The 57,671-nt window shown below is 59.0% G+C and carries 32 protein-coding genes (1 of these 32 running past the window's edge); 11 read left to right on the top strand and 21 right to left on the bottom strand.

The features are described from left to right. The 3 genes in view from rpe to JNN07_27605 are tightly spaced (at most 53 nt apart) and all read right to left on the bottom strand, a layout consistent with a single transcriptional unit that may run on beyond the window. Positions 1 to 530, bottom strand: the 5' portion of a protein-coding gene (gene rpe / locus JNN07_27615; protein MBL9171532.1) for a ribulose-phosphate 3-epimerase. 151 nt of this gene lie to the left of the window's left edge; the window shows 530 of its 681 coding nt (coding positions 1–530); it begins with the start codon at positions 528 to 530; its stop codon lies off the left edge, out of view. Between the two features lie 53 nt (positions 531 to 583). Next, positions 584 to 1,366 (bottom strand): DUF1559 domain-containing protein, encoded by a 783-nt coding sequence (locus tag JNN07_27610; GenBank protein ID MBL9171531.1) that lies wholly within the window; start codon positions 1,364 to 1,366, stop codon positions 584 to 586. A 30-nt stretch (positions 1,367 to 1,396) separates the two neighbouring features. Then, entirely contained in the window at positions 1,397 to 3,331 is a 1,935-nt protein-coding gene (locus tag JNN07_27605; protein ID MBL9171530.1) for an immunoglobulin domain-containing protein, read from the bottom strand. 145 nt (positions 3,332 to 3,476) lie between these two features. Here JNN07_27605 and JNN07_27600 point away from each other — a divergent pair, with 145 nt between their 5' ends. Then, positions 3,477 to 5,567 carry an EAL domain-containing protein gene (locus tag JNN07_27600; GenBank protein MBL9171529.1) on the top strand — a complete coding sequence of 697 codons (2,091 nt, stop codon included), beginning with the start codon at positions 3,477 to 3,479 and terminating at the stop codon, positions 5,565 to 5,567. A 28-nt stretch (positions 5,568 to 5,595) separates the two neighbouring features. Here the strand turns inward: JNN07_27600 and JNN07_27595 are convergent, their stop codons facing one another. Continuing rightward, positions 5,596 to 6,624 carry an agmatine deiminase family protein gene (locus JNN07_27595; GenBank protein MBL9171528.1) on the bottom strand — a complete coding sequence of 343 codons (1,029 nt, stop codon included), beginning with the start codon at positions 6,622 to 6,624 and terminating at the stop codon, positions 5,596 to 5,598. Positions 6,625 to 6,805: 181 nt separating this feature from the next. On the opposite strand from JNN07_27595, the gene JNN07_27590 reads away from it, so the two are divergent. Then, positions 6,806 to 7,105: a hypothetical protein gene (locus tag JNN07_27590; GenBank protein ID MBL9171527.1), complete on the top strand. Its 300-nt coding sequence runs from the start codon at positions 6,806 to 6,808 to the stop codon at positions 7,103 to 7,105. A gap of 42 nt (positions 7,106 to 7,147) precedes the next feature. Continuing rightward, positions 7,148 to 7,681, top strand: a complete 534-nt coding sequence (locus JNN07_27585; GenBank protein MBL9171526.1) for a ribonuclease H-like domain-containing protein — start codon at positions 7,148 to 7,150, stop codon at positions 7,679 to 7,681. Between the two features lie 265 nt (positions 7,682 to 7,946). On the opposite strand, the gene hemL is transcribed toward JNN07_27585, so the two are convergent. Continuing rightward, entirely contained in the window at positions 7,947 to 9,233 is a 1,287-nt protein-coding gene (gene hemL, locus JNN07_27580; GenBank protein ID MBL9171525.1) for a glutamate-1-semialdehyde 2,1-aminomutase, read from the bottom strand. A 340-nt stretch (positions 9,234 to 9,573) separates the two neighbouring features. On the opposite strand from hemL, the gene JNN07_27575 reads away from it, so the two are divergent. Next, a complete protein-coding gene (locus tag JNN07_27575) occupies positions 9,574 to 9,768 on the top strand; it encodes a hypothetical protein (protein ID MBL9171524.1) in 195 nt (64 codons plus the stop codon). Between the two features lie 356 nt (positions 9,769 to 10,124). Here the strand turns inward: JNN07_27575 and JNN07_27570 are convergent, their stop codons facing one another. From JNN07_27570 to JNN07_27550, 5 genes are all read right to left on the bottom strand, one after another. Next, complete coding sequence (locus JNN07_27570) at positions 10,125 to 18,164, bottom strand: S8 family serine peptidase (GenBank protein ID MBL9171523.1); 8,040 nt, start codon at positions 18,162 to 18,164, stop codon at positions 10,125 to 10,127. A 386-nt stretch (positions 18,165 to 18,550) separates the two neighbouring features. Then, entirely contained in the window at positions 18,551 to 20,011 is a 1,461-nt protein-coding gene (locus tag JNN07_27565) for a sulfatase (protein ID MBL9171522.1), read from the bottom strand. Continuing rightward, complete coding sequence (locus JNN07_27560) at positions 20,008 to 21,471, bottom strand: DUF1501 domain-containing protein (protein MBL9171521.1); 1,464 nt, start codon at positions 21,469 to 21,471, stop codon at positions 20,008 to 20,010. The genes JNN07_27565 and JNN07_27560 overlap by 4 nt, the downstream gene beginning before the upstream one ends. A 14-nt stretch (positions 21,472 to 21,485) precedes the next feature. Continuing rightward, positions 21,486 to 25,094, bottom strand: coding sequence for a PSD1 domain-containing protein (locus JNN07_27555; GenBank protein MBL9171520.1), 3,609 nt, complete (start codon positions 25,092 to 25,094; stop codon positions 21,486 to 21,488). A gap of 532 nt (positions 25,095 to 25,626) precedes the next feature. Then, on the bottom strand, positions 25,627 to 30,474 hold the full coding sequence (locus JNN07_27550; GenBank protein MBL9171519.1) for a hypothetical protein: 4,848 nt from the start codon (positions 30,472 to 30,474) through the stop codon (positions 25,627 to 25,629). Positions 30,475 to 31,551: 1,077 nt separating this feature from the next. On the opposite strand from JNN07_27550, the gene mqnC reads away from it, so the two are divergent. After that, the gene (gene mqnC / locus JNN07_27545; GenBank protein ID MBL9171518.1) at positions 31,552 to 32,640 is read left to right on the top strand and encodes a dehypoxanthine futalosine cyclase; all 1,089 of its coding nucleotides are present in this window, start codon (positions 31,552 to 31,554) and stop codon (positions 32,638 to 32,640) included. Between the two features lie 166 nt (positions 32,641 to 32,806). Further along, the gene (locus JNN07_27540) at positions 32,807 to 37,138 is read left to right on the top strand and encodes a glycogen debranching enzyme N-terminal domain-containing protein (protein ID MBL9171517.1); all 4,332 of its coding nucleotides are present in this window, start codon (positions 32,807 to 32,809) and stop codon (positions 37,136 to 37,138) included. An 87-nt stretch (positions 37,139 to 37,225) separates the two neighbouring features. On the opposite strand, the gene JNN07_27535 is transcribed toward JNN07_27540, so the two are convergent. From JNN07_27535 to JNN07_27495, 9 genes are all read right to left on the bottom strand, one after another. Further along, positions 37,226 to 38,125: a glycosyltransferase family 4 protein gene (locus JNN07_27535; protein MBL9171516.1), complete on the bottom strand. Its 900-nt coding sequence runs from the start codon at positions 38,123 to 38,125 to the stop codon at positions 37,226 to 37,228. Positions 38,126 to 38,992: 867 nt separating this feature from the next. Beyond that, complete coding sequence (locus tag JNN07_27530; GenBank protein MBL9171515.1) at positions 38,993 to 39,334, bottom strand: hypothetical protein; 342 nt, start codon at positions 39,332 to 39,334, stop codon at positions 38,993 to 38,995. Between the two features lie 102 nt (positions 39,335 to 39,436). Next, on the bottom strand, positions 39,437 to 40,870 hold the full coding sequence (locus JNN07_27525; protein MBL9171514.1) for a hypothetical protein: 1,434 nt from the start codon (positions 40,868 to 40,870) through the stop codon (positions 39,437 to 39,439). Positions 40,871 to 40,911: 41 nt separating this feature from the next. Continuing rightward, on the bottom strand, positions 40,912 to 41,400 hold the full coding sequence (locus tag JNN07_27520; protein ID MBL9171513.1) for a hypothetical protein: 489 nt from the start codon (positions 41,398 to 41,400) through the stop codon (positions 40,912 to 40,914). 497 nt (positions 41,401 to 41,897) lie between these two features. Next, entirely contained in the window at positions 41,898 to 44,498 is a 2,601-nt protein-coding gene (locus tag JNN07_27515) for a hypothetical protein (protein MBL9171512.1), read from the bottom strand. Between the two features lie 294 nt (positions 44,499 to 44,792). Next, positions 44,793 to 45,797, bottom strand: coding sequence for an efflux RND transporter periplasmic adaptor subunit (locus JNN07_27510; GenBank protein ID MBL9171511.1), 1,005 nt, complete (start codon positions 45,795 to 45,797; stop codon positions 44,793 to 44,795). Beyond that, positions 45,797 to 46,549, bottom strand: a complete 753-nt coding sequence (locus JNN07_27505) for an ABC transporter ATP-binding protein (protein MBL9171510.1) — start codon at positions 46,547 to 46,549, stop codon at positions 45,797 to 45,799. The genes JNN07_27510 and JNN07_27505 overlap by 1 nt, the downstream gene beginning before the upstream one ends. Beyond that, on the bottom strand, positions 46,546 to 47,682 hold the full coding sequence (locus JNN07_27500) for an FtsX-like permease family protein (GenBank protein MBL9171509.1): 1,137 nt from the start codon (positions 47,680 to 47,682) through the stop codon (positions 46,546 to 46,548). Before JNN07_27500 ends, JNN07_27505 begins: the two co-directional genes overlap by 4 nt. Next, entirely contained in the window at positions 47,679 to 48,458 is a 780-nt protein-coding gene (locus JNN07_27495; GenBank protein MBL9171508.1) for a TetR/AcrR family transcriptional regulator, read from the bottom strand. Before JNN07_27495 ends, JNN07_27500 begins: the two co-directional genes overlap by 4 nt. A gap of 214 nt (positions 48,459 to 48,672) precedes the next feature. Between JNN07_27495 and JNN07_27490 the strand changes: the two genes are divergently transcribed. From JNN07_27490 to solA, 3 genes are all read left to right on the top strand, one after another. Further along, entirely contained in the window at positions 48,673 to 49,608 is a 936-nt protein-coding gene (locus tag JNN07_27490; GenBank protein ID MBL9171507.1) for a polysaccharide deacetylase family protein, read from the top strand. A 182-nt stretch (positions 49,609 to 49,790) separates the two neighbouring features. Continuing rightward, on the top strand, positions 49,791 to 51,833 hold the full coding sequence (locus JNN07_27485; GenBank protein MBL9171506.1) for a hypothetical protein: 2,043 nt from the start codon (positions 49,791 to 49,793) through the stop codon (positions 51,831 to 51,833). A gap of 65 nt (positions 51,834 to 51,898) precedes the next feature. Continuing rightward, entirely contained in the window at positions 51,899 to 53,041 is a 1,143-nt protein-coding gene (gene solA, locus JNN07_27480) for an N-methyl-L-tryptophan oxidase (GenBank protein MBL9171505.1), read from the top strand. Between the two features lie 33 nt (positions 53,042 to 53,074). Here the strand turns inward: solA and JNN07_27475 are convergent, their stop codons facing one another. Then, positions 53,075 to 54,202 (bottom strand): aminopeptidase P family protein, encoded by a 1,128-nt coding sequence (locus tag JNN07_27475; GenBank protein ID MBL9171504.1) that lies wholly within the window; start codon positions 54,200 to 54,202, stop codon positions 53,075 to 53,077. A 112-nt stretch (positions 54,203 to 54,314) separates the two neighbouring features. Between JNN07_27475 and JNN07_27470 the strand changes: the two genes are divergently transcribed. After that, complete coding sequence (locus JNN07_27470; protein ID MBL9171503.1) at positions 54,315 to 55,016, top strand: hypothetical protein; 702 nt, start codon at positions 54,315 to 54,317, stop codon at positions 55,014 to 55,016. A gap of 440 nt (positions 55,017 to 55,456) precedes the next feature. Further along, a complete protein-coding gene (locus JNN07_27465) occupies positions 55,457 to 57,331 on the top strand; it encodes a potassium transporter Kup (GenBank protein MBL9171502.1) in 1,875 nt (624 codons plus the stop codon). A 99-nt stretch (positions 57,332 to 57,430) separates the two neighbouring features. Here JNN07_27465 and JNN07_27460 read toward each other — a convergent pair whose 3' ends face one another. Then, positions 57,431 to 57,574, bottom strand: coding sequence for a GIY-YIG nuclease family protein (locus tag JNN07_27460; GenBank protein ID MBL9171501.1), 144 nt, complete (start codon positions 57,572 to 57,574; stop codon positions 57,431 to 57,433). Positions 57,575 to 57,671: the final 97 nt, after the last annotated feature.

The following is a 57,671-nucleotide window of genomic DNA, read 5'->3' as shown; positions in this document are numbered from 1 at the left end:
TTGATGCCCCCATCCACCTCGATCCGATAGGCGAGTCCGCGTTCGCGACGCCAGCTCAGCGCCTGCTGGATCTTGGGCAGCATCTCGGCAATGAACGGCTGCCCGCCAAAACCGGGATTTACCGTCATGATCAGCAGCAGGTCGATCTTGTCGAGATAGGGAATCGCCAGATTGACATTGGTCGGAGGATTGATCGCCAGACCCACCTTTTTACCGAGGCTCTTGATCTTCCAGATCAGCGGCTCCACCTGGTCGCTCAACTCGACGTGAACGGTCATCAGATCTGCGCCAGCGCGGGCAAAGGGCTCCAAGAGGATTTCGGGGCGCGAACACATCAGGTGCACATCAAACGTCATTTTGCTCAGCGGACGCAGACGGCGCACGACTTCAGGACCAAAGGAAATGTTCGGAACGAAATGTCCGTCCATGATGTCGAGGTGAAGCCAGTCAGCCCCCGCGCGGTCAGCGCGAAGGGTCTCGGCTCCAAAGCGGGTAAAATCCGCCGCCAAAAGGGATGGCGCAATAATCATCGGTCGCCATGTTAAGGGGCAACCCCCGCCTTGGGCAACCGTGAATGAGCACGCTAGTTCGGGTTCTGCGTCGGAACCGGCGTCCAGACGATGCGATCCTGTGGAACTTTGGCCTTGCCCCGAGAGGCTCCGGAGGCGGTCTCGACCACCTCGTCGCCCGCGAACGTCTCGACGTGCCCGTCTACGAACACGAGATTTCCTCGCCGATCATGCCGGGCGACGAACCGGCTGGCATAGCTACTGGGCTGCCCGAGATCGGTGGTGGCCTGGGCGATGTCCACCGGGGTCTCATCCGGGAGGAGATTTTCCAGGAACATGACGGTGCTGGCTGGCTGGCGAATCTCTACCACCCTCAACGTGGTTCGAGGAGCTTCGATGAGTTTTGAGTTCATCGACAGGCTGAACAACGGGTTATTGCCCAGGGTATGTCCCCTGGGAAATCGCGCCGCCGGGCAATGAAAGAAACTCTCCCGCTCGTAAAAGCCCGCCCGCTTATTGAAATAATCTCCTGCGCGGGGCTGCCCCATCAACGGAGGAATGGCGTTGTACCACACATCGTTGTTGTTCGGATCCTTCACCTGCGCCCAGTTGTTGAGCACAGTCCCAGCGCCAAAGCTCTCGCGGGGGAGCCGATCCTCGTTGTCGTGAAAATAGAGCGTCAGCCCCACCCCCCATTGCCTCATGTTGTTGAGACAGGCCGTGCGCTTGGCAGAGTTCTTGGCCTTGGCGAGGCTGGGCAACAACATGCCGGCCAGGATGGCAATGATGGCGATAACCACCAACAGTTCGATGAGCGTGAACGCAGCTCGGGATCTCGCAAACGGAAATCGTCTCATAGTGGCTGCTCGTTCTCCGACGTTTTCAAGTCACGGCTCGAGTAGGATGCGGAAGAATGTGGAGCGGACTGTTGCCATGGGCACCTCACGCGACAGGACGTTACCGGTAGCCGTGAGCGTCTCGACAGCTGTCCAAACCGAGCCGTCCAGGGATTCACCGGACTGAAGGACATAGCGACGATTTGGCTCCGTATTCCAAGTGATGCGATAGGTATTTCCCACACGCTGGAAATCAAGAATCCGCGGATATGGGGGATTGGTAAGAAATCCGGGGGATCCATAGTCAGCGTTCTCCAAGGACCGCCAGGCTCCGCCGAGGCCTGCCACGCTCAACCCGCCGAACGTTTGGCTGGCGGCATCCCACCCGAAGCTGACGCCATTGGTAGCCGTCGAAAACACCTCGCTGGCCACAGTATCAAAGTCTTCGGAAGCGACCCCGTTCCAGAGGTTGATGGCGTCGCCCAGAGAGCTGAGGCTGAGTCCGCCGCCCCGGTAGGTAATGATCTTCTGATCCGGCTTAAAGTTCGAGTCACCCCACCAGCGACGGAACTCCTCAGGAGTCATGTTCTCCACGAACACGATCGATTCTCCGGGGAGAATGGAAACTCGGTTGGTGAGCGTGATCGCCGCAGCGAGGCTCGCGGAGCCATCATCAAATCGATAGCCATAGAGATCCACTGCGAAGGTATCGAGATTGGACAGCTCCCACCAGTCATTGTGCCCACGCACGGGTCCATTGGTATCCGAGGCGGGCAGAATTTCCGTAATGACCAAGCGCGGCTTGCGGGTCACCAGTAAACGAGCCTCCCGCGAGGTTACCGTTCCACTGGCGTTGCTCGCCTGAACTGAATACAAACCGGAGTCTTCCGGCTGGGCGGCCGGTAAGGTCAGCGCGTCCTGGGTCGCCCCCTCGATCGCTCGAGTGCCAAAAAACCACTGATAGGCCGGTTGAGGAACTCCGGAAGCCATGGATCGAAACACGACGCTCTGGCCAGTAAAGGCATTCTGGTCCTGAGGTTGAAGTGTAACCACAGGAGCCTCGGGAGCCGCATTCAAAGTGAGACGAGCTACCTCACTCGTGAGGGATTGAAAGCCGTTGTCCAACACCACGCGATAAAGGCCGGTTTTGTCTGGGGTCGAATTCGTGACTCTGAGAGTGTCAAAACGCTCACCGGATAGCGGCTCGTCGCCGAAAAACCAGCGGAACGAAGGCCGGGGTAGCCCTCGAGCCGTTACGGAAAAGACCGCTGTGTCGCCCGGATTCACCGCCGTGTTGGTGGGATGCTGGGAAATGACCAACGGAACCGGACCAGAAGTACGCCCAGGTGATCCGACATCATCGGCCGTGGCCGCTTGGGCTGCCGTCAGCACCCCATTGGTACTGAGCAAGCCGAACACCCCGGTCGAGGGATCGTAGACGAATGAGGCCCCCCGAATCGCCGCACCGAAGTCGACCGAATCAACCCAGTCCGAATCGTTGATGGCATCGGGACCCCAAAGCCGAATTCCATCCCCGGTCGAACTCAACCCATTTCCTTCATAAATAACCGCTTGAGCCGAGGGCTCAAAGGCGCGTCCCCACCAGGTCTTGAATTGATCCGGGGACATGGAAGCCGGAGAGTTGCTCTGGAAGAAGAGAATGGATTGCCCCGGCGCGATGCTCAATCCCGCGAACGGCGTCGGATCAGCGCTCAGCAGTCCACCTTGATTGTCATTCCACTTGTAGCCTGTCAGGTCGATCGTGTTCGTCCCGAAATTGGTCAACTCCCACCAGTCCGAGTTCTGAACCACCGTGGCACTCCCTTGAGTCGTGGCAGCGGAGGACATCGCCTCCGTGATCGCCAGCCGCGCAACGGCCCGCTCAGGCCCGGAAAGGGCTCCCACCATCAGAACAAAGTAAAGTCCTAACCAAAACCGAGTCACAGAGTTAAAACCGAAGACATCTTGCGCGCTCTGAGTTTGCATAGCTAAGGGATATACCTCTCCAAGGTTCCGATTGAATGACCGGCAGGTAAAATCCTGAAAACTTTCCTAACACTTTTCGGTCACTAAATAGACGCAAACCGCTGTCTCCGTTCAAGTAACCCCCATTTGTGACGATGTTCTAGAGGTGGAAGAAGGCAAGCCTATCACCATTCTGTACGCCGAAGACGATCCGGTGTCCTCCAGGATTCTGGGGAAAACCCTGCAATCGCTGGGATACACCGCGTTCGGCTATCCCAATGGGGCCGAGGCGCTCGAGTGGTTCAAGGCTCACCAGCCGCCTATTATCATCAGCGATTGGATGATGCCTCAGCTGGATGGCGTGGGCTTTTGCGAACAAGTCCGAGCTCTCAACCTTCCGCAATACACCTACTTCATCATGCTGACCGCGAATGCGGGGCAGGCGAACTATCGCAAAGCGATGGACAGCGGGGTGGACGACTTCCTGGTGAAGCCTTTCAAGCGCGACGATCTCTACATCCGGCTTCGGGTGGCGGAGCGCATCATCCGGCAACGCTGGGAAGCGGAGTCCAAAATTCGTTCGCTGGCACATTTTCCGGCGGACAACCCCAACCCGGTGCTCCAAGCGGACCGGGACGGCAAGATTGTCTACGCCAACAAGGCGAGTCTTCCGCTGCTCAAGGATTGGTCGTGCGAAGTGGGGGCCCCTCTGCCCAACTCACTTCAAGGTCTTCTGGAATCCCGGCTGGCATCGGGGCCAGCCCGCGAGACCGAGCTGAGCTGCCAGCATCGGGTGTTCAGTTTCGCCACCACCTCCGTTTCGGAGGATGGGGATGTCTATCTCTATGGACACGAAATCACCGCGCGCAAGCGGGCCGAGGCGGAACTCATCGCGATGCGGAACCAGGCCGTCTCTCAGTCTCTGCAGGACGCCCTGACCGGAATCGGAAATCGCGTGCTCTTTCAGCAACGCTTGCCCGAGCTCTTAGAATCGGTGGAAGCCAGCGGACGCAAACTCGCCCTGGTGCTCATCGACATCGACAACTTCAAGGAGATCAACGACAGCTACGGGCACAAGGTTGGCGACCAGGTAATCATTCACGTCGGGCACACGCTCCGCGATCGTTTGAAGGGAAAGGATTGCGTCTGTCGCTGGGGTGGCGATGAACTGGTGCTGCTCATCACGGACCTTCCCGATCGCAATATGATGGGGCCAATCTGCGAGCGACTGCGCGACGCCGTCAAACGCGGGGCCACCGAGTCGGACCTGCCGACCAGTGTTTCGCTGAGCATGGGGTTCGCGATCTACCCGGACGACGCCCAGAATGGGGAGGGCCTGCTGCAAAAGGCCGACCATGCCTTGTACGAGGCCAAGGCGGACGGGCGGGACTGCTGGCGGGAGTTCAAAGGGGAATCCCAGGAGTTGAAAGGAATTCAAAACGTCTTCCAGCACCTGACTGTGGCCTTGCAGGAAAAACGCCTCACGGCGCATTTCCAGCCGGTCTGGGACGTGGTTAACAACAAGGTCGCCGGGGTGGAAGCGCTGGCTCGCTGGCCCGATCCAGCGCGAGGCTTCATCCCGCCGGATCAATTCATCCCGGTCGCGGAAGCCAAAGGATTGATCATCCCCTTGAGCAAGCAGGTGCTGCGTATCAGTCTCGAAACGATGAAGGCGTGGCGAGACCTCGGGTTTGAGCTGACGCTTTCCGTCAACCTGTCCAAACGGCAGCTGGTGGAGCCGCAATTCCTGTCCGATCTCCGATCCCAGGTGGACGAGCTGCAGCTTCCGCATCAGCGCATCATTTTTGAAGTGACTGAACGGCAGTCGATTCTCGGCCATGCGCTGGGCAGGCAGCGTCTGGAAGAAATGGCCAATGACGGATACCGGCTGTCGCTCGATGATTTTGGGTCAGGGTATTCGTCCTTTGACTTGGTGGGCGAGCTGCCCTTCCACGAGCTAAAGATCTATAGCGGACTGGTCCAACGCATGAGCCAACCGCGCGGGCGGGGCATCATCCAGGCGGTGGTGGAAATGGGTCATTCCCTCGGATTGACGGTCGTTGCCGAAGGAGTAGAGAGCGAGCAGGACGTGCGCACGCTCCGCGAGATCGGGGTCCACAAGATTCAGGGATACTTCTACTCGAAGCCGCTGGCCGCCCCAGATCTATATAAGTATCTCGAGAAGCATTCCCTCGACAAGACCCCACCTGAGCCACGATCACGTCAACAGGCTGCCATCGATGGGGTCTCGTTCTAGCTGAGAGCCGGTCCCCGGGCGCGGAGGATCAGCCCCCACCGGTGGCGGCGGGCTCCTGCTGAGTGATGCAGTGGAAGGACCCCAAACCCCAGATCAGCTCGGTGGAGTCAACGCCCACCACCTTGCGGTCGGGGAACTCCTGCTGGAGGATTTCCACCGCCCGGGCATCATTCCGGTGTCGGAAGGTGGGCACCAGCACCAGCTGATTCGCAATGTAAAAATTCGCGTAGCTCGCCGGGAGTCGTTGACCTTGGTATTCCACGATCCCGGGCGTGGGCAGCTTGACTATATTGAACACGTGGCCATCCTGGTCGCTGGCTTTGCGCAGACGCTGATAGTTCTCCTGGAGCAGGTGATAGTTGGCATCCTCGATATCCTCCTCCACCACGGTCACGATCGTGTTGTGACTGACGAAGCGGGAAAGGTCATCGATATGGCCATCGGTGTCGTCCCCCACAATCCCCTCACCCAGCCAGATGATCTTGGAGATGCCTAAAAAATCGCGCAGATACTGGGAGATCTCCGATTGCGACAAGCCAGGGTTGCGGTTGGGGTTCAGCAGGCAGGCTTCGGTGGTCAGTAACGTTCCCCGACCATTCACTTCGATCGAGCCGCCTTCCATCACGATCCCCGGCGCAAATAACGGGAGTTTCCGCAGCGCGGCGACGTGTTGAGGCACGATGTCGTCCAGGTCATAGGGCGGGTACTTCCCCCCCCAGGCGTTGTAGGCCCAATCCACCACCGCACGCTCGCGGGCGCCGTCCCGCTCTCGGACCAGAAAAATGGGTCCATGATCCCGACACCAAGGTTCGTAGGCGGGAAAATGGTGAAAGAACACGCGTTCGAGAGGCACCTGATGCGCTTTCAAGATCTCACGCACTGAGTTCTCCATGTCCGCGTTCCAGACATTGAGGTTCACGTCCTCCACCCCCACCAAATGGCGGATCAGCTCGGCATAGACCGGAGGCACCGTGTCGTACTTGTCGGGAAAGCTGATACCTTCCGGACGAGGCCACGTGAACCAGGTACCTTCATGCGGCTCCCATTCGGCCGGCATGCGGTAGCCCAACTGCGTTGGATTTCGACGCAAAAGGTACGTCGTGCTCATAGTGGGATCAGATTACGAGAGAACCGGGTGACCGATCAATGGACAAACGAAAGAATCCGCCTTCGACTTCGGGACTTCACAAACTCAATCCAATCGCTAGGCTCCCTCCCCAAACGATGGTACTCTGAATATGGCTCAGACAAAACATTGCCACAAATGCGGCTGGAATTGGCCACTCAACACGCTTCCCGGTCGCAACGACAGCTGCCATCAATGCGGGTCGGACATCAAGGTTTGCCTGAACTGTGTCAGCTATGACATCAAGGCGGCCTATCAATGCCGCGATCGCCGAACCGACCCGGTCCTGGAAAAGCACATGGCCAATTTCTGCGAGTATTTTGACTTCATTCGTCGCGAATGGGCCGGTACTCAGACCGACAAACGCGAGGAGTCTGCCCGGGATCAGTTGAAGAAGTTGTTCGGAGATTAGCCCTCCGCCCCTTCCCCTTCCCCCCTTTTCCTGAACTGCCCCATGAAGAACATTGTTTACTTTGATTTGGAAACCCAGAAGTCCGCGGACGAGGTCGGCGGATGGGATAAGATTCGCGACATGCGAATGAGTGTCGGTGTCACCTACAACACCGCTCGGGGCGAGTATCAAATCTACGGAGAACAGGACGTCAATGCGTTGCTAACCGAGCTGCAACGAGCCGACCTGGTGGTGGGCTTTAACCATATCCGGTTCGATTACGAAGTGCTGCACGGCTACACCGTCTTCGATCTCACCCAGCTACCCAGCCTCGACATGCTGGTCGAATTGCAGAAGACGCTCCCGCATCGGCTGTCCCTGGATTCCATCGCCACAGCCACTCTGGGAGTCGAAAAGACTGCGGAAGGGCTCCAGGCGATCAGGTGGTTCCGGGAAGGGAAGCTGATGGAGATCGCCGAGTACTGCTGCTTCGATGTGAAAATCACGAAGCTGGTCTACGAATACGGCGCCCAGCATAAGCAACTTCACTACACCAACCGTTTCGGCAAAACGCAGACGGTTCCCGTGTCGTGGTAGGTTACACGGCCTCTTCATGAACTCTTTCCTCTCCGCGCTCTCCGCGCCTCCGCGAGAGATTCCGGCAGTCCTTTCCGAGTCAGGGGAGGGATCTTTTCTCGCGGAGGCGCGGAGAACGCGGAGGAGCACTAAGTCAGTGAGAACCGAAGGATCAAAGCCAACTCCCCTCCCTGAGAAGAGCAGCAGCGTCAGTGGGCCCGGCTCCGGCAAGTCCCTGTTCAGATCCCGTGATCCGTGGGCAATAAGTCCCCTGTCCAGAAACTCCCTAGAGCCGCTTCATCACTGCCGCAGCGGCGGTGACCGTCGCTTCAATGTCTTCGGCTGTATGGGCGGTCGAGATAAACCCAGCTTCGAACTGCGAGGGCGCAAAGTAGATGCCTTCGGCCAGCATCGCGTGGAAATAGCGGGCGAATTTCTCGCGGTCGCTGTGCATCGCATCGGCGAGGCTGTGCACCGGCTGGTCGGTAAAGTAGCCGCAGAACATGGATCCGATCCGATTAAAGGTGACCGGGACTCCCGCCGCCTGCGCCGCCTCCATCATGCCGGCCTCCAACTGGGCACCCCGCTGTTCGAGGGTAACATAAGCCTCGCCGTTGACCAACTCCTCCAGGGACGCAAGACCGGCAGCCATCGCGACCGGATTGCCGCTCAGGGTTCCCGCCTGATAAACCGGCCCTAGAGGTGCCAGACAGTCCATGATCTCGGCGCGCCCCCCAAACGCTCCCACCGGCAACCCGCCCCCGATCACCTTGCCAAAGCACGAGAGGTCGGGAGTGATCCCATAGATGCCCTGCGCCCCGCTGATGCCCAAGCGAAACCCGGTCATCACTTCGTCAAAAATAAGCACGGTGTCGTGCTGCTCGGTGATCTCCCGAAGGAACTCGAGGTAGCCTGGCTTGGGCAGGTAGAGGCCGGCATTGCCGGGAACTGGCTCCAGGATGATTCCGGCGATCTGGCCCAGATTGGCATGAAAGGCGGCGCGAACCGCATCCGGATCGTTGAACGGGAGCACGATAGTCTCTTGCGTAAACGCAGCCGGAACCCCCGCGCTGTCCGGGGTGCCGAAGGTGAGCCCGCCGGACCCGGCCTTAACCAGGAGGGAATCGACGTGGCCGTGATAGCAGCCCTCGAATTTGATGATCTTGTCGCGCTGGGTGTAGCCGCGCGCCAACCTGATGGCTGACATGGTCGCCTCGGTGCCGCTGCTGCACATGCGGATCTTTTCCACGCTGGGAACGTGTTCCCAGATGAGTTCGGCCATCTTGACTTCCAGCGGGTTGGGAATGCCAAAGCTGGTTCCCAACTCAGCGGCGTGCTGAATGGCTTTGACGATGCGCGGGTGTGCATGGCCGTGAATGGCTGGCCCCCAGGTTCCGACATAGTCCAGGTACTCATTGCCATCAACATCCCAGACCCGGGCACCGGAGGCGCGATCCACGAAGAATGGCTGGCCGCCCACTCCGCGAAAAGCACGCACCGGGGAGTTAACACCGCCCGGGATATACTTCAGCGCTTCCGTGAACAGAACCTGAGAACGAGATGGAGCATTCATTGACAGGGCGAGCTTGCGAGGATTCTAGGCTCCCGATCAACGCTAAACCGAGCCGGGCGAACGATGAAAGCCAGGGACATTCCTCCGATTGCTTGGTCTAATAGGGGAGAGAGCACAAGAAATCGCCCCATCCAGTGAGCATAACCCGAAGAATATTCTCGTTAAGGCAACGCGCCCCGGAAGATCGGTGGATATCGTCGCGGGGCTTCACGCGACTGGAACTGGCTGTGATTCTGCTCGTCCTCGGGCTGCTCATCGCGTTGGATTTCTAGGGTCCGGCCTACCGACCGGTCTTGGGGATGCGGGCCGGAGTGGCCTAGTAAAATCTATCGGCGCAACCATGGCGGATCCACCGAGCGTCACTCAAACCAACGTCGGTTGGACAGGGGGATGGCATCCCGGAGGCGGAGCAAACCTTGGACTTGCGGATGGGAGTGCCCATCAGTTGAACGCCGCTCTGTGGCCCCAATTCCTTGCCACGAGTGCCAGCCTACAAACCAATCTTACCTATCGGCTCGTGATGCCTCGGTGGTAAGTTTCGGGGGCCACGGGTAACGCTCCCCTGTTTAGGTCCGAACTTGTGGGTAATGCTGAGAGCCCTCTACAGCTTTTCAAGACCGCCGGCTTAATAAACGGCAAATCCAAAACGGGTCCTGAGCATTACCGACAAAACTCTCGAGGATTCCCCAGAACGAACCAAGCACCGGACGGATTTGCACCGCAGAGACGGGAAGAGCGCAGAGAAGACTCGAAGGGAAATCGTCACTAAGGTAGGGCGAGATTCCACTCGAGCCCACTCCTGCCCCAGGTTCAGGATAAGAAAGGGAGCAACTCCGCGAGGGCCGCCACCCCGACCTGCGGTGCGGGGCAGGCTGGCCCTCACTACACTTTTTACGGGCAAACGAGACGGAACCAGCGATAGGGTTGATCAGCGGCCAACGCCACCGGCGACGAACTCGACAGATCCACCCACTGACCGGGCAACTCGATGGAACTCGAAGCCTGAAGATGGTATCCGCAGCCTTCCCAATACAAAACCGCCGTTCCGTCACCCGACGTCGCTACCTGAAGCGAGGTCGGATCGCACACATTCCCCACCCGCTCGCACAGACTCGAGATCACCAACTCCTGCAGCCCAGACGACGCCAACTGAACGGACTGATGGGCGTTGATGGTTCCCACCACACCGGAAGGAACGATTTCCAAATGGTCGCCGTTCACCGGGCTTCCGTTCAGCAGGAACGCGGTGCCCGGCGGGAAATCCAGGAGCATCGCTTCCGTGCCCCAGACATGACCCACGGAGCGCGGTGCTTGGCCGGAGGTGGCGATCGGCGTGCCGGTCGGCACCGAGGTCGAGGCGACGGTGATGCCGTTGCTGACCACATTCGCCTGGAAGGAGACAACGCCCAAAGCCGACGCCGCCGCATCGACCTGGAACGGCAGCCCGCCCCCCGGATTGATCAGGCTGACCTTGACCTTGGCCAATTCGGTGTCGGCCACCGAGTTCAGCGAGCCGATTAGGGTTGATTCCACCCACGAGCCATTGACCGTCTCCCAAGTCTCCGACGAAACGCTGTCGCGCAACTCTCCCAATCCGATCGTCACACTCGAGGACGGCTGAGTAAGTGAGGCGCGAACGCGGTCGCCACCCCCGTTGCCCAGTCCAGAGACCAAGAGGAACGAGCCACTCGCATTCAAAGTCGCTTCGCCTTCGGCCACAAAACCATGATTCAGCACTTGAACTGTTTCGTTGGAAAGTGCGAGTGAGGACAACTTAGCGGTATTGACGAAGACACCCTGACGGTAGTCGATGACCAACACAATGGTTCCCAGCTCAGGCACGGCGCACAGCTCGTCGCCCGTAAAGCTGCCGACACCGGGAACGCTTAAGTTGCCCGATGCTGCGAGTCGCAACCGGAACACCGCCGCATTGTCGCCTCCGGTCAGACCCAGAATCGCGCCCGAGTCGCTAGCAGTCACCGTCTGCACTCCCGACACGGAAGCGGCCACACCCGATCGGTTCGTCAGCGTGGCCAACACCACCCCGTTACTCTTCACCCACAGGGTGTAGTGCGAAGCGCCCAGCGTATTGAAATCAAAGCTGGCCGCCAGTTCGGTCCCCGTGTCCTCCACCCGGGCACGGCCCAGCAGGCGGTTGCCATCCCCGGTCGCCGCTCCAGCCGTCATGAATTGCACGAAAGCGCCCGTCGAAAGCGCGGCCGGATCGAGGGGCTCTGGGGTCACACTCCAGCCCTGGGCCTGGCCCAGATGCGCGTAAGCACCGTCACCTCCGGTATTGCCCAAGTTGCTCATCAGCAAATGGCCGTCCACACTGTTCGTCAGCGAAGCGACGCCCAGGGCTCGGTGGGGCAATCCCTGCGCGAAAACCGCGGCCGGGCAAGTCCAAACCCGCAATTCCAGCCAATCGAGCAACGTCTCACGCTGGACATAAAGATCCAGCGCATGATCGGCGTTCAGTTTGGTCAGAAGATTGGTCGCGAGGTTTCCATTCGGAGGAAGCCCGCCTAAATCGAGTTGGAAGCGCGTCAGGGGGTTCAGCTCCCAGGTCGAGCCCGCCTCCGGTAATGACCGGAACGGACTGTACCAAGCGAAGGCCGGCGTAGCGCAGGGCGGAATAATCCCCAATCCGAGGGAATTGTTGGTGGCAAACGAACTGAGCGGCCGAGCCACGAGTGACAGTTCACCCTTGGCGATGCCCGAAGGAAGACCGTTGAGAGTCATGCCGAACACATAGGAGTGCAGAGATTCGTCGAACTGCTTCCAGTGCGCCTCCGGATACGCGGTTCCCAGACAGTATCCACGATAAACCGAATCGAGCGGCAGCGCCGCCAGATCACGCAACCCTCCGCGGAAAATATAGGGCTTGCCTGCCACGCAAGCGGCGTTCGGCACCGGTAGATCCGAGATCAACGGGTTGGGATCGACGTTGTCGGGAATCCCATCGTTGTCATCGTCAGGATCAGAGACATCCGGAATGCCATCGCCATCCGTGTCCGTATCCTCCCCGCGCGTGCTGACTTCGTAAGCCACTCCGCCCACGACCACCGCATCCACGATCTGCAGCACCTCCAGATTGAAAATCGCTTTCAACCCGGCCACCGGAACGGGATGAGGAACCGTGATCGTCACCTGCACCACTCGCTCCTCGTCCGGACCGAGGTAGATGCCTGCCATATCCGCCGGCGAGCCGAGCAGTTTAACATGGGTGCCGCCAATCGGCGTGACGTTCGACCCGGCGAAGCCATTGGTCTCCCAGCGGTGGAACAAGGTTCGCAGATCCACTTCCGCCAAGCCGCCATTGCCAAAAAAGTCCCCATCGGCCGTGAGGCGCAACGTGGCGAACTTGGGAACCAGCTCGATGTTGTGCACCCGAAACTCGAAGCTCGCCGTAGTGGCCTGCTCCAGATCCAGCACGTTCACGTTGCGCCAGGCGATGTTGTTGTTGAGCCGCACATAGTCATCAATGCACGCGGGGGTAGTCAGGCCGATGGGATCATCGGGGCTGATGACCCGAGCCAAGAGGCAGTAGTGGCCCAGACCAGGCGGGAACCAAGGCAGGGCCGCCAAGCTCCATCCATAGGCCGGGACATTGGTTATCGCCACACTACCCGCCAGCGTCCAGGCCCCCGGCCAACAGAGTCCGGCGCTCGCCTTCGTGTAATAGAACTCCACAATACCATTGGTCACCGCAATGCAGCCACGGTTACACACCTTCGCATACACACAGTTCTGCTGACCAAACTCCGGGTTCTGGTGCATCCGAAAATTGTTACCTTCCACCGGATCACAGTCCTTCAGCAGCCAAATGCCGCGGCTGCACCACATGTGCAAGCCGGTCATGCCGGGATCCGGCTCGGCCCCGGTGTCAGGCGCTCCCTTCCAACTGTAGGGCGTATCCTCGATGTACAGATCCCGCGCGTTTCCTGCCGGAAGCGGGAGCGTTCCGGTGTGCGCGAGGTCGTGCTGGAACATCGGCCAGGGGTTTTTGGGACAGTAGGTCGTCTTGAGATTCCACGCGTAGAGCTTACCACCGCCCGCAATCAACAGATCCGTCTTACCGTCCTGATCCAAATCCTCGACCAGCGCCGAGGATCGCAAAGTGCCCCGCGATTCGAATACGTGGCGGGGAAACTGGTTGGTCGTGGTGGCATACAAACGATTCGGACGTCCATCGCTGTACCCCAGCGGCCCGGGCCGGATCACTTCGGCGCAGCCGTCACCAGTCACATCCGCCACAATGGGCACGCCCTGACTCGAGTTCTCGGGAATCAAGATCGTAAGCATGTCTTCATCGGTCACCGGAACCTCGGTCTGTAAGCTCTTGTCCTCGTCCACAATCCGGATCGCTGTGTCAAAGTCGGTCCCCAGAACCACATCGAGTTCACAATCGACGTCACACACCGGGACCAACGCTCCGGTGGTGTGCAGAGATCCCGAGATGGGCCAGCCGGCAAAAGCCGTTCCATCGGCGTGCCAGAGGCGGTCACCCAGCAAAATCTCAAACCGGCCGTCATGATCCACATCCGCGACAACGGGGTCGGAAGAATCATTTCCAACGGCGATCGGCCAGCCAGGAATGTCCACCAGGTTACCCCCCACCAACTTCATGACGTAGGTGGCGCTGCCCAGGCTGTAAAACCGGCTTATCACCAGCTCCAGCGATACATCCATAGCCGCGTCCAGATTGGCCAGGGCGATGGAACTGGCCGAATAGCCAATCACGGTGCGGCTCGACTTCAGCACGCCGGTGGCGGCATCCAGAACGTAAACGGTGGTCTGCGGGGTCGGAGGCAGGATGTAGTTGACCGAGAAAACAATCTCCAGCTTTCCATCGCCGTCCAGATCTCCGGCGGAGACCGTGGAAGGAATCCCAATATTGTCGCATCCTCCCGGAAACGTCGGATGCTGGGCAGCGAAGCTCCAATAGGGAGAGGCTTTTCCCGTATGTGGGTAGCAGTAGATGACTGGTCCGCCGCAATTCGGAGCGTTGGTGTCGGAATGAAAATACTCGCTGAAGATAGCCGCTACGACTTCGAGTTTTCCGTCCTGATTGACGGCATCGACCACCGCAGGATTGGACCGACCCAAGCCCGGTGCATTGTCCCATCCGGGCCGGATGGAGCCGTCGGCCTGGAACACCGAAGCCCCATAGATGACCTCATTGGCACCATCGCCATCGAGATCCGCCATCATGGGAGACTTCAAGGTGAGCGTCTCGTTCAGCGTCACCGGCCATCCGTCCCGAATCAGCTTGTCCACCAACACCAACACTTCGTCAGTGAAGACCGCGCCGCTTGCATATTCCGCCTTGAGTTGAATGTAAACGTCGCCCTCGGGCACCGTCGTGGTGGTCCAGTTGGCCATGAAGCCTGAAACGCCCGAAGCCGCACTGTGGAAGAGCTGCGGCGATCCGGAGGGAGTCTTCCAGTAGAGCGAATACTGAACGATGGGATCCGGCACCAGGCTACCCGCCACCACCCGCTGCAAGGCGGCGGGCACTTCGCCGTGCACCGGAATGCTGGCCTCGCGCACGTATTGCTTGGGAGTGGGGAGACTCAGAAATACGGATCGAAAAACCACCTCATTGCGGTCTTCGCTGCGCTGTCCCAGATTATTGTAACTGACCACCCTCAATGTGTAAGTCCCGCTGGACAAGGTTTGCAGCTGAAGATTGTTCATCAGGATTCCCCCAGCCACCGGGGTGGCCGACGTGAACAGCGTTGTGAAGGTTCCTGGTGAAGGGTCCAGTCCCGGGGCGACTTGAATGTCATAGTGAGTGAATCCAACTCCGCCGGCATGTCCGATGAGATCTACCGTGGGCGCCGAGGGCCCGCAAATCACGCTGGAACAATTGCGCGGGTAGATCAGCGAAGCGATCGGGGGAGGAGTCACGGGCAAGAGGGCGTTAGGAGCATCGATCCGTCCAAACCCAAATGTGGAGTCGAAGCCATTGGCTCCGGCGGCGCCCAGCGGAACACACGCCTGTCGGAGCACCTGCTTCACCTCCTCGGCGGACCAGGTGGGATGCAACTGCCAGACCAGGGCGGCCAACCCGGCCACGTGCGGACTGGCCATCGAGGTGCCAGCCAGGGAAAGATAGCTGCCACAACCCCCGGGAAACGTGGGAGCGCCCGAGGTGGCCTCGGCGGACGTCGGCGCCAGGACCGACACAATGTCGTTGGGCGGTCCAAAGTTGTCTCCGCCCGGCGCGACCACATCCGTCTTCACACCATAGTTGGAGTAATAGGAAAGCACGTCGAAAGGTTCCACCGCTCCGACCGCCATGCTGTTTTCGGAGTTCGCCGGAAAGTTTCCGCAAGTTTGGCTGCCATCGTTGCCGGCGGCCGACACGATCAGCACGCCCTTGCTATGAGCGTAGTCCACGACCGCATCGCCCCAGGCCGTGGTGAAAGGACCACCCCAGCTGTTGTTGATGATCTGCGCGCCATTGTCGGCCGCGTAGACCATGCAGTTCATGAGATCGGCAAAGTCTCCACCGCCCGTATCGTTCAATCCTCGCACCACCATGATCTTCGCTCCGTAAGCGATGCCGATCACGCCCTCGGCGTTGTTGCCGACCGCGGCGACAGTTCCAGCCACGTGAGTGCCGTGACCCGCTCCATCCAAGGGCGCGTTGTCATTGTCCACGAAGTCCCATCCCCGCACATCGTCGATCAGCCCATTGCCATCGTCATCGATCCCGTTCGTCGCTTTATTGTTGCCCATGCCATCCAAACCGGTCTCGCCCGGATTCTGCCAGATGTTGGGCTGAAGATCGCACTGAGTGTAGTCGACGCCGCTATCGATCACGGCAATCACGACCCCGGCGCCGTTCGCCGTGTTCCACGCCACATCCGCGCGAATGGTCTGCATGCCCCACAGCATGGGGTAGAGAGTATCGTTCGGCGCCAGAAAGGCTTTGACGATCGGATCGGGCTCAGCGAAGTCAACCCAGCGCAGTGCTTGGTAATCCTTGGCCGCCTGCCGCATATCCAGGTTGCGATTCAGCGTCAGAATGAAGATATGCTCCAGCTGCTGAGCGGACTTCTCGATGCGAGGATGGGCGCGTCGGATCGCGGTGGCTTGATAGATCCGATGGAGAGCGCGCATTTCCTCCGGGAATGGAAGCTGGGCAAAAGGCACCCCCGCTTGAAGGGCTTCGCTGAGCGGGCGAGCCAGGTCCTCGATGAAACGAAGGACCAGCACGCCGCGCACATATCCGGGAGCGTCCGGGTCGATTTCGATCGGTTTGCGTCGCACCTCCACCCGAGCGACGTCGCTCACGACCACACCGCTGGAATCCGTCACCTGCACCCGATAGTCCCCCGCACTGTTCAACCGCGCCGGCCGCAACCGCAGGCACGCGTTGGTGCCGTCGGGAATGGGCTGCCGATTGTGGAACCATCGGTATTGAAGAGGCTCCATACCCACGGCCTGAACGCAGAGTTGAACCGGCGTCCCTTCGAGCACATTGGTCGAAGGGGGCTGCTGGACGATTTGGAGTCGCGCCCCGACGACCAGCTTGGCCACTTGGCTCTTCACCGAAGTTTCCGAGGCTGGCTGCGAAACCACGACCTGGTAGTCACCTGCGTTCAGGGACTGCACCTCGTCGAGCCTCAAACAAGCGCCAACAGCTCCCGGGATGACTTCCTGGTTGTGCAACCATTGATATTCCAAAGGCGGGGCACCCGTAGCCTCCACGCAGAACTCGGTTGACGCACCGGCCACCACGGTTTGAGACGAGGGGTGACGCGTAATCTGGACGCGCTGCAGCACCTTCAACTCCACCGGTTCGCTGGTCAGAGTCTGACCGCTGGTGGAGTGAACCACCGTGACCTGATATTGCCCTGCGTCAGCCAGACTGGCCGACGCGATTTCGAGACAGGCATTGGTCTGATCCACGAGTTCGACCGCACCTAGGCGCTGCCATCGGTATTGAAAGAGGTCGTCTTCCTGCCCGGCGACTCGAATGCAAAAACGAGCGGGCTCCCCTTCGAACACCGTTTGAGCGACGGGAGCCTCGATGATCTGGAGGGGATCGCTCACATGGACCACGGCGGTCTCGCTCCTGGCCTGGTCCAGCAAGGATCGGGCTACGACGTGAAACCGCTCATCCCGAGGCTTACCGTTGGCGAGGGTAACGGTGAGGCTTTCCCCGGTCGCACCCGGGATGGCTACGTCGTTCTGAAACCACTGCAGTTGGACCAGCGCATCAGGCACGATCGTGACGACACGCACCGAGAGAGTGATCGTTTGGCCCGAGAGAACCTTGGATTCTAGCGGAGTCGGCCCCACAAGTCGCAACCCCAGGACCGGTGTCCCATTGACCCAAAATGCCTCTCCAATCTGAGCCTCGGGTGCCACGGGACTCCACCCCTCATCGCTCAGCAACTCGAATTGGAAAACCACATAGCTGCCCTTTCTCAGGAATGTGAGGCTCAAGCCATCCACGAGCCGGAGCCCGGAGTCCGACACCACATCGGAACGTGGGAGAATCTGTCGACTGCGCAGCTGGGGACCGGTAAGGAGTGAAAGGGGAACGACCTGAGTCCGTGGAGTACCGATGAGATCCAGGGCTAATCCCTGATCCAGAACCAACACGCCTCCCTCCCCCGGGTTCAACACGAGATTAGGCGCCCAGCTGTTCCGAAGCGGTTCGTACCGTGACGTCTCCCAGGAAGCCGAGGCATTGTTAAACTTCTGAAAAAAGCCGCTCTTCAGATCCTTGCGGGCGGGCAATCCGAAGATCTGGTTCAGGGTATTTGTCTCCTTGCCATCCGTCACATCCATCGGATTCCCGAAGAGGCTGGTACCGGCGGGCAACTCCAGACGCAGCGGCACGGTATCGGCCCCCAGGCTCAGGCAGGACAAGAGGGAGAGAAGACTTAAGAGAAAGGGGAGGCGTTTCATGGGTTAACTAGGCAGCTGAGACCCTAAAATCCGAACGGAAATTCCCTCAGGCCGAGCTTGGGTTGTCGGCCTAACATCCGTCCACTATTGCCCCCCACTGCTTTAGCACAGGGGCAGAACATCTGGTCGTCAGTGGCTTGCGGTTGCAGGTTTAATGGTCGCTTACGTCAGCTTGTGGAACGTTTAATAAGCTGCTCTTGGACCGGTTTCTGCGCAAGTCAAATCTGTTTCAAGGCGGGGCGTCCTGGTAAGGAGTTCCGCCTCTTGGCACGGAGTTCCGCCTTCAGGCGGAGGCGGCCCCAACGTGACATTGCGCGCTGGAACCTGCTCAAGCAGGAACTCCATACCCCAAGGCCTCACCGACTTAACTCGCCCGCCCGTAGGCCTCAGGGTGCGTAGGGCATCGTCCCAAAGGCGTTCACGCGATAGTTCCACCGGTCCAGATACGCCTTGCCCGGTTCGAAAGCATCGTGCTGCTCCTCCAGTTTCCGGAGGAGCCGCTGGTCCAAAGCCTCCTTCACAGCTCGGCTCTCCAAGCGAGCAATGAGGTTGTTGGTCTGGTAAGGATCGGCCACGTTGTCGAACAGAAGCCAGGGTCCCTGGAGGTCCCGCACATAGGTGTGCGTGGGGGTTCGAAGTCCGCGATATTCCTTTCCACCCACCCGACGCTCCCATTCTCCAAACGGAGACACGCAGAGGATCATCGCAGCGTTGTCGCCGGGATTCGGTCCACCTTTGAGGTAGGCGGAGTAATCAATTCCCTGCACCGAGGTAGGGATAGGCACGCCGCTGAGTCCCAGTAGCGTCGGCATCAAGTCCTCCGTGTTCATCGGTGCAGGCAGCGTAGTCCCGTCTCGAGAAAAGCCCTTCGGCCAATGAAACCACAGCGGAACGCGCACGGATTCGTCGTAGGGCTTCTGCTTCTTAAAAAGACCATGAGATCCCAACATGTCCCCGTGATCTGCCGTGAAGACCAGGATGGTGTCCTCGCCCAACCCGGTCTCCTTCAAGGTGCGACGTAGCTCCGCCAGACAATCGTCCAACGCACTGCAATGAGCATAATAGCCCGCCAGAATCTTGCGCACCTCGGTGCGCATCGCTTCGGGCGCATTGGGCCTCACCAGCATCTGCTCAGGCTTAAAGCGCTCGCGATACGCCGCCGGCGCGGTGAAATAGGGATCATGCGGCGGCCCCCAAGCGAGGAACATCAGGAACGGTTTGGAGCGAGCCCCCCTGCCCCGCAGATACTCGCAGGCATCCCGCGTTTGAGCGACGGCATCGTAACCCGGCCACACTTGCTTCTGCGGCGAATCGCCGTAGTAGGCCGAGTTGGTGTAGTCGTGGGTGCACTCGAGGACTTTCCAATAGTCAAACCCCTGCCGCCTCTCCGGAGGAATGTAACTGGACCGCCCTCGTCCATCGACATGCCACTTCCCAATGTAAGCGGTGTCGTAGCCCTGCGCGGAAAGAACCTTGGCGATCGTGACCGCGTTGGTGGCCAGCGGCACATCGTTCACGAACACTCCGTGCCGCAAGGGACGTTGCCCCGTGAGAAGACTGGCTCGAGTCGGAGAACACACCGGCAGCGCACTCACCGCATTGACCAGCCGGACGCTTTCGCGCGCCAGTTGATCGAAATGAGGCGTCCGGGCGTTCGGATCGCCTTCAATGCCGAAGGCTTGAGCCCGCCATTGGTCCGCCACCAAAACAAGGATATTCGGAGAACGGCTGGCCGCCGAAAGGCTCAAGTGCGCACCGCTGAGAGCGCCGAGGAACAGGGCAACTCCCAGTCCCCAAACCGGCGTCAAGGCCGATGCCCCGCGTAAACAGCGTCGCAGTGAGCTCACGCCAGGATCCGCTTCACGACATCCCCCGACACGTCGGTCAGGCGGAAATCCCGACCTTGGAAGCGATAGGTCAACTGGGTGTGCTCGATTCCCAGACAATGCATGACGGTCGCTTGGAAATCATTGACCGTCACCGCATCCTCCACGACGTTGTAACCAAGCTCATCGGTGGCACCCACGGTGATGCCCGGCTTGATCCCGCCTCCCGCCATCCAGACGGTAAACGACTTCATATGATGGTCGCGACCATAGTTGCCGTTGCCCATATCGCCTTGGTTCATGGGGGTTCGGCCGAACTCGCCACCCCAGATAACCAGGGTGTCCTCCAACAAACCGCGCTGTTTGAGGTCATGGATCAACGCTGCCGACGGCCGATCCACCGCCTGGCAAGTCCGGGTGATCTCGGAAGGCAGGCTGCCGTGATGATCCCATCCGCGATGATACAACTGCACGAACCGGACTCCGCGCTCCACCAACCGCCGGGCGAGCAAGCAGTTGTTGGCAAAAGACGACTTGCCCGGCTCGGCTCCATAGCTCTCCAGGATATGCTGCGGTTCCTGTTTGAGATCCATCAGCTCCGGAACGCTGGTCTGCATGCGGTAAGCCATCTCGTAGGCTTGGATCCGCGTGTTGATCTCGGGATCTCCTATCGCCTCCAGCTTCATTTGGTTGATATCCCGAACGCCATCCAAAATGCGTCGACGCACTTTGTCGCTGAGACCTTTGGGATTGGACACAAACAAAATGGGCTCACCCTGCGACCGAAACTCGACGCCCTGATGATTGCTGGGCAGGAACCCGCTTCCCCAGTAGCGGGTTAGCAGCGGCTGGTCCTGGCCAAAGCCAGAGGCCAGCACCACAAAAGCCGGCAACTGATCATTCTCGCTGCCCAGCCCATAGGAGATCCAGGACCCCATCGAAGGCCGGCCCGCCTGGGTGCTGCCGGTCTGCATCATCGTGACACCCGGATCATGGTTGATCGCTTCGGTGTGAAGTGAGCGAATGACCGCGATGTCATCGGCGACACCGGCGATATGCGGCAACAGCTCAGAAAGCTCGGCGCCCGATTGCCCGTGCTTCTTAAACTTAAACTTCGTTCCCACACAGGTGAGCTTTTGACCGGCCAGCTGGGCGATCCGCTGCCCCTTGGTGTAGCTTTCCGGCATCGGCTTCCCATTCAGCTCGATCAGCTTCGGCTTGTAGTCATAAAGATCCAGCTGACTCGGGGCGCCCGACTGAAAGAGGTAGATCACGCGCTTGGCCTTCGGCGCCAGGTGCAGAGGATTCAGGATCCCGGCCGACGTGGCGATGGGGCTGCGATCGCCGCCGGCCGGCGCAGCCCTCAAGGAGCGATCCCGATTGAGCAGCGAGGCCAGCGCCAGTCCTCCGAGCCCACGAGCGGAGCGCCCAAAGAAGTGACGGCGACTCAACGCGGCGAATAATTGTTCTCGTTCATTCATGGTTCGCTTCGCTCCTACTCTTTTGTGATGGTTTCATCCAAGTTCAGTAGCGCGTTGGCTACTCCGGTCCAGGCAACCAACTCCAGCTCGTTCACGTTCTCCGCCTTTTTGGACTCGCCGGTCGCGATCAACTCCAAGGCCGATTTCAGATCATGCTGATAGCTTTCTTTCAAATCCTCATAGACTTTCACCAAGACCTCGGACTCCCGGGCACTGGGTTTGCGGGCCAGCACGGTCCGATAGGCAAAGGTCAGACGATCCTGCACCGAGCTTCCCCCTTCCTGCATGACGCGGGCCGCCAGAACGCGGGCCGCCTCCACAAACCCTTTTTCGTTGAGGGTGACAAAGGCCTGCAAGGGAGTGCAGGTCATGCTGCGCTGTTCAGTGCAGATTGCCCGATCGGGCGCATCAAACGTCATCAAGGTCGGGTTCAACACCGTGCGTTTCCACAGGGTGTACAGGCTGCGCCGATACAGATCCGCGCCCTTGCTTTCCTCGTAGCGATTTCCCCCGAACATCTTCTCTTCCCACAGCCCGGCCGGCTGATAGGGGCGCACGCTGGGCCCACCCAGAGCGCGCTTGCGGTCGAGAAGCCCCGCGTAGTCCAACGCGCAATCCCGAACCATTTCCGCGCTGAGCCGAAACCGCGGACCCCGAGCCAGCAGCCGATTGGCCGGATCTTTGACCAATAGCTCCGGAGTGGGTTTGGACGACTGCCGGTAAGTGGCCGACAGCACACATTGCTTAAAGAAGCCCTTGAGATTCCATCCGCTGTCCATGAAGTCCCGAGCCAGCCAGTCGAGCAGCTCGGGATGCGACGGCAATTCACCCTGCACGCCAAACTCATTCCCGGTCTTGACCAGCCCGTTGCCAAACAGCAAGGCCCAGAAGCGATTGACCGTCACCCGGCTCATGAGGGGATGCTTGGGATCGACCAGCCACTTCGCCAGAGCTAAGCGATTGGTTGGCCCTCCGGACGGCAATGCGGGGAGAATGGCCGGCGTCGAGGCGAACACCTGCTCTCCCTTGCTGCGATAGTCTCCACGCACCCGCACGTGCGTGGGGCGGGGTTCGGGCATGTCCTCCATCACTCGGGTCGTGGGAATCTGATTATAAAGATCTCGTTCGGCTTTCTTCGTTTCGGCCAGCTTCGCCAGGGTTTCCTTGAGCTCCGGCAAAAACTCACCCCGATAATACTCCTTCACCTGCTTGAGCCCCGCCTCGGACAGTCCCGCGCTGCCTCCAAACAACGCCGCCTGGACCGGAGCCGGAAGCGCCGCGAACTCCTTCCAGCCCGAGGTGCGATCAGTCATCGCCACGCGGAATCGGCCCAGGGTCTGCTGGGCTGCCTTGCCCTGAAACTTCAGCCGAACCTTCAGGAAGGTTCCTCCCGCGAATCCGACCGGCGACTTGAACACCAAGACAGCCTGCGATGAGACCGGCTTCCCGTCCACCGCGTCCATCGGCTTCCAACCCGTCTCCGGCTTATCGTCGAAGGCCAACGCAATGGCGTGGTCCTTGGCAGCGGAGTCGGCCAGACCAACACCGATCGCCACTGGAACCGAAGTAACCGCCCGATCCTCAGGCGCAAACAAGAAACCCTGACTACCGTCTCCGTGATGAACTTTGATCCGGAGAACGTTCTCACCTGACTTGAGACGAACCACAAGACGATCGGGCTCGCCGGCTTTTCCCTTGAAGGTCTTTCCTCCCTCCATCTTGGCGCCGTTCAGCCAAACCTGCGCTCCGCCATCACTTCCGAGAGCGAAGGCCAGATACCGGGGCACATCGGATCGAATGGTCTGGTGAAGATACGTGGCCAAGCCTTCTCCCCACAACGGGATCTCCACCCGCTCCTTCCACGACGCACGGGCTAGCCACTTCAGCTTCCCTTCGTCATAGGTCTTGCCCAAATCGGAGTCCCCCTCCGGGACAAACGCTTTCTCCAAGGCTTCCTTCGCCGAGGCGGCCTTGAAGGGGCCGAGCACCGACCACCGTCCCCAGGTCAGCCCCGAGGCGGGCGATGGTTCGCGCGCCGGATCAGCGCTTTCCGCCTCTACCTCAACACCGGTCAGTAAGAACGCTCCATTGGTTCCGCGCCCAGGTCCTCCCCCCGGCAGAACCGAGTCCGTGAGCGCCTCGAGCCGAAGCGCCGATACTTCCCGCTGTCCGGGGCCGGCTTTCAACTGGAGTTCATAGACATCCTGATCCGGACTCTGGCCCGAAACTCGCCAGCTGTGATCATCCAAGGCCTGCAAGTCGGCTCCTCCGGTGGATCGGGCCGAGAGAACCGATGCCACCGGCCAATCCGACAGCACCGTGGCTCGGTGAGCCTGTATCCAGGTCGACTGCCGACCATCGAGATCGGGATCAACCCGGTCCTGGAGCGCGCGCGTCGCCAGTTCAAGTCGAGCCACGTCGTTCGTCAGTTGAGCATGCTTTGCGCTCTGCTCCGGAGTCGGCACCTTCACAAACGGCGGCGCGGGATCGGAATCCAATCCACGTTCAGGGATGCGATTAAAGAAGTCGTAGAGCTGGTAGTATTCTTTTTGGGTAAAGCGGTCGTACTTGTGGTCATGGCACTCGGTGCAGGCAATCGAAGATCCCAGGTACACCGTACCGAAGGTATTCACGCGATCCGTGACATACTTGTTCATGTATTCGTCGGGATCCGCTCCGCCTTCCGTGCTGCTCATGCCATTCCGGTTGAATCCGGTGGCAATCCGCTGGTCCAGGGTCGGATTGGGAAGCTGGTCGCCGGCCAACTGCTCGATGGTAAACTGATCCCAGGGTTTGTTGGCGTTGAAGGACCGGATGACGTAGTCGCGATACTGCCACATCGAACGGGGGTTATCGGAATGGTATCCATCGGAATCCGCATACCGTGCCAAATCGAGCCAATGCTGGGCCAATCGCTCCCCAAACGCGGGCGAGGCGAGCAGGCGGTCCACCACTTTTTCGTAGGCCTTCGGACTGGCGTCCGCCAAGAACGCATCCACTTCTGCGATCGATGGAGGCAGACCGGTGATGTCCAAGGTCGCCCGGCGAATGAGGGTTTCGCGGGTCGCTTCGCCCGCAGGAGCAAGACCCTCGGACTCCAGCCGGGCGAGAATGAACCGGTCGATGTCGTTTTTGACCCAGTCCATCTTCCGCACCTCCGGCAACGTAGGCTTCTCAACCGGCAGATAGGCCCAATGCTCCTTCCACGGCGCGCCAGCGGCAATCCAGTCGCGTAGCAAGCCGACCTGTGCAGAAGTAAGCCGCTTGCCCGTTTTGGCGGGTGGCATGCGCTCGTCATCGTCCTGCGCCACGACCACTTTGAGCAGCACACTCGCCTCCACGTTCCCCGGGACAATGGCCCGTTCCCCGGACTCCAAACGTGCGGTGGCTCCTTCCTGCCGATCCAACCGGAGCCCGGCCTTCCGCTTATGTTTATCGGGACCATGGCACGCGAAGCAGTTGTCGGACAGGATGGGTTGGATATCGCGATTGAAATCAATCGGCCGGCGGCTGTCGGCGCCGGGAAGAAACTGAGGCCCGGCAACCACGCTGGCTAAAACCAGAAAAACCCACAAGTGACTCCTGTGGCATTCGAACCAGAGACCTTTTGAGAGGATCGTCATGAGACAAGGGGGCTAATTGCTAGACTAAGCACACGACATGGACGCCCACGGTGTCAAATGCATTCGAGGGGGTTCTGGGGGGCTGCCAGGTGCCAGGTGCCAGGTGCCAGGTGCCAGGTGCTAGGTGCTAGGTGCTAGGTGCCAGGTGCCAGGTGCCAGGTGCTAGGTGCTAGGTGCTAGGTGCTAGGTGCTAGGTGCTAGGTGCTAGGTGTTCGCCTTTGTCGGAAGCTTCGTCGGAAACTTTGTCGAAACGGGGATGAGGTCACGTGGCCTGGGCGAGAACAGGCCTAGGCATCTCGGATAGAGTCGGACGACCAAAGCCTGCTGACGGCCCGCCTCCGCTGGCAGCTCTCAGGGCGGCTCCTACATTCTCAACTGTAAGGGAGGAGCCTCGGCGAGGGGGAAGGTCACGAGGGTTCTCTTCTTCTGCGCCCGGGGCTTCCTAACCAGATCGCGTTTCCCACCGTCCAAGGCGATTCAACTCTCCTTCTCCTGTCTTCCCCGCCCCAACGAACCATCCTATATCGACAATTCAGCGTTGGAATTTGAGTCGATAGTAAATGCCCGAGGTGCCGACTCTCATCGGCGTCAATGGAATCATCACGTGCCGATCCGGCCCGGACGCTACCTCCCGCTCAAAGTTCCAATTCACCAGGTCGGCGCTGAACTCGATAGTCAGGGCCCGCTGGGGTTCCCGCCAAAGCTCAAGAGCTGGAGAGCCGAAGATCTGAATCATGGCGATCCCTGCACTGCCGAACTCGTAGGCGCCAATGTCACCCCGGGCTGCGATCGGACGATCAAAACCTCGCTGGTCCACGCTGAGCGGCTCTGCATCTGCCGCGTCAATTGCAGGGCTTCCTGGCAGCAATGCATGAGATTCGGTGGGACCTCCGTTGTGCTGGAGCGGCCCCAGCTTAGGATCAACGAGTAGAAGGTCTGTAACGGACCACCCGTGATTGCCGTTGGTGCTCTCTACCAGGTTGCTTCCCAAACTGCTGATCACTCCATGAAAGTCGGGACTGCTGTTGGTCGAGGGTCCGCCGAGGTTATCAGCAACGAGCGTCTCCAGCAAACGAACAGTGCTAGTGTCATTGACCACTCCACCTGCCCCAAACCCCAGCGAATCGTAAGTGTGGGGCAAGCCATCTACGTAGCTCCCCATTCCACCGAAGGCGCGGTTCTGAACGATGGTGCAGGATCTGATCCAGAGCGTTGCGGATTGGGCATGGAGGCCTCCACCAAGAGCAGAGCCACCCCTGTAAAGGAGTGGGGAGATGACCGAATAGGCATCATTGCCTGTTTGCACCGAATTGCCCGTGATGGTGGAGCCTTCCAGCGTCGCGGCACCACCGATCACAGAGATCCCACCACCTCCAACGAGGGACGCAGAGCTGATGTACTCGGAGGATACGGATCCGCTCACACCCTTGATAATATTGCTAGCCACGAGGCTATTGGAAACAAGCAAGGACGCATCCTGGGAAAAAATACCGCCACCAAAGCCGGCGCTTCCAGCGGTGCTGTAAAATGGATGAACCGCGTAGTAATTGAGGACGCCCGAGATGAAATTTCCGAAAAATCGGCCGCGCACCACGTGGGTCTCTCCGCGCACCGTGCTCAGGCCCGCTCCATGACCAACGCCGGACGGCTTGGTCCCAACAGCGCCATTGCTGAGAAACTCAGAATCGAGGATCTCAGCTCGACCGCCGAATTGGCACACAGCGCCTCCCGAGTTTGCTGTGTAGACCCCATTGCTCAGGACCAACAACTGGCGAAATGCATCCGTAAGCTCAAACCCCGAAACCGTGTTTCCGATGAATAGGCACCGTTCCATCCGAGTTTCACCCTCCAGCAGAAAAAGTGCTCCCCCCATGCCGGCGTGATTCCCCTCAAACCGACAGTACTGAACATTCAGCACACCCCGGCTGAAGATGGCTCCGCCGAGCCCAATGTGGGTATTGCCATTGAACGTACATCGATCCAAAAACAAGGTCCCAGCGTTGGAAATCGCTCCTCCGGTCTGGGACCCTATCGCCTGAATCCCCTGGAACTGCAACCCGCGGATCAAACAAGTCACACCTGGCGCCACACTCAGCAGCGCACCCTCGAGGCTTCCGGTAAGCGCCACAGACTGTTCGGCGGGAACGATGATTTCGCAGTCCGAAGTGATCGTCGGAAGGACGGATCGAACCATGCTCCGCCCGGTTTCGTCAGCAAACCGGATTGTGCCGCCTCCGATGCGATTTAGCTCCTCGATCGCAGACCTTAAAGTCCCCGGCCCGCGATCCTGAAACGAAGTGACACGGATCACTCCATTGTCCTGTGAGAAGCGAGCAGTCAGGTGCTTATCGGAATCCACAATCAGTCTGATCGCCGAATTCGTTGACTCCACATCCCCACTCCACCCGAGAAACCTCGATCCACGGTCTGGAAGTGCGGAAAGTGTCAACTCGGCGCCTGCCTCGAAGTTCAAGGATGAATCCGACTTAATCACTCTGCCGTTCCCCTGCACTTTGACGACTACTGGATATCCAAGCCGAACGCTTGCAACACGGCTGGTGATGGATCCGAGTGCATTGCTTGCCACAGTCCAGTAGTGGCCCAAGTCCGCTGTCTGAACCTTGCCGAAATCCAACACACTGTGGGATTGCCCTGCCAGCAGGACACCATCCTTGAACCATTGGATCTGGATCGGATACGAGCCGGCGAAGCCGACCTGCAGTGCCCCCTGCACCCCGACAGCGAGGAACACATCCTCAGGCTCCTTAAGTATGCGGGGAGAGCCCGACGAGGCAGCCAGGCAGGCAACGAAGGCCTGCCTCACCCCATCGTTCTGCAATTCGAGGGAATCCAGCCGAAATCGTCCGGCGAACCTCCCCACTAGAAAGAGATTCGATGAAGAGTCGTAAGAAACGCTCAGCACTTCGGCATCCCCTAAGTGCCTGGCCCACTGAAGCCTTCCCTGAGAGTTCATCTTCCCGAGGATACCGACCCGGCTTTCTGAATTGCCCATACGAACCCCATCGCACTCGCCAGTCCCTGCGAGACTGGCAGAGAGGATGGTGTTCCCTGCTCGATCAGCAGTCGACGCCATGATACGATCATTTCCTCTGCCCCCCAGGGTACGCGACCACCGATGAACGCCGGAATCCGAGGAATGCAGACTAATGGTTGCGTCCAGACCTCCGATGCTTTTGGCACCCCCCTCCAGAATGGAGCCGGGTTCATAGGCAAAATGCCATCCGTAAGCAAAGATCGGGCTACCCTCCACTTGGGCGATGTATGAAATCTCAAATGGAGACCTGACCGACCATAAATTCCTCCCTCCGGACGAGTAAGAAGCCAGAAAGTAGGAGCCCCCGTAGAAATCTCTCGGCTGGCCGAAGAGGCTAAATCCGGCGCGGTGCGCTCCGACACCATCTGGCACTAGAAAACCCTCGCTGCGGTTGCTCCAGGCGAAAAGCATCCTACCGTCAGACGAGTACCTGATAATTTCTTCACGGTTGACAATGAATGCATTGCCGCTGTTGTCGACGCTGACCCCATGACTCGGAGGTTCGAATCCCGATACAGGACGAACATCAATCCACATGAGCCCACCGTCTTGGTTCCACCGAGCGACGAACGCGTTGGTGACGACGGTCGACGACGAATGGATGGGTCCCCATGAGAGCTGGCCTGAAAAACCGCCCGAGAGCCAAACCCCATGCGTGTCATGCGCGGCAACGCCGCTGATCACAAGTGAACCCGAGCTAGCAAGCGCCCGGATCCAAGTCCATCGTCCATCCTTCTCCGCCTGTCCCAACACCGCAGTATTCGCCCCGTTGAGGACTGGCTGACCCTGAAGTTGCACAGGGCCTGCCATCACACCCGCAACGTATGACCGGCCTTGGGCGTCGGTGGCGGCATGCTTCACATCACGCAGCAGCAAGGGGTCTCCAGCTACCATCCAGGCGGCTTTAGGCGCATCCTCAGGGAGCACAGAAACGATCGCCGCCTCACTCTCAGTAATGCCAGATTCTGTTGACGCGCTGGCGGAATAGGCTCCGGAAGTCGCGTTGGATACACTGAGTAGTGTATGCGTCGAACGGTTGGCTCCAGGAATGAGCACACCATCGCGCATCCACTGATAGGCCACGCTTCCGGAATGTTCCACTGCAACACGAAGAGTCAAGTCAGATCCAGTGCGTGGAAATGCGTGCTCGGGGTGGGCTACGACCACCGGCGGAAGACCCGCGTCAATGAGTAGTTCGGCCGGGGTGGTCATTTGGTGGGGTACTGGATACTGAGCGTTGGTGATCCAAAGGGTGTAGTTGCCTGCGTGCTCACTCGATACGTTTGTGAGGATCAGACTTGCGGTCCCCCGATCGAACGGAACAATCGTCTCCCCATCGCGCTTCCAACTGAACCCAACCGGACGGGCTGAAAGTACCCGAGCGTGAAATTCCGCGCTCCCACCAGGCCTCGCGCGCGCGGACCTTGGTTGAGCGTAAACCCGGGTAGGCATCGGAGTCTGGCGCAGGGCAACCCCTTCACCCCAATACGCAGCGAACGCTATGATGTTCCCGGTCTCCACAGGGTTTCCCCGGTGGCCAGGTTCGTCCCAATCAAGTGTGGGCGGCCGAAAATGAACAAGTGTCCCGTCATCCTTCAACAGACACCGTTCCACGCCCTCCCCGAGCCTCACGACGTCCCGGTATTTCACCGGCGGTTGCTGAATTCCGGACGCGGTTGTATCCCACTCAACAGCATCGCCGTTCCGCCGTAAAGCCAGACCTGTCCACTCCCGAAACCAGAGGTCGACGATGTCTCCCAAATAATTGGTGTTGGCAAAATAGCGCTGGTGTAAATCTCCCCACACCACGATGTGGCCATCCCCCAGCAATGCCCCGGACCTAAATCCATCCGAGGTCACCTTAACAACATTTGCTAACCCGGACGGCATCCTGTTGGCCGCATCCTCGCGAGGCCCTCCGGATCGGTAAGGAATGAGGTCGATGGTTTGGTCAGGTCGCAAAAACAATCCCATCCCATTGTAAAAACCCAAGGAACGGTAGGGACCCCAGAAGTTGGTTTGAAACACCGAGGAACCAGGGACAATGGGCTTCCAAATTGACAGCTTTCCATTGGCACAAAGTGACCCGCTGATCCCATTCCTGCCATAGATGGAGATCGCGTTTGTCAGATCTTGAGGCTGGCCTCTTAGCACAAGCCCGGTTCTATTCCACTCAATGACCCTCCCCGCCGCTGTGAGTCCGATAACGTGAGTACCAGCATGCGCGATGTCGACAAGGTTCGTGGCTTCCTTCGGGGTGGTCCAAGGGCCCTCTTCCGGAGTTCCCCAGTAGAGCACGTCTTCAACCGAGGATGTCCCCATCATAACGTCATTCTCAACACGCAACGCAGGTTGGCCGGGCAGAGCAGCATCCCCCTCATTCACAGAAATGGCACGGATAGACGCCTGCGCCGAATATCCTCCAGATAGCTCGTGCCCCCAACAGTCGTTGCCCAACAGGGCCGTCAGAAAAATGGAAAGTGCTGCGGTCGCAAGGGCGAGAGTCGTCTGTACCCTTGATTCCCTCACACGGTGATACCACCGATGCGGCATCTCTATCCCCCCCGATTTACGGAAAAACTTCACACTTTGGTAGTTCACTGCAGGCCCAGAGAAACGTAGCCAAACCAGCGATGCCTTTCAAGCCAAACTCAAGCAAGTTAATATGCAGTGGTTGGGAGACAGTCGGAAAATGATTGATTGGTGCATTGTGTCTAGAGACAAAATGCACCGATGGGTGCCCCAGCCGGCCGAATATGATTATTTCCTGGCCAGGCTTGGTCTTTTGTACGGAGTTGATCGCGCAGCGATCCGATGAGGTTTATAGTTCATTCGTCCGCCTTCAGGCGGAGGGGGCACCGAAGTGAGATCGTGCGTGGAGACCTGCTGAAGCAGGAACTCCATACCCCAAGGCCACGTCCCCCGTACGGAGTTCCGCCTTCAGGCGGAGGTGGCAACGAAGTGAGATCGCGCGTGGGGACCTGCTGAAGCAGGAACTCCATACTAGAGACCATCCCACCCAGCTTAATTCGCACCCGGGACGATTACGATTACGAGGAGAGGCGGAGGCGCACGGGACGGTCCCCGAACCCGTAGGGTTCCCAGAGATTAGCCGGTGGTCGACCGCTCGCGTCGACCACCGCTTCGGGGGGGGCCCAAACCCAGCACCCCCGATTGGGGTGCCACCCTTCGCTTCTCATGTTGTGGCATCGCTGAGCGATGCTCTATTTTTTGGGGATCTGCCCCGGGGATCTTCGATCACTCGGCTAATCCTTAGGACCTCACCGGGGGTCTGTAAATCCGCTCTGGAACACCAAGGGTGCGTCCCATCCCAGTCTGGGGTGGCCAACCCCACCCATTTTCCCCGCTTGTCCCCGGCCGAATTCCTCCTACATTGAAGGCGTGATCTACGACGCTTCTCTGGACGATCTAATCCAGCAGGTTTGGGACGGTCGCCGCATCGATGCGGCGGACGCGAGGCGACTCTATACTCTGCCTCTGGAACAGCTCGGCTCTCTCGCCGATCGACGCCGTCAGCTCGCGAACGCCGCGGCTTATGACGGTCGAGGGAACGACCTGGTGACTTACATTATCGATCGTAACGTCAACTACACCAACGTCTGCAATGTGTATTGCAAGTTCTGCGCCTTCTATCGAACCGAGAAGGACAGCGACGCGTATGTGATCAGCCTGGCCGAGATGGACCAAAAGATAGAGGAGACCGTCGCCCTAGGCGGCACCCAGATTCTGATGCAAGGGGGACACCATCCCAAGCTCTCCCTCCAGTGGTATTTAGATCTCCTCAGCCACATGAAGGCCCGGTTCCCCCAGGTCAACATCCACGGCTTCAGCCCGAGCGAGTTCATCCATTTCCAAGAAGTGTTCCAAATGCCGGTCGAGGAGATTCTGCGCCAGTTCAAGGCAGCAGGGCTCGGATCGGTGCCTGGCGGCGGCGGCGAAATTCTGGTAGATCGCGTTCGCAAACGCATCTCCCCCCTCAAAGCCATGACCGACGAGTGGCTCGGGGTGATGGACACTGCCCATCGCCTGGGCCTCAATTCCAGCGCCACGATGATGTTCGGTCATGTGGAAACCCTCGACGACCGCATCGAACACCTGGAACGGGTGCGCGCGCAACAAGATCGATCGAAAGGATTCACCGCTTTCATAGCTTGGACCTTCCAAGCCGAGAACACGAAGCTCAAGGCCCCGACGGTTGGGGCGCATGAATACCTGAGAATGCAGGCCCTGAGCCGCATTTACTTGGACAACATCCCGAACATCCAGAGTTCTTGGGTGACGCAAGGACTTGAAATCGGCCAAGTCGCGCTCAAATACGGCGCCAACGATCTCGGGAGCATCATGATCGAAGAAAATGTTGTCTCGCAGGCAGGCACTGTCTTTCATATGGAGGTGGCCGACATGAAGCGACTCATTCAAGAGTTGGGCTACGAGCCGCGCCAGAGGGACAACTGGTACCGGCTCGTGTAACCGAAGTTTCGGTCCGAACGCAGGGCTAGGCCAGTGCGGCCGAATAGCCCCCCTGCCCGCCCGAGACCGATCCTGTCCCAAAACGGGACGACAGTGCAGCGGCACGAAGGATGCGCCGATGTAAAGATGATGGAGTAGCTCTTCTGCCGCTCCCGAACTATAGCGTATGGCTGCCTTGATCATGACACCGGCTCCCGGTGAGCGCCTCGTGCGTTTTGTGGGGGATCGTATTCGGTTCACTCTCCAGCTGGCTCGAAACGAAGCCCCCCCGCCAAACTGGAGGGCGAGTCTGCGGACCAACCTGGGTCGTGGAGCCCGTATACGGGAGGAAGTGATCCGTGCCCACTTTCATCAGGTTCCTCCGGCGGGCGACTCCTGGCACGACATCCCCATGCATCCGACTCCGGATGGCTGGGAAATCGAGGTGACTTTGGCTGAGGTGGGCTTCTTCCGAGCCAAGGCTTACGCCACCGATGCCGACGGACATCAGCAATGGCCCGACGGGCCGGACTTCGGTCTGTCAGTGCATCCCGATCTCGCTCGAACCGGTAACACCATTTACTGCGCCTGGCCCCGGCAGTTCGGCCCCACCCGCTTCGCGTCGGCCACCGCCAACGAGGGCCTGAGGGACCAACTCAAGCAACTGGATGCACTGGGTTATACCGTCATTCCACCATCGGGAAAGCTCCGCGACTTAACCCGGGAGATGCCCCACATCATGGAAACCCTGGGGTTCCGCGTGCTGCATCTGCTTCCGATTCACCCCACCCCCACGACCTTCGCCCGCTACGGACGCTTCGGCAGCCCGTACGCGTGTCTGGACTTCACTGCCATCGATCCGGCGTTGGTGGAGTTCGATCGCCGCACCACGGGCATCGATCAGTTCAAGGAACTAGCTTATGCCGCCCATGAACGCGGCGGCCGGGTGTTCATCGACGTGGTCATCAATCACACCGGATGGGGAGCGAAATTGCAGGAGGATCACCCGGAATGGTACCTCCGCGGGCCGGATGGCAAATTCGTCTCGCCCGGAGCCTGGGGGGTCACCTGGGAGGATCTCGCGGAACTCGAGCATCGCTACCCCGAGCTGTGGATGCATCTCGCGGAAATGTTCCTGACCTGGTGCCGTCGCGGCGTCGATGGATTCCGCTGCGACGCCGGATACAAGGTGCCTCTGGCGGCCTGGCAATACATCATTTCGACGGTGCGCCAAGAGTTTCCCAACACCGTCTTCCTTCTGGAAGGCTTAGGCGGACCTTGGGACGTGACCGAGCAACTGCTCACCGAGGGCGGCATGCAATGGGCCTATTCCGAACTGTTCCAGAACTTCTCCGGACGCGAGGTCTCGGGTTATTTGGACTACTCTCATCGGCAAAGTGAGCGCGTCGGCACCTATGTGCACTACAGCGAGACTCACGACAACAACCGGCTGGCCGGCAACAGCGGCACTTGGTCGCTCCTTCGAAACCAGCTCAGCGCCCTGACCAGCAGCCGCGGCGGATTCGGCATCACGGCCGGGGTGGAGTGGTTGGCGGCGGAAAAGATTCTGGTGCACGACTGCGGAGGGCTGAACTGGGAAGCGGGTGAGAACATTGTTCCCACCTTGACCCGGCTCAATCGGCTGCTCTGTGATCACCCCTGCTTCTTCGATGGCGCGGTCGTACGACGTCTGAGCCCGGACGACTCGGCCGTGTATGCGCTGAGCCGCGTATCCGCCACCGGCCAGGACCGCCTGCTGGTGCTGATCAACACGGACGTCTATCATCAGCGCCACTTCGCCATCAGTCGGGATCTCCACGCCGAACTGGGCGAGCCTCAGTTTGAGTTACTGGGACACGCACGACCATCGGTCGAGGCCCTCGGCCCCGATCAGATCCAGTTTTCCCTACTGCCGGGCGCCTGCCTCTGTCTCTCGCCCACACCACAGCCAATCGGCCTCCAGGGAGCGGACTACCGCAATGCGCGCGGCCGTGCGGCGTGGGCCGTGCAGCAGCTTTCTGTGCTGTATCCGCCCGAAACCTTGGGCCACTTCGAATGGCAGCAGCTATCCGAGTTAGTCGACGAGGACCCGGTCCTCTTTCTGGCGGCGGTTAGCCGAGCGGGACGCGAAGGGCTGCAGGCCGGAACTCTCCTGGCCTTAAACGCGGCCGCCGGAACCGCCAGCTATACGAACGTCGTGGAGTGGAATCACAGTCATGCCAATCGAATCTCGATGGTCCCGCCCCGCCACTGGCTGTTGCTGCGCGACGATCATCCCTTCCGAGCCCATCTCCAGAGCGCGGATGGGCTTCCGGCTCAGCATCTCGAATCCATCCCCACTCGCCACGGACACATCGCCTGCTTCTATCATGCGACCGAAACCGAGCGCGATCTCGGGCTCACCGTGGAGCGATATGGTGCCAGCGAAAACCAAGTCGTTGGGAAGATCCGCTGGCTTGCCAGCAACCCCCACCTCACGGCGGTGGAAAAACTCAATCCCCAGCACATCGCGTTGCTCACCAACGGACGCGGCGGGATGGCCCGTATGGCCGTTGGACTCGGCAACATCCGGTCCAAGTATGACTGCGCGCTCGGAGCGAACCTACATCCATCGGTGCCTGTGGACCGGCATGTGCTGGTAAAACGACTGCGCATGTGGGTGGTGGCCGATGGGTTTATCAGCGCGCTCAATGCCGACTCGATTGTCGATTTTGTCGCCGGCCCTCCTTGCCGCTGGCGATTTGAGGTCAATGCGGGCGACGGACGACGGGTGCGCATCGAGCTCGAATCCGACATGCTCGAGGGCCGGAATGCGACTGTCTTTAGGTTATCGCGACAACCCATGCCCGCCGAAGCCTCCCAACCGCTGCCCAAGCGCTGCGAGGTGAGCATTACGGTGCGAGTCGATCTCGAAGATCGGAACTTTCACTCCCAGACCAAGCGGAACGAGGAGGCCGACCGTCACTTCGCCAGCAATTCGCGTCCGTTCTCCGATCGAGCCGGCTTCAGTTTCACTCCCGATCCGAATCGACGTCTCAGCGTCTACAGCACCCAAGGCACCTACCATCCTGAAGCCGAGTGGTCGATGGACATCGCCCAAGTGGTCGAACAGGAACGCGGTCAGGAAGGTCATGGCGATGCGTTTAGCCCGGGCTGGTTCAGCCTGCCGGTTCATGAAGGCCAGTCTGTACATCTGGTCCTGAGCGCCGACGAATCATTGCCCTCGCCCGCGGTGGTCGAGCAGTTCCAGAAGGATCGTCAGCATCGCCAAGAAGTCGCGTTCCAACGTGCTGGCGTGGCCAAGAGCGACAAGCTCAGCCGCACCCTCGTCCAGTCGTGCCAGGCGTTCGTCACTCGTCGTGATGATGGAAAAACGGTCATTGCCGGATACCCGTGGTTCTTGGATTGGGGCCGCGATTCCTTGATCGCTGCTCGGGGCCTGCTCGCTGCTGGGCTGGTCGACGAGGTGAAGCAGCTGCTGTTGGTATTTGGAAAATGGGAAGCCAACGGCACCCTGCCCAACACCATCCACGGCGAGAACGCTTCGAACCGTGACACGTCCGACGCGCCCCTGTGGTTTGGGGTGGTTTGCGAGGAGTTGGCCGCCAAGCTGGGCCGACAGGTGTATTCGCTGGCGGTGGATGGTTCTGGCCGTACGCTTGCGTCCGTGCTGAGCAGCATCGCGACCGGATATCGCCAGGGCACGCCCAATGGCATTCGCATGGACCCTGAGTCTGGCCTGATTTGGAGCCCGGCTCACTTCACCTGGATGGATACCAACTACCCGGCGGGGACACCGCGCGAGGGGTATCCGGTGGAAATCCAAGCCCTCTGGATTCGCCTTCTGCGGCAACTGGCCCGCATTTCCGATGCACAAAGTGGCCGTGACTGGCAGGCTCTAGCGGATCAGGCTCAATCCAGCCTCGAGGAACGGTTCTGGCTGCCGGGACCGGGGTATTTCTCGGATCTTCTGATCGCACCGCCGGGCACACCGGCGTCGGCCGCTGTGGTGGATGGAGCGCTGCGAAGCAACGGCCTGTTCGTCATCACCCTCGGTCTGGCTCATGGAGAACGGGCCCGCAGAACCGTCGAGGCGGCCTTGAATTATCTCGCAGTTCCGGGAGCCCTCCGCACCCTCGCTCCATTGCCCGTGCATCCTCCGCTGGCGATTCATGGCAACCAGGGTCAGCTGTTGAACGATCCTAACCACCCGTATTGGGGACACTACGCCGGCGACGAAGACACGCGACGGAAGCCGGCCTATCACAACGGGACGGCGTGGACCTGGACTTTCCCCAGCCTCTGCGAAGCCCTGGCCTTGGCCTGGGACCGTCAGCCCGAAGCCACCGCTGCCGCGAAAGCCTACCTGGGAAGCGTCTCCGCTCTGCTCCGGGAAGGATGTCTGGGTCATCTCCCCGAGATTGTGGACGGGGATCTCCCCCACGCTCAGCGGGGTTGCGATGCCCAGGCGTGGGGAAGCACCGAGGCCTTGCGTGTGTGGCGCTGGTTGAATGGGTAGGAGGGGTGAGGAAGAGGGCGGAAACCGTCCGCCCCCTCCACTTCCTGATTGTAGGAGCCGTAACAAGGCCAGGTTCTGGGGAAGTTCTCATCCCGTAGACGGCTCATCCATGTCGACTCCTAAAGCCAGGCCTATCACTTCTAGCCACTGTGGGACTAAACTATCCCACGTCAACTTCCGCGCAAATTCTCGCCCCGCTCTGCCGTAGGTTTGCACCAAGTCGGGGGCAAGGTATAACTTTTCGATGCAGCGCGCCAAGTCGTCAGTGTCGATCACCGCGTGTTCCACGATGTTCATTCCCGTGGTGATAGTTGTTAGAACCCTCGCCAGTTCTCCTCTCCCCCTGACCAGTTCAGGGCAGGCACTATAGTCAGTCGCAACCACGGGGATACCGGCCGAAAGGCTTTCAATGATGGGAAGGCCAAACCCCTCAGCGTTGCTTGGCAGTGCAAATATGTCGAACAGGTTGTAGATGCGATTGAGATGAGAGTCTGGTATCGCTCGATCCAAAGAGAAATCAGGGCCGCACACGTCTGCCTTTCCCTCCAAACCATACCTCCGAAACAGCGTCACAATATCATGTCCTACATCGCACGGATTCATGTGGAGATAGAGGTGCATATCCTCATAATTCTCTACCAGCATCGCAAAAGCCTTCACCAGCGCTGGGATATTCTTTCGCGGTTGGTTGCGTGCCACGCAGCCGATTACGAACTTGTCCCGGAATCGTGGATGAGCCTTGATCTGACCTCGGTCTGGAAGGGGTTGAAAGATCTCGGTGTCAACGCCGTGATAGATGAGGTGAGATCGCTTGGAGGGAATGCCTGCTTGTAACACGTTCCTTCCAAAATCGGACATGCAGACGATTTCATCCATGCCCATCAGGACGGACTCCCACGGTGGATAAAGCGGCCCGGCATCCAGGGGAAGGTATGAAATCCATTTGAATCCTTTTCTTGTGGCGTGGGTGTGGATCCACTGTAACATCCATATCTCACCCAAACTAATGACAAGGTGCGGTTGGAATTCGTTGACAGCTCGCTCGAAGGCATCCTGACCATGGCTACCAGCGGAGGAAGGATAAATCCGGAGAGGATATGACGAGGTTGGGTATGGCCACCCATCGTACCCAACTCCAACCACAGCTACCTCAAGCCTCCGTTTATTCGAAAGCCTTGTGGTCAACTCACGACTCACTCGGCCGAATCCGGTCGCTAAAAGGGGGCTATCACTGACCCACAAGATCCTGATAGTGCGGTTCAAACGCGTTGGGTCCTAAGGTTCACAGGCTCGTAGGAACTGATGTGACAGCCCTCCCACCAACCTGCTTCAGGCATCTCACAAGACACGGTCGACTCTTGGGGATCGGATGCAACAGACCTGAGCCTCTTGATGGTGGCCTCGGGGAGATAGAGTTGAACAGTGCAAGTCTCAATGGTCCCGCTCACGCCAGTATAGAGTTAACTCCGTACGTTTGATGCCGAGCAAACTGAAATGCCTGCTTAAACGCGTTCAGCTCCAAAGGCCGTAACGTCATACGTCGCCGCTGAGGAGCTCGCTTTAATAATGTTACCAAGACTCAAAGTGATTTCGCCTTGAAAAATTCCTGAGGCAGCTGCACCACACGATACCCGTGCAAAAGGCACTCCAGGTGTAGCGGCTGCGTCCTTAAGAAAATACAGATCCACATTGGTTCCAGCGGCGCTATAAAGTCGAATATTACTTACGATCGCGGATGTCGCAGGTGCCTGGACAGTATAGATGGTGTTCAGGCCTGACGCACCGGTAAGCGGTGTCCCAAGGGTCTTGAAGATAAATGGCATGGTATAGAAGGGGGGGGATTCTTTCGCAAAGTTAGTCTCTTTCGATACCAAACAGCAATACGGTGACCGCGGCATTGCCACCCGAAGGTGTTGGAGAAGCTTGAGCATTCAACGCCTCCCCCGAGGCCAGTTCCACCACGTCACTCATAAGCTCTGAGGTTGAGGGTTGCAGAATTGTCTTCGTTTTGAAGATCGTGGCAGTCCCTCGCAGCAGGCTCACATTCACAGCTGTTGTCGAGTTATTATAAATGGCGACTCCAGACACCAATGCTGATTTCGGGGAGGCGGCCGTGTATACGGTCGTACTACTCGAAGTGGTCAGGGTCATCACTCCGGGTGTCAGCGCGTTGAGAATTTTGATATTTGTTGCCATAGGCTGTTCTAGGATGGTTTGTTTATGAAAGAAAGAGTTCTGCACCGCTGCAAATCCGATCCAGCGACCAAAGGCCGTGCCCGCTGGCCAGCGACTATTCGATCAGGCTCGGTGACGCAAAAGCGACAATATCAAGGCATCATCCGCGTCGGTCGCAAGTTCCGTGTAGACTTTGTCATAAGTCACCGCACCCGTAGCCCGCACCCCTTGAATGAGGACACCAGCGGGATTTCGGTTCTCGAAATACTGCACATTCGTACAATCACGATTCATCATTTGCTGTGTGACTGCGGCGCTGACGTCCAACACATTCTCTCGAACCAGCAGATTGGAAGCCCCGTACAGGAAAGTGCCACCAGCGGGATTTAAACCGAGAGAACCCTCATCGAAGTTCTTGATCCAGTTGTTCCGGACGACGACACTCCCATATGGCATTGATCCGGTCGAAGCGTTGTAGAGGATGACACCATATCCGAAGACGGAGCCTACGCCGGTGATTGGTGTCACATTCACTTTGGTGAGCTCGATCTGGTTACCTTCGATGAGCAACCTCATGCTTCCAGCGGTTCCGAAGTTGTAGATCGGACCCACCGCCACATTTCGATAGGTGTTGAACCTTATGGTGACGTCTTGGGCGGGATACGCATTGTAAGGACCGCCGTAGTAGATATTTTGAACCAAGTTGCCTTCGACAACCCCGGCCTTGCACCACGCCATCGAAAGGCCCCGAAAATAGTTGGCGGGAGCCCCGTCCGTCAACGGGTTCTGACCTGCGTCCACAAAGTTGTTACGGATATACGGGGCCGCACAATAGGCGGGAGTCCCTCCGGGCAACTCGGTATTGCCGACGTGGAAGACCGCCATGTGATTTGTCCAGCTTGCCGATGATGCCGGGTTGACGGCAATGCACTCTTGGATGCCGCAATTGACCACCGGGTTTGCAGGAGTTAAGGTCCCGTTTCCACTGAGCATCGCGAAAACGTAGCCTACACGGCCACCCGTCCACTTGTTCCCCCAGTCTATCGCTTTGACGCGCACGATGCGGGAATGGCTACCCATAATTCGAACGGCGCCGAACGAACTGGCGCTGGTACCTGCTCCGGAAAAATTGGCGTGAATTGTCAACTCACTGATCTCAAAAAAATCCACCGTGGCTCCAGTCGTCGAGTCATGGGCAACGGCATAAATGTTCTTCGAAGCAGTGGTATTCACGAGTTTGAGGACCGTCACGTCGATCCCAGAACCCACGATGCGCATCCCTGGCCTGGCCTGCCAACCGGAACCGGTCAACCCATCGTAATAACCCGCTGTAAGGAAAGGAGCGTTTGCAGGAGCAGGTCCGAGGTGCACACACGTTGTGTTCGGAATTCGGGTGGTATCCCGCATGAGCGAATCGAAGTCGGAAGCCGTGACCACCGTATATGGATCCGTCTGGGTTCCACTCCCTAAAATCCCAAGGCTTATGGAATAATTTCGCAACGCTACCCAAACGTTCAAGCGTGGAGGATCGAGTAGCAGAGCATCGAGCAATGACATACCTTAAGATTCGAGACGGGATTGGGTTGTTTTGCGCTGCGTTATTTCAAACCAGCGGCAGAGCCTCCGGAGCTGGTAGTCTCTAAGCAGAGCCGGAAGAATTGCTGCTTGGTCAACTGGTCAGACGGGACAGTCACTACACGCCAAAACTGATCATTGCCGTGATCAGCAGGGAAATCCTTCCAAACGGACTCAGCTCCGACTTGTGTGCTCACCTGGAGACGGCTTTGGCGGGGATCGGTGCTCCAAACCAGTTGGATGCCGTTGGTCTCGGAACTGACATAGAGCTGGGGCAGCGGAGCAAACCAAAACAAAGCCACGAGTCCAGCTGAATCTACAAGATCAGCTTCGACAGCGTTCATGTCCGCCGCCGCGACCCGAGACAATGCGTCCCCTGCCGTTGCAACCACCTCACTAAAGAGGGGAAATTCGTTGTAGTCCTCCACGTCGAGTCGCGGTTCAGGAACAGTGAGGTCGAGCAGGAGGTTGCCTTTGCGTGGATCATAGAATAGAGCGGGGTTAAAGTACATTGGTGAAACCCAATCTACGCCAGGCTCTCCTCTGGGCGGAATGAAATCACAAGGGCCAGTGTCCCCCCGAGCAAGCCAGGTCTCCGCCCGAAAAGCCACAACCTCGTCAGAACCAGAATTCTCTGAAAATATCGAACTTAGCTGATCAGGGCCACGATGCGTGGTCGAAAGTTTTACCACAAGGTTCGTGATGAAGGCTGCATTCGCGCCACCGCAGCCTCCTCGAATGTCGATGCGACTGAGAAAGGCGCCACCTTCGGGCACTTTACCAAACTCCGACGCGGCGTAAACCTGCTGATACCGCACCGAGGTTAACCCAACCCCCGATTTGACATTTCCGAAAGGAGTCCTTGAAACTTGCCGCGACTTATTGGTCTCCCATAGCTCAGGTACGGCAAACAAGTGAAGGTCGGGTACAGCAGGCCGCGCTTGGCTACTATATACTAGGGAACCTGCTAAGAGGCCCGCCAGTAATTCTATTCTGCAGAACAAACGAGTCATAAAAAGGACATGGTAAGGGCATCATCGATGAGGGTGGATAACTCCGGCAGTCTCTGAACTGAACCTTGCAGCCAGCCTTGGACGAGCTCGCCGGCGGAGGTTCGGTTGTTAAAGTAGGTAACACTGCCGCAGTTCAAGTGCTTGAGAGGTGTGTCGGGAGCGGCATCCAATTTGATGTCCACGATATTGTCAAACACACGAGCCGTTTGCGCCAGAACGTTGGAGACAGCGCTTTCGTAAACCGCATCTCCTGGTAAAGGATTGCCGAATGCATCGGAGGCATACCGAATCGTGTTGTTCCTGACTTCGATTTGACGAAATCTCCAGAACACTCGATTTGCCGGGGGCCAAGGGGGGGAGTTGAAGTATCGCGCGGGGATTGTCCCATCAAAATTAATCCCATGGCTTGCTCCACCTGCCCCCTTGACGCCCGGAACAAGCTCGATGACATTTTTTTCGACAACACAGCGAACGGTTTCCCAAAGATACTCCATCGAGATCGTCGGAGTTTTGCTATTGTCGGGATCTGTTAGAGGAACAGCATCCAAAACGATCGTAAAATTAGTGGCGCTGATCACTTCGAAAACCTTAAAGGAGCGGTTGTATTCGTCGATCAACCCGCCAAGCGAGTTTTTGGTATCCTGGACCAATAAGCCCTGACCAACTCCCAATCCATGGGGGAGACCCGATTTGGTGGTAAAGGTCACCAGAGTTCCAGAAGTCCGGCTCACCCAAGTTAAAGTGATCCGCTGGCTCACCACAGTCCCCACCGGTTGCTCGAGGGACTGGAATGGACCTCTCCGCACGCCGCTATAAAGATTGTTCCGGATGACAATCTCGGGAACGCCATAAGTATCAATGTAGGGTCCCCCGAAAGTGCAGTTTCGGATCTGGTTGCCCTCGACAATTGCCCCGTCCCCTACGCCCTGGAGCCTAATCCCGATGATCCCATCCCCGATGCTGCCGGCGATGGAAGGAGGCGAGCCCCCTGAGTAGTCGCGGGAACAGACGAATGACTTGGCTGTCGAGCGTGAGTCAACATACCATACACCGTTGAGATTGGACGCCACACTGAATCCACTGATCACCACCACGCTTCCTGGCACGGGAGATGGAGCGGTGAGTCGGTCCCACGGAATCAAGAAATGCGGCGTTGCCGTGGTCACAGTCATCTGCCACACAGTGCCGCTCGGATTGGTGAGCCCAGCAAGACTGCTGATGTTGACGTAGTGACTCGAAAACCTACCCACCCACAACCCAAGTTGAATGACATCAGGGCTGGTAGGGTCCGAAGCGACCTCGGTCTCATACTTGAATTGGTAGAGCCCACTGGACGAGGTGACGGCGAAGGAGCCGTTGTAGGGATTGTTGTAGATGTCTCCGGCAGGAGCACCAGACGTGACGGCAACCCCAGCGATTCGAACAAACTTTCCCGCACTCAGACCATGAGGATTTGAGGTGATGACGGTCATCTCAACAGAACCTCCAGAAAAAATACCTTTGGTGATGCTTGCGATCGCTACCGGATTGGTCTGATATTCGCAGTTGATATAGTTATTCCGGATCACCGTGCCTATCGACCGAGCGAAGAGAAAGCCGGACGTTGCGTTCGCAGGGGTATCGCCTCCCGCCGTATTAATGAGCGTGGCCTCTTTGACGTTGTTGAGGCCTGGGCTCTCGATCATGCATTCCTCAACGACACAACCCTGAGTAATGTATTTGCCCCCAGCGTTCTGGTAGCTAGCCCCTCCTACGTTGATGACAAAGCACTCGGGTGTGTAAGCCGGGACTCCCTGCCGCCCAAAGTTGATGCATCGGACTCGACGCACCAAGGTATAACTACCTCGAATAAAGACAGCGCCACAGGTAATATTCTGTGCAGGCTGATTTGAGATATCGCAGTCAATCGAACACTCAGTAATTTCAAAATTTTCAAGCACAGGGGACGACGAAAAGAGCCCCGGCATGCCAACCACATAGTAGTGGAGATAACGGTACGTTGCACTGGCCAGTTTTAGTGTGGTCAACGCCATCCCGGAACCCCGAATCTTCAGACCACTAAATGGCTTCCAGCTGACTTGTCCTCGAAAGGTTTCCTCATAGCCCTTAGTCAGAAAGACACCCGGTCCTAAGTGGACCGTGACTGGTTTATCGGTCGGAAGACTGCGCATCAGCGCATCGAACCGATAGGGGTCCAACTGACATTTGATATTCGACCCCGTAGGGGATCCGGTTGGTTGGGTATTGCCCGGAGCGACACTCAGCACGGTGTATTTGAAGGAATTGGCACCCAGTTTGGTGACGATGAAGGACCCATTGTAGAGCTCGCCATCCCCTCCCTCAATGCCTTTGATCAACACTATATCGTTGGTCAGGAATGGATGATTGGTGAGTGTCACCGTCACAATCGTGCTCGGAGCGCTTGTCACCTTATCCACCGAGAAACCTCCCGCAGAAAGGGAATACTCGACCGAATTCTGGAGACCGCCATTCCAGGGATCAGCCTCGACTCCAGATCCCATCGCGCCATCATCGCGAAGCGCGATGTAGACGTCCATCGGCGCAGGATCTTGAAGCAATGATTGTAAGAGCGACATGTGCGTTTGAATTTGTGAGCGGACTATTGATGTCCAGCTCATGCACTAATACCTCACTATCTGCTTTGAATCTACCCCCCCCCCCCCAGGGGATTGTCAATAGAGTTTTCGGCGTTTATTTCACGAACGTCCAAACTCTGAGAGTTGCCCCCTACGGCTGTGTTCATTGTCTGGACCAGGAAGTGGCATCGCTGAGCGATGCGCTATTCTTCTAGACATTGGTTCCGGGGATCTTCGATCACCCGGCTAATTTCTATGACCCCGACGGGGTCTGGGGTCGAAGGTGATCCACCACTACTGAGTCACCGGGGTTACGCTCCCCGCCCGCTCCGATGCCTCAGCTTCGATAAAGACATCCATCTGCTGGCCGACGAACAGCCGTAGGTCTTTGTTCGTGATCCGATAAATCACCTGCAACACGCGAGTGTCCACCCGCTCGACCGCCTCCCCAGTGAGGGATCGCTTGGGCAGAACATAAGGCTCAAACCGCACAAACTCCAACGGGCTCGCCAACGCGGCGTTCCCTCGCACCTGGGCCTCGGCCTTGGCCTGGGACGTGACGCGCCAGGCCTCATGCTCATCGACGTCGGCCCGCAGGTAAAGGGGTGTCACGTTTCCCAGCAGGAGCCAGGCCTCCGGCGTCGCTCCCGCGGGCACAAACTCGCCGACGCGAATCTTCACTTGCAGGACCTGTCCCTCGATCGGCGCGTGGACCGTGCTGCGTTCGATCTCCACCCGGGTGGATGCGAGGGTCGCTTCGGCCGCTCGAATTCCAGCCTCGGCAGCACCGATGCTCGATCGGGCGGCGGCCAGCCGGGCCTGAGCGATTTCCACGGCGCTCCGACGCCGGGTCACTTCCTCGACACTGATGCTGCGGGGATCGGTCGCTTCGGCGATCTTTAACAGGCGCTGCACATCGGACAGTGACGCCTCCGCGGATTGGGCATCGGCCTTCGCCGTTTCGAGCGAAGCCTGACGAACCGCGACCGCCGCCTCCGCCTCCGCCCTCGCGGCCTCGAGACGTCGGGTGTCTAACTTCACCAGGGGGTCCCCCTTCTTCACCGGTTGCCCCACCTGCACGAACACCTGCTCCACCACCCCCGGCAGATGGGAGCCAATGGAGATATTCTCCGTATTGGCTTCGACCAAGCCCACGGCGGCCACGCGTGAGGTAAAGGTGGATCGCGGCGGTGCGGACGGCGGGTCGTTGCGGTGGGCCGCCGGCTGGGTGCGCACGATGGAGGCCGCCGCGAGACAAAGCACCAACACCCCCAACAACGGCATGAGCATCTTTTTCATCAAGATTGATCTCCACTGGACGACGAAGGTCGCCCTTGTACCCGAACGATGCGACCATCGTCCATGTGGGCGATGGCGTCGGCAAACTGAAACACCCGGCTGTCGTGAGTGACCACGATCACGGCGCGAGAGGGATGCACCGCGGATGAAGCCAGCAGCTCCATGACATCATTGCCGGTCTCGTGATCGAGCGCGGCCGTAGGCTCGTCACACACCACGAGGCGAGGCTCGTGGACCAGCGCTCGAGCAAGGGCGACCCGCTGCTGCTGCCCGCCGGAGAGAGTTCGCGGAAGCGCGTCCAACCGATTATTCAGGCCCAACCGCGACAGCAAATCACGGGCACGATCCAGAGCCCCGCGCCGCGGCATTCCGGCCACCATCAACGGAACCGCCGCGTTCTCGGCGGCAGTCAAGGCCGGCAGCAAATTGTACTGTTGAAACACGAACCCCAGGTTCCGACGCCGGAACTCAATTCGCTCCCGCGCGGCCATGGTTTCGGGTCGCACGCCAAACACTTCCACCTCACCGGCGGTGCTGTCCAACAGCCCGGCAATCACCGAGATCAGCGTCGTCTTACCGCACCCGCTAGGTCCGACCAGAAATGTCAATTGCCCCAGTTCGGCGGCGAAGTTGACCCCCCGCAGCACCTCCACCCGCGCGTCGCCAGTGCCGAAATGCTTGTGCAACTCCTGACACCGAACCGCAGTGCGTCCTGGAGCCGTAACGTCGGAAATGGAAGACGCTGGTTTCATCGAAACACAATGGCGGGTTCGAGCACGATCACGCGACGAATGCTCAGCAGGCTGGCAAGCAGCACGACTCCCATCATCAGAGCGCCCACGCCCAACACGTTCTGCCACATGAGCACCAGATGTCGGGTCGGGATGTTGTTCAGTGTGGCTTCGAAAAAGCCGGCCGCCAAGCCGGTGCCCAGGGAAAACCCGACGAACCACACCATCAGCGCCTGCAGCACGATCATTCCCATGAGCCTGAGATTCGTCACCCCGATCGCTTTGAGCGCACCAAACTGCCGGAGGTTCTCCACCGTGAAGAGATAGAAGGTCTGGCCGGACACCACCAGCCCGACGATGACCGCGATCCCAATCGTGATGCCAAAGTTGACCGGGATGCCGGTGTTCTTGAGGTAGTAGCGAATACAATCCCAACGAAACTCATCGCGGGTTCGCGCCCTCAGACCTGTCTGCTCGCCGATTCGACGCGCCAGAGTTTCCGGGGAAATTCCCGGCACGGGCCGAACTAGCACAAAGGAAAGCTGCTTCCGCTCCCGTCCTTGAAACTGGATGGCCTCGCTGTAGCGCGCGTGGATGATGGGAAAGTTGACGAACGCCGGAAGCGCATCGGAGATGCCAACGATCTGGACCTTGTGATCGTTCAGCTCGAGGGTGGGTCCGATCTGCAAAGGCTCGCCGGGGAACAAGAGAAGGTAGCCAGCTTTGTCGATGACGATCGACCGAGGTTCCCGGAGTCGTTCCCAAGAGCCCAAAAGCATGGACCTGGGCGCGCCGACCAAGGTCGCATCGTCCAAGCCCTGGACGGTGCAAACATTGTAGTGGCCGGCCTCGGTGCGCGCGACGGGATTTCCTTTGAACAGCCGGACCGCATAGTCGACTCCGGCCACTCCACGCACACGGTTGAGATCGGTCTCCTTAAGCGCCTTGGTCTCCTCGAAATATTGCGTCCGCGGATCCATCACCCAGACATCCGCATCGGTCACATCGAGAATCTGGTTTCCCGAGCGACGCAGGATGCCCGCGAAGATCGAGGTTTGGTTCTCGAGCAAAAAGGTGCTGAAGGCGATAGAAAAGATCAGGCCGAGATATTTCGCTCGATCCCCCGTGAGCATCTGGATGGCGATGTAGTTCATGGCGAGGAGCGGCGGGGAACGCGCGCGGTTTTCTTGGCGGGACGCGGGGAGGTTCGCGCGTCGTACCAAGTAGAGGTCGGAAAGATTTCAGCATGGATGCGACGATCCGTAGCCTCGTAGTCCCAGTGTCCAGCCAGCGGCTTCCAGCCGAGACCATCGCACATCAAATCTTGGTTCTCGCGCACCGTCGCGATCGGATTGCGGATCCCGGCCAGCGCCGAAAGGTCAGGCTCCGCGGCCATGATATGACTGCCCACCGTCACGGCGATGAGGCTGAAGGTGATCTGCTGCGATCCAAGGCTGGATCGGGGAAGGTCCCCCTGCCTTAAGGCTGCCTGGACAATTCCGTGTCCCACCTGAAACGCTCGCATGGCCTGCTGTCCATGCGCGGAACGACGCTGGGCGGAAGCCTTCTCCCAGAACGAAAGGCCTTTCAACATCATCTCCACCTTGAAGTAATCAGGATGTCGCATCGCGAACTCGCAGCAGGCGAATCCCACCGCCCGCATGCGCTCACGGGTCTTTCCCTGAAAACGCTCCGCCTGCTCAAAAAGATCAGCTCGTTCCGCCAAAGCGCGAGTCGCCACGGCCAGGGCGATATCCTCCTTGGACTCGAAGTGTTGGTACAAGGTACCCTTGGAATACTCCACCGCTTCCGCCAAACGATCGAGGTTGAGCGCCTGATAGCCTTCCCGAAGTAAAATGAGCCGAGCCTGCTCGAGGATCAACTCCTCCCGGCTGCTCCGTTCCCGTGCTTTGCGCTCGCTGACACCCATTGGTCGAAACTCATAGCCATATTTTGACTCTAAGTCAAAAAATATCCATCGGGGAGATCCCAAGGAGCAAGGGACGGACTTCGAATCACCCCCCGGAGCGTAAGCCGCGTTCAGCCTTGCACAAATCAGAACTCTGCCGAAGTGTTGTCACATGCGCACCATCCGTCCCAAGACTGTCCGACCCTTTTGTGGCAGCCGCCTATTCTCCTGCTTAATGATGCTCTGGACCACGCTCGCATCCCACGCCGCGGAGATGACGTTTGCCGAGCGTCTGGGCTGGAAACCGGGCTCCGTGGTGGTGATTTTGCATGTGGACGATGTAGGCATGTCTCGCCCCTCCAACTTGGGAGCCGTGGAAGCCGTCGAGAAAGGTGTCGCGACCTCCTGGGCGGTGATGATGCCCTGCCCGTGGGTGCCTGATATCGCCCGCTACCTTCGGGATCACCCCGACGTGGACAGCGGACTCCACCTGACGCTGACTTCTGAGTGGGCGCCGTACCGCTGGGGTCCTGTGGCCGGCAAACCCGCCGTTCCGGGGCTGGTGGACCCCGAGGGTTGTCTCTGGCGTAGCGTCGTTGCTGTCGCAGCCAAGGCATCGGCCGACGAGGTCGAGCGAGAGATTCGCGCTCAGGTGGATCGAGCTGAAACCATGGGCCTGCCCATCACCCACCTGGACTCCCACATGGGCACGCTCTTCGCGCGGCCCGATTACTTTGAACGGTTCGTGAAAGTCGGCCTGGAGAAGAAGATTCCCATCCTTGCCGTCGGCGGCCATTCGACTCACACGCTGATCGAAAACGCCGATGCGACCATCAAACTCAAACCATGGATCCGAAAGATATGGAATGGGGGGCTCCCGGTACTGGATGACCTCCACACGGGATCCTACGGCTGGAAGCCCAACGAGAAAACCGAACGACTGGTGACTTTGCTCTCCGATCTCAAACCAGGGGTGACGGAAATCCTGTTCCATGCTTCGCGGCCGACGGAAGACTTTCCCATCATTACGGGGTCCAGCGAATCTCGAAAGGCTGACCTCTCCGCGCTTACCGACCCGAAAGTCCGCGAACTCATCCAGGCGCGGGGCATCCAGCTGACCACCTGGAAGGAACTCATGAGGCGCCGGCAAAAGTCGACCGATTTAGACTGATCCTATAGGCTATCAACAGCTTACATCACACAACTCCAACTGCCGGCGTGTAATCACTTTTGATGACATGCAGAGAGTTGTTTGGTAATGTAATACTTCACCTAACCCCGATGGGCACCCCGTGCGATGACGCATCGATCGTCGCGACGTTGCGTTTCGGGGCCTAAAAACAGAAACCAACTATGAAATTCTTAAACTCTAGTGGAGCGCTGGTCGCCCTCGCAGTCGCCGGATTTACCTGCGCCTCGCCTTCCAGCCTGAAGGCCGATCTGGTCATTGACTCGTTTGACGCTACGGCGGGCACCTGGACCGCCACCTGGGGTACCGCCCCGGTGCTGACCTTCGATGCCGACGACGCGAAGGGTTCAGCTGCCTCTGGATCCCTCAAGGTCACCGCAGAATACTTTACCCCAGATGGCGGGAATGGCTGGGAGCAGATGGTGATTACGCGCAATTTCGACGCTCCGGTGATCGGCTCGCAGTACGAGGCCATCGCCATCGATGTCAAGGTGGACGAATCCTCCGTGGCTAACACGGATGGCCACTACGGATATTTCGAGCTCAAGCGCACCTCAGATGGAACGGCCATGGGAGGCGTGAACATCACGAGCAAGGAATGGACGACCATTTCCTTCCCCATCGCGCCGACCGAAGGAACCCTCGCCGGCATTCTGATCCAAAACGGCAGTTCCACTTTCCAAGGGCCCGTTAGCTTCAAGATCGACAACCTGCGCTTCGTGGCCCCGCCCGCCCCGTTGACCACGATCGACACCTTCGACACCGAAGAGACCGCAGCCGGCTGGACCGCCACCTGGGGTTCATCACCGGTCATCACCTGGGATCCGCAGGACGCGAAAGGTTCGCCGGATTCAGGATCGCTCAAGGTGACGGCGGAGTACTTCACGCCCGATGGCGGCAATGGATGGGAACAGATGGTGATCACCCGCAGTTTCCCTGAGCCAGTGGTTGGAACCGACCACGTTTCAGTCTCCGTCGACGTCAAGGTCGGAGAAGACTCCGTGGCCAACTCCGATGGAAACTACGGATATTTCGAATTGAAGCGCAGCTCGGATGGCACGCCGCTGGGGGGCGTCAACCTGACCAGCAAGTCGTGGACGACGATCACCTTCTCCATACCCGCGACCGAAGGCACTCTATCTGCCATCTTGATCCAGAACGGAAGCTCGACCTTCCAAGGTCCGATCACCTACTACCTGGATAACTTCGTGTTCACTCAAAAGACCGGCGGCGTCCAACCGCCCACTCTGGCCATCGCCAAGAACACCCAGCCCGGCCTCAAGCTGATCGCCAGCGCACCGGGCCAAGCCTACCAGCGTCAGAACGTCATCTACGTTCCTTCCGAGCAGCTCGACCAGAACCTGTGGTGGGTCAACCAAGGGGAAGCCCTTTCCTACTCGGTCACCTGGGGAGATTTCCCGGACAGGGCGACGCAGGCCGGTTTCCAGGGGCACATCATTCTGTCGAAGGATTCAGGCAAAAGCAGCACTCCGGACTGGAATGATGCCAACGTGATCCTTGTCGAATTCCAGTATGCCGGCAATCCAGCCGAGAACGGCCGCACCATGGCCCGCGCCCGCTTCCTCCACAAGGTGAACGAGCCGGCCGGCAACGCCATGCTCTATCGCACCCCGGACCGCGCTGCGGAAGGTCCGGTTGGCGTGCTGGGCGAGGTCTGGGCAGAATCGATGCTCGGCACCTGGACCATCACGTTCAAGAACGACACCGACATCACCATCACCTCCGCCGACAACAAGACGGTGGACATTACGATCCCGACCGAGGAAGTCGCCGCCTTCGAGCCGTCATCAGCGGGTATCAGCGCCCTTTTCGGAGTGCAACCCAACTCGGACGCGCGCGTTGGTCAGTCGGCCCTCATCACTCGCATCACAATTGTCAAAGGCGCCTCCACCATTGTGGACGACAATTTCCAAGGCTCCGAGCTCGCTCCGGAATCGTGGGCAGCTCGCGCTCAGGATGCTGGCGGGGTGTTCCCCCTCTCCCCGGACATCGGCTTCTTGGTAAGCTGGAACCTTCCGGACACCGGATTCGTTCTCAATGCCGCCCCGAGCCTGGCTGGGCCCTGGTCGGCCACCGGAGACCCTCGGCAGGTCGGAGCACGTCGAGTCCTGCTGCTGGATAAAGCGGCGGTTCCGGGCGACAAGGCAGGCTATTTCCGCCTAGTCGAAGCCCCCCCCGCTCAGTAAGCCTCCAGCCACAGTACAAAGCTTGATCGCACGACGCCGAACTGCAAAGTTCGGCGTCGTTTTTTGTGGATAAGAAACACCAGATGATCTTCGACACCCTAGTCATTGGTTTGGGAGCCATGGGGAGTGCGGCCGCATACCACCTGGCCTGCCGCGGCCACAATGTCATGGGCCTCGATCGCTTCGCGCCCCCTCACGCGATGGGCTCCTCCCACGGACAGACTCGCATCATCCGCGAGGCTTATTTCGAGCATCCTCTCTACGTCCCGCTTCTCCAACGAGCGTTCGACCTCTGGCGGGATCTGGAGGTACGCAGCGGGGAACGGTTGCTCCAAACCACCGGGGGGTTAATGCTAGGCCCAGAGAAAGGCGTGATCTTCCCAGGCGCGAGGGCCAGCGCCGAGCAACATCACCTGCCCCACGAAGTCCTGACCGCGAGCGAGATCAGCCGTCGGTTTCCCGCACTGCGGCCGTCGGAGGATCTCCTGGGCCTCTGGGAGCCCCGGGCGGGAATTCTCTTCCCAGAAACGTGCATCGCCTCTCACCTCGCTCTCGCGCACGCCTGCGGCGCGACCCTGCGCACCGACGAGCCGGTCCTGGAATGGAAAGCCTCCGCTCAGGGCTGCGAGGTCAGGACTTCGCGTGGAACCTACAGCGCCCAAAACCTCCTGTTCACCGCCGGAAGCTGGGTAAGCTCTCTGCTGCCGGAACTGTCCCTACCCCTCTCCCTCGAACGTCAAATCCTGTTCTGGTTCTCAGCGCTACAAAACCCCCAATATTTTGCACCCGATCGCTGTCCCGTTCACTTGTGGGAAACCAACGAGGGGGACTTCTTCTACGGATTCCCGGACCTGGGCGACGGAGTGAAGCTGGCCCTGCACCACTCCGGGGCTCCCACGACGCTGGAGACCTTGGATCGCACAGTCCAGCCGGCTGATGAGGTGGCCCTGAGGAGACAGATGCGTCGCTTCACTCCTGATGCCAACGGTCCACTCCGATCGGCTACCGTCTGCACCTACACCAATACTCCCGATTCACATTTCTGGATCGACTGCCACCCGGAACACCCGCAGGTTTGGATCGCCAGCCCCTGCTCCGGACATGGGTTCAAGTTCGCCAGCGTGTTGGGTGAGGTGCTGGCCGACCTGGTCATGCGCCGAAAGCCCGCCTTCGATCTCAGCCTGTTCCGAAGCCGCTTCGTTAAGTGAGCTACCCCACCACGCGCCCCAGACGTACTGACGTCAGACCTCGAGAACCTTCTCGAAACGCGTGAGGTTGCGGGCTCCGCGCCTGGTCACCAGGGCCACATCCTCCAGCCGAACGCCACCGAGATTGGGGAAATAGAGTCCAGGCTCGATCGTCACCACATGCCCCTCCTGAAGCTGATCCTGGGAGTTGGGGCCGATGCTGAGCGATTCATGAAGATCCAATCCCAGGCCATGCCCTGTGCTATGAAAAAACCCCTGCATGCGGCCGCGCGAACGGCCGGTCCGATACCCTAAGCTGGTGAAGTGAGCCTGCACCTTCAAGTGAATCTCCCGGCTGTCGGCCCCGTGACAGAGCAGGGAAAAAGCAAGATCCTGCCCCTCCTCCACCGCCCGATAGAGCTGCCTGACCGCTTCGGAAGCCCGACCTTTCACTACCGTGCGCGTGATGTCTCCAAAATAGCCCGTCTGTTCGGATCGCGGGAAAACGTCCAAAATAATGGGCTCTCCCGCCTTGAGCACTCCGTGTCCCCGTTCGTGCGGATCACAGGTCTGCAGGCCCGATGCCACGATCGTGTTGGCAGCGATGCCACCGGCCTGGATCACCGCCGTTCCGATGATGCCGCGCAATCTCTCCGAAGTGAGCGGGACGTTGCGGTACATCAGGCGGCGGTTCTTGCCGACTCGTGAATTCTTGATGGCGTGAATCCCTTCCGCCAAACCCACTTCAGCCATCGTTAATGCGGCGCTGATCTTCTTGACCTCGGTCGCGGTCTTCTTGGCGCGCTCCGCAAAAAAATCTCCAGCGCGCGGCTTCACCTTGATGCGAAGGCGTTCTAATCGCTGAGCCAGCCCCATCGGAAAATTGTCCGGCACGCGAACCTTGCGGACCCCTGCCTTCTTCAGTGCATAGGCGATCACCGCGGCGGTGTCGGGAGGCTGAACCTTGTCGCGCACCAACCGACGCACCACCTCACTTCTGGCCACCACTCGACAATGCGACGCCTCCCGACGCGCTCGATCGACTTCCAGATCACTCATGATGATCGTCGAGCGTTTTCCTACTTGGAAAAAAATAAACGGATCGGGGACAAACATGCCAACAGCATACAGCATATTGGCGTCATGTTCGGAATCAGCAACGATCAGCAAAGGGTCGTTCATGGGTCGCGGTAAGGCCACTTTTGCAAAACTGAATAAATTTGAAACCAAATTATTTCGGGCCGCTTATTTTGGAGCTACCCATCGCCGCAACTCCCAGGCAACCTCCTCTTTCATGAACATTCTTCGCCACTTAAAGCGAAGCCAGTTTTGGCTTAGGTGCTGCCTCCAAAGCCTACTCCTCCTGGCGTTTGTTCCAAAGGCTTCGGCAAACCCCTCCACCAATCAGGTAGTGCAGACTGGTCCTCAAACGTTCCAGATCGGCTTGATCGAGTTGAACCGCGCCGAGCGGAGCGTGAGCTTTCCCGCCATGGTCCGAATAACGAATGAGGTGATCGAATACGCATTGGTGACGACCGATGGCAAGACCCATGAAAGCCTGCTCACCACGGAGGTCTCTCCGACCGATCTACATGTAGCGGTGCTCCTCCTGGGGATTCAGCCATCAGACGATCTGGGCGACACGAACTCCCCCATCCGGCTCCAGCGAAATTCAACCGTCAGAATCGAAATCTGCTGGAAACCAGCCGGTCGGCAACGAAACGTTCCCTTGGAGCGCCTGGTGGTGTTGCATCCGTCCAAGGAAGGAGCAAAGCCCCAGCGCATGAGCTCAAGACAGTGGACTTACAATGGCTCGTTTCTGCACCAAGGTCTTTTCGTGGCTCAAGAGGAAGGTTCCATCATCTCATTGATTCGTGATCCGGTGGCGTTGATGAACAACGCGGGGATCGATCGGGACAACGACGACATCCACTTTCCTGATCTGCGCCGCGTCCCCGCCCGGGGCACTGCAGTGACGGTCCGATTGCGGTTCTGAAGCGAGGAATTTCAAACCGCACAATCATTTGGAAGCAAATGATTTACAAGAAGGTAGCAAGTCACAAACCAAGCAGAACCCGATTGACTTTCCACGGACGATGTCCCATTAGCTAGGGAGAAATTAGCAGCGCAGCCTAAGCGGGCATCGTGACAAAGATGCCGCGCGGGGGAACCAATCGCTTCGGTGGCGAAAGTCGCTCATCCGAAGCTGGGGCGAGCAACGGAAAGCCGTTGAGGTCACTTTCAAGGCCTAGCCCGTCAGCTAACCTCGTAGGCAATTGAAAGGGCGATTCCTTCAGAGCCGCGGCGTCAGCAGCCGGGTCTCGCAAGATCCCCTCCAATGAGTCGCGTTGGCCATTCCGTGGAAGAACTCACGGACGGATTCCTCGTTGGCGAGGCAGGCGGTGAAGTGAGAGAGATGACCGATCATCGTTCATTATGAGTTATACCGAGACCGTCTCCCGCCCGCGGGCGGGTTTGGTGTTGGGAGCCCTGGGTGTGGTCTACGGCGATATCGGGACCAGCCCGCTCTATGCGCTGCGGGAATGCTTCCATGGAGTCCATGGTGTGCCGCTGAACCGCGACAACCTGCTGGGTGTGCTGTCGCTAATCTTTTGGGCTCTGATCCTCATCGTGTGGGTCAAATATCTGCTGACCGTCATGCGGGCGAGCAACCACGGCGAAGGTGGCATCCTGGCTCTGCTGGCCTTGGCGATCGGAAGCCGGGTCAATCAATCCAAAGGTCCTCTGGTCTTCCTCGGAGTCTTCGGCGCGGCATTGCTCTACGGAGATGGAATGCTCACACCGGCGGTGACGGTCCTGGGCGCGGTGGAAGGACTGAAGGTAGCCACCAGCCAGTTCGAATCCTGGGTCGTGCCGATCGCGGTCGTGATCATGATCGGACTCTTCTCCTTTCAACACATCGGCACCGGGAACGTCGGCAAGATTTTCGGGCCCGTCATGACCATCTGGTTTGCCACCCTGGCCGCCCTGGGCATCCATGGCATCGTTCAGGCTCCTTCCGTCCTCAACGCCCTGAATCCCTGGTGGGCGATCCAATTCCTGCTGACCGGCAACCTCACGTCCTTCCTCGTTCTTGGTTCGGTGTTCCTCGCCGTCACCGGTGCAGAAGCACTCTATGCCGACATGGGCCACTTTGGCTTGCCTCCGATCCGCCGCGCGTGGTTTCTGGCGGTGTTCCCCGGCTTGGTTCTGAATTACCTGGGACAGGGAGCCCTGCTCCTCACTCACCCGGAAGCGGTCGAAAACCCCTTCTACAAGCTGGCACCCGGCTGGGCGCTCTATCCGCTGGTGGCCCTCAGCACCATGGCGGCTGTTATTGCCTCCCAAGCGCTGATCTCGGGAGCGTTCTCACTGACCATGCAGGGAATCCAGCTGGGGTATATTCCGCGGCTGAACATCCTGCACACCTCATCGACAGAACGTGGCCAGATTTATATTCCGCCGGTGAACTGGGCGCTGATGGTCTGCTGCATCGGGCTGGTGCTCGGCTTCCGCTCCTCCGACAAACTGGCGGGGGCCTATGGCATCGCGGTCACGCTGACGATGTTGGTGACGAGCCTGCTCTTCGGAGTCGCCGCCCGACGCCTTTGGGGCTGGAGCAAACTCAAAGCTTGGGGTGCGGTGGCCTGCTTCGGGGTGATCGAGCTGGCCTTCTTCTGCGGAAACGCGGTCAAGTTCCTGGAGGGCGGATGGTTTCCAATCCTGATCGGAGTGAGCGCCTACACCCTGATGTCCACCTGGAAACGAGGCCGCCAGCTGGTCTATCAAAAGCTCAGCCAAGGTTCACTTCCCCTGGAATTATTTCTGGAGGACGTGAAGCTCAACCCGCCAGTGCGGGTGCGCGGCACCGCGGTGTTCCTGTGCGGCAGCTCGGCGGGCACCCCGCAGGCCCTGCTCCACAATCTGAAGCACAACAAGATCATCCACGATCGCACCGTGCTGCTGCATATCGCGACGGACGATGCCGCCCATGTCAGTTCCAGCCAGCGGCTCCAGGTAGCCGATCTATCCAATGGCTTTTATCAAGTGACAGCCAGGTATGGATTTATGGAAGAGCCGAATGTCGAGCACATCCTGCGTCGATGCTCGGAGTACCAGCTGGACTTCAAACCCATGGAGACCACCTTCTTCCTGGGCCGGGAGACGATATTGCCGACCAAGGGAGCCGGAATGAGTTTCTGGCGCGAACGGCTGTTCGCCTTCATGTCGCGAAATGCCCAGCAGGCCACCACCTTCTTCCGACTCCCAGCCAACCGCGTCGTCGAACTGGGCATGCAGGTGGAGATCTAGTTCAGATCACGGAGGCTATTTCCAGGACCTAACTGGCTGAGGTGGTCACCCGGCTCCTCCGCCCATGGGCAAGCGATGACCAATTCGGTGAACGTACGTTCACGAGTTTGGTCGTGAAGTGTGGGGAACTCGGCCCGCGTTGTGGTATTTGAGTCGCTCGGCCAGATCCTGGGTGAGTCCTACATAATAGGATCGTGGCTCCTCCACGGTTTCTAGAATGTAGACGTAATAAAACCCGGACACGGTGTTTGAGTCTCCTCGATTCCCGACGGATTAAGCTCCCCGTTCTTTCGCTGGCTTGCCAAGCCGTAGCATCCAATGGGCGTTCGACGAAGCCCGT

The sequence above is a fragment of the Verrucomicrobiales bacterium genome (assembly GCA_016793885.1).
In the GTDB taxonomy this organism is placed as follows: domain Bacteria; phylum Verrucomicrobiota; class Verrucomicrobiia; order Limisphaerales; family UBA11320; genus UBA11320.
This window is presented reverse-complemented; position numbering and strand designations above follow the sequence as displayed.

Coding starts and splice junctions, on each gene's coding strand:
- JNN07_27500 (MBL9171509.1), bottom strand. CDS start 47,682: ATGAACTACATCGCCATCCAGATGCTCACGGGGGATCGAGCGAAATAT.
- JNN07_27470 (MBL9171503.1), top strand. CDS start 54,315: ATGAACATTCTTCGCCACTTAAAGCGAAGCCAGTTTTGGCTTAGGTGC.
- JNN07_27465 (MBL9171502.1), top strand. CDS start 55,457: ATGAGTTATACCGAGACCGTCTCCCGCCCGCGGGCGGGTTTGGTGTTG.
- JNN07_27510 (MBL9171511.1), bottom strand. CDS start 45,797: ATGAAAAAGATGCTCATGCCGTTGTTGGGGGTGTTGGTGCTTTGTCTC.
- JNN07_27560 (MBL9171521.1), bottom strand. CDS start 21,471: ATGAATGAACGAGAACAATTATTCGCCGCGTTGAGTCGCCGTCACTTC.
- JNN07_27530 (MBL9171515.1), bottom strand. CDS start 39,334: ATGGCAACAAATATCAAAATTCTCAACGCGCTGACACCCGGAGTGATG.
- JNN07_27590 (MBL9171527.1), top strand. CDS start 6,806: ATGGCTCAGACAAAACATTGCCACAAATGCGGCTGGAATTGGCCACTC.
- JNN07_27550 (MBL9171519.1), bottom strand. CDS start 30,474: ATGATGGGGACATCCTCGGTTGAAGACGTGCTCTACTGGGGAACTCCG.
- JNN07_27585 (MBL9171526.1), top strand. CDS start 7,148: ATGAAGAACATTGTTTACTTTGATTTGGAAACCCAGAAGTCCGCGGAC.
- JNN07_27490 (MBL9171507.1), top strand. CDS start 48,673: ATGATGCTCTGGACCACGCTCGCATCCCACGCCGCGGAGATGACGTTT.
- JNN07_27575 (MBL9171524.1), top strand. CDS start 9,574: ATGGCGGATCCACCGAGCGTCACTCAAACCAACGTCGGTTGGACAGGG.
- JNN07_27555 (MBL9171520.1), bottom strand. CDS start 25,094: ATGACGATCCTCTCAAAAGGTCTCTGGTTCGAATGCCACAGGAGTCAC.
- JNN07_27610 (MBL9171531.1), bottom strand. CDS start 1,366: ATGAGACGATTTCCGTTTGCGAGATCCCGAGCTGCGTTCACGCTCATC.
- JNN07_27495 (MBL9171508.1), bottom strand. CDS start 48,458: ATGGGTGTCAGCGAGCGCAAAGCACGGGAACGGAGCAGCCGGGAGGAG.
- JNN07_27595 (MBL9171528.1), bottom strand. CDS start 6,624: ATGCCGGCCGAATGGGAGCCGCATGAAGGTACCTGGTTCACGTGGCCT.
- JNN07_27515 (MBL9171512.1), bottom strand. CDS start 44,498: ATGTCGCTCTTACAATCATTGCTTCAAGATCCTGCGCCGATGGACGTC.
- JNN07_27475 (MBL9171504.1), bottom strand. CDS start 54,202: ATGAACGACCCTTTGCTGATCGTTGCTGATTCCGAACATGACGCCAAT.
- JNN07_27525 (MBL9171514.1), bottom strand. CDS start 40,870: ATGTCATTGCTCGATGCTCTGCTACTCGATCCTCCACGCTTGAACGTT.
- hemL (MBL9171525.1), bottom strand. CDS start 9,233: ATGAATGCTCCATCTCGTTCTCAGGTTCTGTTCACGGAAGCGCTGAAG.
- JNN07_27540 (MBL9171517.1), top strand. CDS start 32,807: ATGGCTGCCTTGATCATGACACCGGCTCCCGGTGAGCGCCTCGTGCGT.
- JNN07_27485 (MBL9171506.1), top strand. CDS start 49,791: ATGAAATTCTTAAACTCTAGTGGAGCGCTGGTCGCCCTCGCAGTCGCC.
- JNN07_27535 (MBL9171516.1), bottom strand. CDS start 38,125: ATGTTACAGTGGATCCACACCCACGCCACAAGAAAAGGATTCAAATGG.
- JNN07_27570 (MBL9171523.1), bottom strand. CDS start 18,164: ATGAAACGCCTCCCCTTTCTCTTAAGTCTTCTCTCCCTCTTGTCCTGC.
- JNN07_27520 (MBL9171513.1), bottom strand. CDS start 41,400: ATGTACTTTAACCCCGCTCTATTCTATGATCCACGCAAAGGCAACCTC.
- JNN07_27605 (MBL9171530.1), bottom strand. CDS start 3,331: ATGCAAACTCAGAGCGCGCAAGATGTCTTCGGTTTTAACTCTGTGACT.
- JNN07_27505 (MBL9171510.1), bottom strand. CDS start 46,549: ATGAAACCAGCGTCTTCCATTTCCGACGTTACGGCTCCAGGACGCACT.